The following is a 57,671-nucleotide window of genomic DNA, read 5'->3' on the forward strand; positions in this document are numbered from 1 at the left end:
CGACCGATGGGGGCGTGGTGCGCACCCTGCTCGAGACGTATGCGCGGGAGATGGCCACCTTCTACGGCATGCTCGAGCTGGCCTACCAGTCCGGCTTCCTCGACACGGCCGAGGGAGACGCCCTGGACAACGTCGTCGCGGTGCTCGGCATCCAGCGGGCACGCGCCGGGCGGCTCACCGGGACGGTGGAGTTCAGCCGCTCCTCGCCCGCGCCGGAGGACATCGGTATTCCCGCGGGCCGGCAGGTGACGGGCACGCTCACGGAGGGTACACCGCTTCCGCTCTTCGCGACGGTGGAGGAGGCCGTCATCCGGCGCGGCGAGATGCGTGTCACCGTGGGCGTCCAGGAGCTCCAGGCGGGAGAATCCGGGGGGCCGCTGCTGCCCGTCATCAACCCGGGCAGCCTCAACCTGATGCCCCGGCCCATCCTCGGAGTGGAGACGGTGAGCAACCCGGATCCGCTGCGCCGCTCGAGTGAGGATGAGACGGACGATGGCCTGCGCGCCCGCGCCCGCACCGCGCTGCGCGATGGGGAGAAGGGGACGCTGGAGTCCATCGCCGCCGCCGTGCGCGAGCAGGGCATTCGTCAGGTCACCGTGCGCGAGCCCGTGGACGGCCCCGCCGGTGTGATCGACGTGGTGATTGGCGACCCGGACCTGGAGAAGGACGCCGGCCGGGTGGCGAGGGTGGATGCGGCCATCCGGGCCTCGAAGGCCGCCGGCGTCCGCGTCAACCTCAACTACGCGCGCAGCATCTACCTGCAACCCACCTTCCAGGTGGAGCCCGCGGATGAGAACCTGGACGAGCGCGGCTTTGATCGGCTGCGCGCGGAGCTCCAGTCCCAGTTGGTGCGCTTCGCCGCCGGCCTGTCGGCGGGCACCCTGGTGAGCCGCCGCAAGCTGGAGGCCGTCCTCTTCGGCAACCCGGCCGTGCGCAACGTCACCGACGTGAAGATGCTCACCTACTCCTGGAAGGAGGGGGTGCTCGTCGCCGAGCAGGAGGCACGCGAGACGGGCGCCAGCCGCGACTGGCGCATGGGGCCGCTCGAGCTGCCGCTCATCGATCCGGACCAGAAGCCGCCCCTCATCATCTGGTACCAGCCGCTCTACTACCGGCTGGACCTGGTGGTCTCCATCAACAGCAACGATCGCCGCGCTCCGGACGTCGTGCGCCAGGACGTGCGCACCGCGGTGGAGCTCTACGGCGCGGACCTGGGCCGGGTACCGGCGACGGGCATCCAGTGGACGACGCTGGAGCTGGCGCTCCTCTCCCGCGCCAACGTCAAGGAACTGCTCGGCGTGGTCATTACCGCCGCGGACACCGGGCTCGCCACGGTCCTCAAGAAGGTGACGCCCGACAAGGACACGCCCCCCGGCTTCGTGATGAGGGAGAACGGGCGGCTCGTGCTGGGTGGCGCCGAGATCGTGGGGGCCACGTGACACCCGCGCAGCGCACGCGCCGCATGCTGGAGATGCTCCCGCTGTTCCTGCAGCGCGGTGGCAACATCCGCTTGATCCTCGACGTGCTGGGGCAGGGGTTCGGGGAGATGGAGGGCGGCGTCACCCGGCTGATGCGCTCGCGCTGGCATACGCTCGCCCAGGGCTTCTCCGCGCGCGACACGCCGATGCGGAAGGCGGAGAGCGAGCTGGGGCGGCTGGCCGCGCTCTACGGCCTCTACGCCAGCCGGGACGAGCGGGACGACGCCTTCCGCCGCCACCTGGCCGCGCTGGTGGGCTTGCACCGCGTGGGCCTCACCACCGCGCCCGCGCTCCTCCAGCTCGTCGCCATGGTGTACCTGGCCGAGCAGACGCCGGAGATCTCCTGGGAGGGGCGGGTGGCCGTGGGCCAGTTCGAGGTGCGCGAGCCGGATGGCTCGCGGCGCGCGGTGCGGGTGGAGCTCGTGGACAACCCGCTCAGTCCGGCCTCGGCCCGCTTCACCGGTGCGAAGCCGGGTCAGTGGTTCGTCATCAGCAACGCGGGCCTGGACACCACGATGCCGGAGCTGTCGCTGACGGCGCCCGCGGACCGGGACGTCGCCGTGCCCATCCTGACCCAGCAGGAGACGGGCCTGAACGTCATCTTCGTGGGCGTGGTGCCGAGGAAGGCGACCCTGACCCTTCGCCACCAGCGCGTCCCGCTGATCGACGGCACGCCCTCGCAGGCCCCCGTCATCCTGGCGAGTCCCACCCGCTTCGTCGCCCAGGGCACCCTCAACACCGAGTCCCGCTTCGGCGAGCGCGGCGCCCCCCGTGCCCGGTTCTCCGTGTTCGACGAGCAGCGCAGCCTCCCCACGCTGCCGCCCGGCGAGAGCCGGTGGAGCTACGACACCCTGGATCGCGCGACGCTCCAGTCCTATGTGCCGGGCTGGCCCGCCGCGCTCATCAACACGGCCCTGACGGTGAAGAGCTCGCCTCCGGTGGATCTGGCACTGCACTGGACAGAGGTGGCCGCGGCGACGTTCGTGCTGCGCATCCCCGCTGACTATGTGCCCCCGCGCTACCGGCTGAAGGAAGGCGACACCGAGGCCCCTCCCGTTCCGGGCCTGCCCGGCCTGGTTCGCGACCTCGCCCGGGCGCTCGAGTATGGCCGGGCCGCCGGGGTGCGGCCCCGCATCGAGTTCACCCTGACCCTGCCCCCGGAGGCGCTCGAGCTCGCCGAGAGCACCGCCCGCATCGAGACGAGTCAGTCGTTCTCCGAGGCACTCGAGGTGAAGGACCCCATCCGGGCCGTCGGGCAGGCCGTCGAGTTCAAGGAGACGCTGCCCGAGATGAAGGAACGCCTCTCCTGGTCCGGAACCTTCAACGCGACCCGCTTCAACACGTCCGTCTTCAAGTGAGCCATGACCGAGCCATTCTTCAAAGCCAACCCCGGGGACCCCATCCTCTCCGAGCAGTGGAACAACATGCAGATCTCGATGCGCGACGAGATCAGCACGAAGATCATGACCCACACGCACAAGGGCGGGACGGATGGGCCCCGGCTCAGCGGGGATGCCATCGATCCGACCGCGGTGCTCTCCGTGCAGCGGGTCACCGCGGCCGTGAAGCTCATCGTCAACACCACCGACGTGGAGGCCACGCTCGCGAAGCTGAACACCGAAAAGCTCTCCCTTGCTGGCGGAGGAACCATCACCGGCGGGCTGTCGGTCACCGGCCCCCTCACCGCCAGCTCCAGCGTGACCGGTACCCTCACCGTCAACTCAGGCGCGACGGTGACGGGCCTCCTCACCGCCAACTCAGGCGCGACGGTGAATGGCCCTCTCTCCGTCAGCTCTGGCGCGACGGTGAATGGCCCTCTCACCGTCAACTCAGGCGCGACGGTGACGGGCCTCCTCACCGCCAGCTCTGGCGCGACGGTGAATGGCCCTCTCACCGTCAACTCTGGCGCGACGGTGACCGGCAGCCTCGCCGTCGGCCCCGGCTACGTCATGAAGAACGGGAACCTCGCCCTCGGAGCGCTTTCCATTGGCAGCGTCACGGCCAGCTTTGGCGGTGGCTCTGGCTGGAACAACAACATGGCGGGCCTGGTGCTGGAGACGCTGAAGAACACGGAGATCGCCGTTCACGACTCCGGCAACCGTGTCGCGAGCCTGATGTTCTATGAGGGAGACGCCGACAACCGCATCACCATCGGCCGGGACATGGGGGCGGGGTGGGGGGCCATCAACTCGCTGGACATCCGGGTCGCCGGCGCCATCAACGGCTGGGACCGGCTGGTCGTCACCGCGACACCGTTGTGGGGGGATGGCGTCCGCCACGTCTCCATCGGATCGGGGGGGGCTACGGGCATCATGCTCGTCAATCCCCACGTCCCCTGGCAGGGGAATAATGATCCCCGGGCGGCCATCCGGTATGGGCGCAGTGGCGGCGTGCTGAGCGGCGCCTTCTGGGACGTGGGGGTACGCGCGGGTGATGCCTTCTCGTTCGCACTCAACGGGGCGGACGACCACAAAATGTGGTTGGCCAGCAACGGCAACATTGGCATTGGCACCAAGTCTCCGCGCGCCCGCCTGGAGGTTGCCAACGGCGCCATCATGCCCACGGTAGGCAATAGCTCGAGCGCGGGCATCCAGTTCCCCATGGACCCCTTCGGCGGCAGTGGCGACAGTGCGTTCCTGCGCTACTTCCAGGTGGGGTCCGGCGAAGACACCAAGCTGCTGCTCGGCAACGACAACGATCCGAATGACACCCTGGGGTTCTGGCAGTACGGCGCCGAGCGCATGACGGTCTATAACGGCTGTGTCGGCATCAACACGCAGACCCCCAGTGCCACCCTCGATGTGAACGGAAGCCTGAATGTCCAGGGATTTTCCTGGTTCCGCGGCGGGTATTCGGGCTCGGATCTCCGCCTGAAGCAAGACATCACCCCGGTGGAGGACGCACTGGAGAAGGTGCTGCGGCTGCGCGCGCTCCGCTACCGGTTGCGCGACTCCCAGGATGACGCCGTCTACCTCGGCCTCATCGCCCAGGAGGTGGAGCAGATCTTCCCGGAGGTGGTCGCGGAAAACGCAGAAGGCATGAAGGGCATCAACTATTCCAGCCTCGTCGCTCCGCTCATCGAAGCCATCAAGACCCAGCAGCGGCAGCTCGACGGGCTGCGCGATGCATTGAAGACCCTCACCCAGGAACGCCCCGCATGAAAGCGAAGCTCGAAGAACGCCTCGAGGCCCTCAAGGCCGAATACGCCTCCGGACAGAAGATGCTCGCGGAGATCGACACCCGGCGCGCCACCCTCACCCAGGCGATGCTGCGCATCGAGGGCGCCATGCAGGTGCTCCAGGAGATGCTGGAGCACCCGTCGCCGGAGGCGGGCCCGGACGCCACGCCGAGGCCCCCAGCGTCCTGAGCCGCCCCCATGCCCCCTCCCCAGGTCAGCGCCACATTGAAGTACGGCGGTCAGCCGGCACCGGCGGGCGCGACCGTGCCCGTCGACGCCTCTGGCCTCGAGGTCGAGCTGCAGGTGCCCCCGGGGGTCGCCCTCGTCAGCGCCTCGCTCACGCTCAAGGCTCCGGCGGACAGCGAGACGCTGGACGTGCTCCAGGGCTCGCCGCCCGCCGCCATCGTCACCAGCACGGGCAAGGCCAGCCTGCCGGACACCACCGTGGAGTGGTTCACCGTGGACTGGGGCGTCCGCAGGCCGCTCGTCTCCCTCAAGCTGGTGCCCACCGGGACCACCGGGACGGGGAAGGGCGGCCGGTTGCGGCTCACGGAGGGGGGGCCCTGGTTCCTCCCCACGCCCGCTGTCGTCGTGCCGCTGGGCAGCAGCCGGACGTTGCCAGCCCTCATGGCCAGCAGGCTCATGCTGGAGGTCATCACCCTGGCCACCGCCCAGAACCCGAACGAGGCTCCGGCTACCGCCGACATCACCGGGCTGGAGCTCAAGGCCGCCGCGCGCCCCGTGGACCTGCGCGCGGCGGTCGGCACCGAGTCCCCATTCTTCATCCAGGCCCTGCCGCTGCAACCCCTCCAGGAGCTCACCCTTCGCGATGAGCTGCTCGCCGCTTTGACGAGGGCGTGGCCCGCGTCGCTCGAAGGAGGGCGGGTGGTGGTGACGTTGCGCTCGTCGGCCCCCGGCAGGCTGCTGCGCCCCCGGCTCTCGCTCTTTACCGCCCCCGTCCTCACCACCTTCGAGGGTGGGCAGGCAGTGGCCTCGCGCATCCTTCCGACCGATGGTCAGGCCGAGGCGGCCATCCCCGTCCCGGCGGGGCGGACGCTCCAGGGCGTGGAGCTCACCGTGGAGCCCCGGCTCCGGCCCGAGCGCTCCGGCCTCCTGCCTCGTCCTCCCGACGCGCCCCCGCTCGCGCACCACTGTGGGCAGCACCATGCGGCGGCACAGGGCTTCTCCCCGCTGCCTCCGGGCGCCGACCTTCAGGGGATCGATCTCTTCCTCCGGCTGCTGTCCCGCGCGGCGACGGGCACGCTGGCCATCCACCCCGATGACCACGGCCAGCCCGCGGTCGCGCCGTTCCCCGGCGCCACCGTGGACCTCGCGCTGGAGGAGCTCGGCACCCCGCCCGGGCCCTCCCGGTGGGTGTCCTTCGAGCTGCCCAAGGTCCTGGCCACGGGGGAGGGCGGGTGGTGGGCAGTGCTCACGCTGACAGCGGGTGAGCTGCTCTGGTCCTTGGGCGATGCCGCGCAGCTCGAGCCCTCGGCCGAGGTGTTGCCCCAGTCGGCGGCTTTTCGCCTGGACTCCAATCCCTGGCTGGCGCGCGAGGTGCCCGGCCTCACCCGGCCGTGGGCCTACTCCCGTCCCCGTCTGGCGGACCCGGCTCCGCGCCCCCCGCCGCGCGTCCAGCTCCGGTGGGGCACCGCGGGCATCGACGTGCCGCTCGATGGCGAGGGCCACGCCTCGCTCGGCCCGAAGCAGTTGGAGGCGCTTCCTCCGCCCGTCGCGGGCACCGGCGCGCAACCTCCGCTGCGCGTGGTGCTTGGCTCCACGATCGCCGGAGACGTCACCCTCCGCCAGCTCCGCGTCACCCTCTCCGCGGACAAGGCGCTCCTGTCTGGCCTCGATCCCTGAAAGGCAGCCCCGCCGCCATGCTCGCCGCGATCGAACATCACTTCCTCACCGCACTGGATGCCGCGCTTGCCGACACCGTCTACCTGAAGACGGGTCCCAGCACGGGCCCCTCGCCGAGCATGACCGAGCTCGTGGAGGTCTTCGCATCCCGCCTCGAGTTCTCGCGGTTGGAGGGGGACTCGCTGACGGAGGGCCGGGAGCCCGCCTTCCTCACCCAGGTGCAGCGCTGGACGGCGGACGGCACGACGAGCGACTTCGAGGTGCCAGCGGACGTGTGGGGGGACGTCATCGAGGTGCAGTCTCCTCCGGGCCAGCCCGCGAGCCGGGGCGACGACTACGCGCTGGAGGGGCGGAGGGTGAGGTTCTTCCGGCCGCCCACGGGCGAGGTCGTGGCGCTTCTCCGGGGCGGACCGGCCCGAGGCTTCCAGGCGAAGCAGCTCGCCGAGGTCTCCCTTTCGATTGTCGTCTGGGGAGGGACGATCGAGCGCACGGACGAGCTGTTCGGCGAGGTCCTCGCGGCGGCCCTGGCGGCGACGGTCGGCCTGGGCCACTTCGATGCCGGGCTGCCCGCCAACTCGGGCGTGCGGCTTCGTCTGCTGCGGCCGGTCGCGGCCCTCACGGGCATCACCCGGGGCCGGGAGAAGCTCGCCAGGAAGCAGCTCGTGTGCGCGTCGGCGAAACTGCTCCTCCGCGGCGAGCTCGAGCAGACCGTGGCCCTCGGCACGGCCGAGGCCCAGGGCCTCATCGAGAAGATCGAATACTCGCGGACCCCCTGAGCCACCGAATGCGTGGTGCCGTCCGGCAGCGGGCGCTTCAGCGAACGAGGCCGAGGGGAACGCAGTGGAGCTCCCTGTTGCCATACTCGCATCTCCAACCAACCCACCGAGCCCACCGCTGTTGTCATCAGGCTGTAACAGTACAGCCGCACTGATTGACCATTCGTGAAAAACCTGCGATTCTGGCTTGGCGGGTATTCCAAAATAACGCGCCGGATAGGCTGAAACGCGAGAGTACGAGCCATGACAGCAGGAGTCTGGGGGACTCGAGTCATCGGGGCCGTGGTGTTGTTGTCGTTGGGGGCGTGCGGGAGGTCAGCGGACGAAGGGGCCCTGGAGCGACGAGCGCTGCGTCAGGCGGCATCCATGGGGCCGGACTTCATCATCAAGTCCGTGACGGGTCCCACCAGTGCCATGCCCGGCCAGCAGTTCATTGCCTCGGTCACGGTGTGCAACCAGGGCGCCCAGGGTGATTCCACCGACGTGGAACTCTACCTCTCCTCCGACGCCACCATCACCCCCACCACGACTCCGGGCCCGACCACGGATCAGCCCCTGGGCCGCATTCCCACCAGCTTCCTCAATCCGGGCCAATGCCAGACGCTCTCCATGTCAGCCTACGCCTGGGCGCCTTCCGAGGGAGCCTGGTACCTGGGTGCCGCCGCCGACCCGAGCAACTACCGTCCCGAGCTCATCGAGGACAACAACACCCTGGCTGGCACGCGCATTGGGGTGGGCAACAAGGCTGACTTCATCATCAAGTCCGTGACGGGCCCCGCCAGTGCCATGCCCGGCCAGCAGTTCATTGCCTCGGTGACAGTGTGCAACCAAGGCACCCAGGGCGACTCCACCGACGTGGAGCTCTACCTCTCCTCCGACGCCACCATCACCCCCACCACGACTCCGGGTCCGACCACGGATCAGCCCCTGGGCCGCATGCCCACCAGCGTCCTCAACGCCGGTCAATGCCAGACACTCTCCATGTCCACCGGCGCCTGGGCGCCCTCGGAGGGAGCCTGGTACCTGGGCGCCGCCGCCGACCCGAGCAACTACCGTCCCGAGCTCATCGAGGACAACAACACCCTGGCTGGCACGCGCATCGGGGTGGGCAGTAAGGCCGACTTCATCATCAAGTCCGTGACGGGTCCGGCCAGTGCCACGCCCGGCCAGCAGTTCATTGCCTCGGTGACGGTGTGCAACCAGGGCACCCAGGGTGATTCCACCGACGTGGAACTCTATCTCTCCTCCGACTCCACCATCACCCCCACCACGACTCCGGGTCCGACCACGGATCAGCCCCTGGGCCGCATTCCCACCAGCTTCCTCAGCCCGGGCCAATGCCAGACGCTCTCCATGAGCACCTCTGCCTGGGCTCCCTCGGAAGGGGCCTGGTACCTGGGTGCCGCCGCCGACCCGAGCAACTACCGCCCCGAGCTCATCGAGGACAACAACACCCTGGCTGGCACGCGCATGGGGGTGGGCAACAAGGCTGACTTCATCATCAAGTCCGTGACGGGCCCCGCCAGTGCCACACCCGGCCAGCAGTTCATTGCCTCGGTGACGGTGTGCAACCAGGGCACCCAGGGTGATTCCACCGACGTGGAGCTCTACCTCTCCTCCGACGCCACCATCACCCCCACCACGACTCCGGGTCCGACCACGGATCAGCCCCTGGGCCGTATGCCCACCAGCTTCCTCAATCCGGGCCAATGCCAGACGCTCTCCATGAGCACTTCCGCCTGGGCGCCTTCCGAGGGAGCCTGGTACCTGGGCGCCGCCGCCGACCCGAGCAACTACCGTCCCGAGCTCATCGAGGACAACAACACCCTGGCTGGCACACGCATTGGGGTGGGCAACAAGGCCGACTTCATCATCAAGTCCGTGACGGGCCCCGCCAGTGCCACGCCCGGCCAGCAGTTCATTGCCTCGGTGACGGTGTGCAACCAAGGCACCCAGGGCGACTCCACCGACGTGGAGCTCTACCTCTCCTCCGACGCCACCATCACCCCCACCACGACTCCGGGCCCGACCACGGATCAGCCCCTGGGCCGTATGCCCACCAGCTACCTCAGCCCGGGCCAATGCCAGACGCTCTCCATGAGCACCTCTGCCTGGGCTCCCTCGGAAGGGGCCTGGTACCTGGGTGCCGCCGCCGACCCGAGCAACTACCGCCCCGAGCTCATCGAGGACAACAACACCCTCGCCGGCTCGCGCATCGGAGTGGGCAGCAAGGCCGACTTCATCATCCAGTCGATGAGCGGACCCGCCAGTGCCATACCCGGCCAGCAGTTCATTGCCTCGGTGACGGTGTGCAACCAGGGCACCCAGGGTGATTCCACCGACGTGGAACTCTACTTCTCCTCCGACGCTACCATCACCCCCACCACGACTCCGGGCCCGACCACGGATCAGCCCCTGGGCCGCACGTCCACCAGCTATCTCAACCCGGGCCAGTGCCAGACGCTCTCCATGTCCGCCTACGCCTGGGTGCCCAGCTCTGGCAATTGGTACCTGGGCGCCGCCGCCGACCCGAGCAACTACCGCCTCGAGCTCATCGAGGACAACAACACCCTCGCCGGCAACCTCATGTCCGTGAAGCCCTGAGGCACCCGGGTGGCCCGGGCGTTACCATCGGCACCACGAATCCCCCGCCGGCCGCGGCCGTCGGCATGACGGATGTAGCTTCAGCTCCCAGACCCATGCGGTCATCGTGCTGACCGCCGGAACGCCCTACTACGACAACTCGATTCCCATCACCCGGATGAGCGAGCAGTCACGGCTCGACACCTACCTGGCCAGCCGTGGCACCCCCGCGGACCAGGACACGTTGCTCGACGGAGACTTCTGGCGCAGGCCCTATCAGGACGGACGCAGCAGCCGGGCCATGTTGGAATTGGTGGATCAGGTGCGAGCACTGCGCGCCCTGGGACTGCTCATCGGTGGCCTATGACACGGACGATTCCTTCGGCAGCCAACGCGACGACGTGTTCGCCCGATATTGGCTGAAGCGCCGCAAGGAACACCCGGAAGAGCTCTTCATCGTGCTGGCGGGCAACACCCATGTGAGCACCCTCAAGGGCGCTCCCTGGGACAAGGACTACACCCCCATGGGTTGGCACCTGGCACAAGCGGATCCAACGCTCAAGGCGTTCGACCTGAGCCACCTCGCGGGCTCCCGGTGGGCGTGTGATTTCAACGCGCAAGGCCAACTCGACTGCCGCGTCCATAGGCTCGCTCGCAGCCAATGGCTCCCGTCGATCGTTCCCGTGAGCCCCTTCGTCTACGTCTTCCCGTACCTGAGCCGCGAGGGTTACCACGGGGTCATCTACGCGGATCGGCTGACGCCCTCATTGCCCGCCACGGTCCCGCCCCCCAAGCCGAAGTAGGGCGCGTCTCGCTCCGGCTGCTCCGGCTACGGAGAGAAAACCGGGGGGGGCGGCACGGCTGGCTTTCCGTTGTCGTGGACGCCCTCGTACCAATACTTGAGAGGATGGTGATTACCGCAGGCTCCAACTCGGATGCTCCACGTGAACGACTGCTCGAAAAATGTGTCGTTGGGGTGCCGACCAGCAAGTCGAGAGCCACCACCGAGTCGTTACAGTTCGCGGACGCGAACCGGGTGCCCCGGCCTTCTTGTCCTCCAAAAAATACCTGGCTAGGGTGTCGGGTTGTTCTGGTTTCGGGGGGCACGGTTGCTCAGTGGCTTCTGGAAGTCCGGCGATCCGCGGAGGCGCGGTCGCCAACCGGATAACCCGTGGTGGACCGTACAGGAGGTTTCATGAATAGAGTTGTCCGTAGTCTTCCCATCCTGGTTGTAGCGCTGGCGCTGTTCAGTGGTTCCGAGTCCCTGGCTGCGACGAATGTGCGGACCGGAAACGGTGCCTATGTGCCTTGCCAGAGCAGCATCGTCTTGGACTCCAGCGGCAACTTGCAGTCATGTATCCTGGCCGCCAACACCAACATCATCACGGGCAAGAACGCCTATCTCTATTGCAAGAGCGGCGCGCAGGCCTCGCTCTACAGCAACGGGAACATCGCGAGCTGCACTCTTGTCGCCAACACCAATATCATCACTGGAAAGAACGCCTACCTCTACTGTCAGAGCGATTTGCAGGCCTCGCTGTATGACAATGGAGCTGTGTCGAGCTGCACTCTTGTCGCCAACACCAACATCATCACTGGAAAGAACGCCTACCTCTATTGTAAAGAGGGTACGCAGGTTGCGATCAATATCAGTGGAAACGTGTCGAGTTGCACGCTCGTGGCCAACACCAACATCATCACTGGAAAGAACGCCTATCTCTACTGCCAGGCCAACATGTTGGCCTCAGTGTACGACACGGGCAATGTCTCCAACTGCTCGCTGGTCGCGAACACGAACATCCTCGCTGGTAACAACGCCTATCTCTACTGCAAGGCGCCCTCCGCCTCGAGTCTCTACCCGGATGGTGCGCTGAATAGCTGTGTGCTGGTCAGCGCCACGAACGTGGCCTCATGCGGGGGAGGCTACATCTACTGCCAGGCCAATTCGAACCTCGTCCTGTTCAACAGCGGCTGCCTCAACTCCTGCCTGTAGCAGGCTCAAAGGCACGTCGTACCTGAAGGTCGCGATGGGGATGGCCCGGTACCTCTCGGGGTCCGAGCTGTTCCCCCGCCTGGCCCGGGGCAGGCTCAACACGGATCGGCGAGTGTGGAAGGTGTCAATCAATGGCAGCGGGTGGCGTCCTCCGTGTTTTCAACGGTGATGCCCAGTTCATCCTCGAACACCTCCAGCAGGCGGGGCCGCATGAGGAGGGTGTCGGCGCGCAGGTGATGATTGATCGCGAGCTCCGCGCCGGAGAGCTTGCGTGCCGGGTGGGGGCGCTGAAGCAACGCATTGAGCTGGCGTTGAGCACCTTCCATGGCGCGAAGCACTGAGCGCTCGAGCGCCAGGTGCTTCGCCACGGTGTCCGCCACGATATCGAGGACGTCTCTCCGGGTCCCCGAGGGCTCACCCGCGCGCGAGCGGAGCAACTCCCGGATTTGCAGGTGGGCCTTCTCATCCACCTCGTCCCCCGCGGGGGTGAACGCGTCCTGGAAGCGCGGTACCCGCCTCCCCGCGGAGAGGGGCTCAGAAGCCGTCGGGCGGCAGCGCGTGCGCTGCGGTGCTGAGCATGTTCGTCACCTCGGTGGAGAGCTCGCCCTCGTACGTGAAGGCGATGCCCACCACGGCGCGCACCGCTCCGGCCTCGTCGAACACGGGCAGGGCCACCGAGGCGCGCACCGGCACGGCCCGCGCACCGGGCTCGATGTGGCCGCTCTGGTCCGTCTGGAGGTTGCACGTCTGCACCGGCTCCTTGGTGGCGAAGGCGATGCCGGCCATGCCCTTGCCATGCGGAATGGTGCGCACGGCGTTGAGCACCGGGGGCGGAATGTTGATCGCGGCCACCAGCTTCAGCGCATCGCCGTGCCGCAGGTGCACGGTGCCCGCCGTGCCTCCCTCCCGCGAGGCGAAGGACTCCAACCACGACTGGTACAGCGGCACGAGGGACTCGTCCATGCGCATCTCCTGGGAGGTCCCCGCTCCCCCGAGAGGGCGCGGGGCGTGGGTTCACGGCCGCTCAGAATCCGACGCCGAAGGTGAGCGAGGCCTGGGGTTGGAAGGCGTCCTGGGGCCGCAGCAACCGGGGCGCGTAGCGGAAGTACGCGGCGCTCACGCCCAGCTCGCCAACGAGCTCGATGCCGGAGCTCACCGGCAGCAGGGCGCGCAGCGAGGCCCCCACCTCGGGCCCGGCGGTGTCGATGCCCGTGGGTCCGGTGCCCTGGAAGTGGAAGCCGCCGTCGTCCTGGCCCACCTGCAACTCGGCGAAGCCGGCGCCGAGCCGGGGCTGGAGCCAACCCAGGGGCATCTTCCAGGAGGTGAGCTTGAAGAGGGCGCGGAAGTGGGCGATCTCCGGCTCGTCGTCATGGTGGAGGAAGCCCGAGCCGTTGCCACACGCCTCCACGCTGAGCAGCTCGAGCGGCGCCAGCTCAAGGCACAGCGTGGGGCGGCGGCTGGAGGTGGACGCGCCGATGCGCAGGTTGCCGTAGTTGCGCGGCGGCGTGTCGCGCAAGTCCTCGGTGCTGGCGGCGGGCGCCTCGGCCCGGGCGAGCCCCGCCCCGAGCCCCATCACCGCGAACATGAGCCGCACAACCGAGGACGCCAGGGACATGGGGCACTCCGGGCAGTGGCAGAGGCGCCTCGCGCCGGACGGGCGCCCCGGTACGAGCCGGAGTCAGTGTAGAGAGCGGGCAATCGAGCATCACGCCCGCCGCATGCCCCACCCACCCGAGCGCCCACGAGTGGACGAATCGGAGGGCCCTGGCTGTGGCGGAGGCCCTGGATTGTCAGCTTGCCCACATAGAACATGGTCCTGCGCGTCCTGGCGGAGCATGCCGGCCGCGTCCTGAGCCGCGAGCAGATTCTCGGGGCCATCAATACAAACGCGGAGGAGGTGTTCGACCGCTCCATCGACGTGCACGTCTTCCGCCTCAGGCAGAAGATGGAGGCGGATCCGCACAGCCCCCAGCTGCTCAAGACGGTGCGCGGTGTGGGCTACATGCTCAGCCGGGGAGAGGAGCCGTGAGGGGTTTCCGGTTGCCGGGCTCGCTGCTGGTGCGAGTCTACGGGGTTGGCATCGCCTCCGGTTCTTTGACCACCGTTTCGGGGAAGTTCTTTGACACCGTCTCGGGACACCGTCTCGGCCGTCTCGGGGCTCGATGCGCGGGGGAACTCGGTGGCCGGCGTGGAGGTGCTGGACCGGTTCACCACGCTCACCGGTCTCTCTGTATTCTGAAGCCCGCCGTTTCGTCTGTCGTCACATCTCTGAATCATCGAACGGAATGAGGGGTCCTCAGTGATGCTTCGCGACTCAAAGCTCTTTACGACCATTCTCGGCTCACTCGTGATCGCGGCGACCGGCTGCGGCGCGTCCGTCGACGTGGGCAGCTCGGAGGTCGAGGTCGGGAGCGCGAAATCAGCGCTCGGGCCCGGCCCTTGCCCGATGGGCAATGAGCTCATCACGCACGAGGTGCTGACCCCGGCATCGATCCCGAGCCTGTCCGAGCTCGACCGCGCACAGATCATCGCGGCGGTCCACGAGTCGGCGCACACCGACGTGATCACCATCGAAGAGGCCTTCGACGCGGTGGATGAGGACCGGATCAACCGCTTCGTGCTGCGGGACAGCTACACCAACCAGTTCTACGTGGAGATCGAATACGGCGCGGGGGACAACTCCTATGGCGCCTATCTCTACTGGGGCACGGCGCAGGTGGCCGCGGCCATCCACGACGGCTTCCCGGAGGAGTGCGGCCCAAGCGTCTTCAACTACGATCTCGGGGACACCGCGCCGGAGTGCCACGGCTTCCTGGACTACGCGAACACGGCGACCTTCGTCCAGCTCGACGCCTACCTGCCGAGCAACGTGGCGCAGGCCATCGTGAATGCGCGTGCCGCTCAGCCGTTCAGCTCGGTCGCGTCGGTGGTCGCGGTGGACGGCGTCGCCGAGACGCGCCTCCAGCAGCTCTACACGGCGGCGAAGAACGGAGGGTACGTCGGCGCGAGCTGCAGCGGCATCTACGATCAGGTCGCCGTCTCCACGGCTGGCGCGACTGCGATCGTCGACTTCGTCAATCAGGCGAGCCGGGAGGAGATCCGGGGCGTGCTCTCGTTCCTCATCAACGAGACCGTCGTCGACACCCTGACCGCGACCCGGCCGTACGCGGGCGTCGCCGCGGTGTCGAATACCTCCGGCGTCGGGAACGCGGTCTTCCGCTCGCTGCGCAATGCCGCCACCCACTGGCGGCCGTTCGAACAGCTGGTCGGCGCGGTGAACGACCTCGACCACCCCGATGCGCAGATCCGGCTGGAGCAGCACTTCGACTGGCGGTCCATCGTCGCCGCGGCGCAGAACGAGCCGGTGACCGCCATGGAGTGCTTCGGCATCGACCCGGCGCTGCTGCCGCAGGGCGCTACCCATCGCCCGAATCTGGCCGATGGGGGCGAGGTCCTCGGGATCGTCGGCGACGCGGTCGCGTCCTCCCACGTGTTCGCGGAGACGTCGTTCAATCCCGCTCCGGGCTTGGCCGATCTCGGCGGGCGCTCCGCCAATCACTCGTTCGTCGGTTGCTACATCCACTCCCATCCGAATCCCTGGGTATACGACTCGAAGATCTTCTTCGTCGACACGCAGAACGGCGCCAGCATTCTGGTCAGTCATCACTACGTCGAGTAGCGCCGGCGCCCTGACGTGCGGCTCATGGGAGCCGGTCCTGCGTCAGGTCTGGAAGGTCGCGTGCTCGTCGGCGGCGTTGAAGCGGGTCCCTCGAGCCGGTGTGGGGTATTTCACCGGCAGTCAGCGCGTGGGTATGCTCTGAGAAGTACCCCCCTCACGGAGGACACGTGCGAACGATTCTTTTCGGTAGTCTGTTGGCGACGGCGCTGATGTCGGTGGGATGTGGCGGGCCCACCATGGAGCAGGAGGACAGCTCGGACCTTGGGTCGCTGAAGGCTCCGCTTCCTGACTGCTCCGTCAGTCCGGACAATCTGCGCAACTATTACAGCGACGCGGCCCATACGAACCTGATTGGTCAATGGGGGTGCTACTGCGGCGGGTTGTACAACTGGGGCAAGTCGTCGGCCTACATCGAGTACATCTACTCGTGCTAGCCGTCCGCCCAGGCCCCTCCGCCTGAGCCGACCGCGAGTCCTGGAGGGCCTCCCAGCCTGACGCTGGGAGGGCTCCTTCCAGCCCACCCCGTCACCGTTGCCCGGGGTTGCGCCTGGCTCCATGTCGCTGCGCATAGGACGTTCAGAGGCCCTGTTGCGGGGTGAGGCCCTGGGTCCGGGGGGGAAGAAGGGTTGGTGCTGGGTGCCACCGGCGGCGTGAGCCGAGCTTGCAGCCTCTTCGCCTGGACACTGAAGATTGGCCTGTTGTGCGAGCATTTCTGCCGGCTGGTCGCGTACATGGACGAGCGGGGCTACACCCTCTGCCAGCCCGGCCGACATGGTGCGCGACGATCAGGCCACGCGTTCGAAGCGCGCCAGGCCGCGGGTCAGTCCTTCGCCCCAGTCGCCGGTGTTCATCGCGTCGAACAACCGTTCGGTGGTCACCAGCCACGGGCCGTAGCCGGCGTTCACGTCGAGCACGAACGCGATATCTTCATCTTCGAGGTAGCCGCCGATGGGCGAGTGGTGGCCGCTGCCGCCACCGAAGAGCGAGGTGCGCGCGAAGTTGCTGATGAAGCGGTAGTTCGAATCGTTCGAGAGCTGGAGCTGGGCGCGCGTTTCCTCCACCGACTTCGGCCGCACCGACTTCACCTTCCACCCGGACGGAACGATGTCCGCCGACTCGAGTGACACCTGATCGAGGCTCATCGCGCGCATGCCCGGGCGCTTGAACGGGTTGTTCCCGGCGCGCACGCCCATCGAACGCAGCACATTGGCCACGCTGGTGGGGCCGCAGATCGCCGTCCACGACTGCGACTGGAGCGGCGCGTACAGCTTCGCCACCGGCAAGGCCCAGGCGCGCTCGATCAGATCGCGACGTTGGTAGACCGGGTTCGACTTGATCGAGGGCAGGGCAGGAAGTGAGTGGCGCACGAGGCTCCGTGACTAACGGGCTCGTGTTCGGCGCGCTAGAGCCAGATGAGCCGTCCCGACGCAACCGCATTGCAGCCGTCGAAGGGGCCTGTTACACGTGACGCATGCATTCCTGCGGCGACAGCTCGGTTCGTGAAGTGACGGCGCGCCCGCAGTTCGATCAACGAGTGAACGGTGTCGCGCTGCCTCGGCAGCCGTGACGGTGCGCTGAACCCGCACTCCACCTTCATTTCTCTTTCGAACTCTCAGGAATTCACATGTCACATGCATTGAACGTCGCCATCGTGGGCGGAGGTCCCGTTGGTCTGACGCTGGCAGTCATTCTTCAGAACGCAGGTCATCGGGTCCGGATCTTCGAGCGAGACGCCGGACCCGAGGTGCGCATCAGCGGTGGAACCCTCGACCTGCATCGCGAGCTCGGGCAACGGGCGCTTCACGCTGCGGGCTTGCTCGAGGGCTTTCATCGGCTCGCTCGAATCACCCGGCAACGCGCGGCAGATCCATCAGGCGTGGTGTTGATGGACGAGGTCCCGGAGGCGCCGGAGATCGATCGAACCGATCTCCGCCGGCTCGCACTCGGAGCGCTCGCGAAAGACACCGTGCGCTGGGGCCGCAAGCTCAGCGCGCTGAACGGAACGGAGCTCCACTTCGAAGACGGCTCACGCGAAGAGGCCGCGCTGGTCATTGGCGCCGATGGTGGTCGAAGCCGCGTGCGTCCCCACGTGACGGACGTCGAGCCTCGAGAGACCGGCACCTTCGTCATGCAGGGAGAGATCGGGAGACCGTTTGAATCGGCTCCGGACTTCGCGGCGCTGACCAACGGCGGCAACCTCATGGTGCGTGGGCGCGGCGTGTTGTTTTTCTCGACCACGCGCGGTGATGGATCGATCAACTTCTACGTCTCGACTCGTCAGCCCGATGCTCAGGTGCGTGAGCTGCTCGCAGACTGGGCGCCGCCGTTTCAGCAGGCCCTCACCGCCGCCTCGGGATTGACGCCACTGCCGATGCGCGTCGTGCCTGCCGACTGGCAACGCCGTCCCGATGCCGGGCCCGTCACTGTGGTCGGCGACGCCGCGCACCTCATGCCTCCGTTCGGAGGTGTCGGCGTGAACATCGGCCTCGTGAACGTGCTGCACCTGGCGAACGCACTGAAGTCGCACGCGCCGGTCCTCGAAGCGCTCCGCGAGTACGAGCGTGAGATGCGCCAACTCGCGCTGCCTGCGCAGATCGACACGGCCCAGTCCGAGCTCATGTTGCACAGCGACGTGCCGCTCGAGGAGCTGATGGCCGCGCGCGATTCCCGCTGAAAAGACCCGCTTCGTTGCAAAAGGTGTCTGCAAAAGGTGTCAGAGGATTCGTACAGCCTCTGTCGGGGGCGGGCGGCTCCTTTGCTTCCCCATCTCGCCGGAGAGACGCGCAGGGATGGGATGGGTCCAACCCAGGAGGACTCAAGGGTCTCGTGGGGTGAGGACGAGGCCGTCGAGGACACCGTAGGTGTAGAGGGCAGCGAAGGCGTAGGCCCCCACGAGGTAGGAGATGTTGAGCCCTCGGGCCACGCTCGCGTCCCCGGCGCTGTACCGCCCGTCGGGACCCCGCAGCGCCAGCGCCGTGCCCAGCGATGCCGCGGAAATGGCCAGACTCGCCCCCTGCGTCACCGCCAGCACGGTTCCCTGGGTGCGCCGGCCGTGTTGGAAGTGGCCCACGCCGAAGGGCACCAGGTACCAGCCACGCGAGGGGGAGGCTGTTCCCCGGAGTGCCAGATCCGCCGTGGAGGGCTCGGGGGTTGAAGGGAGGGTCGGCGTGAGGGAGGGCGGACGGCGCATGGCGGTCATCGCGGCGATGCGCTCGCGATGAACGGTGCGCACGCGCTCCACGAAGGCGATGAAGTCCGGAGGGTACAGCAGCGGATCGAGCTTCGTGTCATGGCTCGCGCCGAGCCCCAGCACCGCCTCGTTTTCGGCGCGGGCCGGATCCTCCTGAGCGTGGTAGGTGGCGGCCAGCAGCAGATGGGCCTCGCCCTCCAGTTCGTCCCCGTGCAGTTGCAGTGGGTAGAGGAGCGCCTCCAGCTCGGCACGGGCCTGCGCCAGCTCGCCGGATTGGTACGCCGCGCGGGCCGGCTCCAGCGGGGACGCGAGTGACAGGACCAGGGCCACGACGATGCCTGTCACGGCGCCACCTCCAACACCACCTCGATGCGCTTGCCAGCCACGACGTCCACCTCGCGTTGCAGGGCGGCCACGCCGGGCGCCCGGGCCGAGATGACGTGCGAGCCGTGCTCGACATTCACGGGGCCGGGCAACGGCGCCACCCCTGCCTCCACCCCATCGACGAAGACGCGGGCACCCGCTGGCGCGACGATGACCATCTCGGCCTTGCGCACCTGGAGCTTCACCTCTCGCGACACGAGCTCCCCGGCGGCTACCTGGATGACCTCCTCCCAGGCGTCACACAGCGGGTTGACGAAGCGCAGCCGGTGCGTGCCCGGTGACAGGTTCACCTCGCGCACACGCGGTGTGTAGCCCCGGCTCTGGTCGTCCACGAACACTTCGGCCCAGGGGCGTGTCGTCACCCTCAGGGTCGCGGGCTTCACGGGTTCCCCGGCCAGGGGCGCTCCCGTGGCGGAGGCCGCGGCGCCGTCGGGTGAGCCGGAGGGCGCCGGAGGCGTGGACTCGGGGGGTGTTTCGTCCAGTGGGTGCTGGGGGAGGTGGCTCCCGGAGGTTGCTCCCTGCGTCGGAGCACGCGCCCCCCTTGCGCCCTCCGTCCTGGTGGGCGCTGTCATGCGCACGGGCGCAACTCCCGCCGGTGCGGAGCTGGCCGTTTCCCTGGGAAGGGCCTTCGGGGTGTCGGTCTCCGGGTCCCGTGCTGGAACCGGCTCCGCGATGACTCGCTCCTCGGCTCCCTGGGCCGAGGTCTCCTCCGGAGGTCGTGGCGGTGTGCGCCACGGGTGTGCTCCCCATCCCACCACTCCGACGACCGCGACGAGGCCGGCCAGCGCCGCACCCACTCCGAGCGCCGTCGAGCGTCTGGCCTTCGGACGTGCGCGCAGGAGGGCCATCACCTCGGGCGAGTCCGGCCGGAGCGCCAGTGCCTCGTTGAGAACCCTGGCGGCCCGTGCCCCCTCGCCCTGGGCCAGCAGCGAGCCGCCCTCGCTCAGCAGCCGTTGAAAACGGGCCTCGCGCCAGCGCGCCGCGTACGCCTCCGGTGCCTGGAAGAAGGCCCGGGTCTCCTCGGCGGGAGGGCCGGCGATCCGGCCCACCACGTCCTCCAGCATCCGTGCCAGCTCCTCACCGTTCGTGGGCCGATCGCGCGAGTCCCGCGCGAGACAGCGTGCCACCAGCACATTCAACGGCTCGGGCGTGCCGGGCACCGCCGAGGCCAGTGGCGGCGCGTCCTTCGTCATCACCGAGGCCGCCAGGTACGCGGCCCCCTTTCCTCCGTGGGGTGTGCTGCCGGCGCACAGCTCGAAGAGGACGACACCTACCGCGTACACGTCCGAGGCCGGCGAGAAGGCTCCGGTGTCGATGCGCTCGGGCGCCATGTACGCCAGCGAGCCCGTGATTGCGCCGGTGCTCGTCAGCCGCTCCTGGTCGGCGAGTGCGGCGATGCCGAAGTCCGCCAGCTTCAGCGGCCCACCCCGAGCCACCAGGACGTTTTCCGGCTTGACGTCCCGGTGCACCACCCCCCGCGCATGCGCTGCCCCGAGCGCCCGGGCCAGCTCCCAGCCGAGCACCGCCGCCACCTCGGGGGGCACGGGCGAGAGCCTCCGCGCCAGCTCGCGCAGGTCCTCTCCCTGCACCCACTCGCAGACCAGGAAGGGACCGCGTGCCGCGTCCTCGCCGAAGTCGTGAATCTCCAGCACATTGGGGTGCTTGAGCGAGGCCACCAGTGCGGCCTCCTGGCGGAATCGCTCGGCGCGGCGCCCGTCCCCTCCCGGGTGCATCACCTTCACCGCGACCTGGCGCGACAGCCGGAGGTCCGTGGCCAGGAAGACCGTGGCCATGCCTCCGCGTCCCAGTTCCTGCTCCAGCTGGTAGCGGCCGGCCAGCGGTTCACCCGTCATCGCGGGCACATTGTAGGGCCCGGCCTCCCGGGAGCAACCTCCGCCTCAGGGCAGGCGGCAGGCGCGGAGCGCCGTCGAGCCTACCTGCTCGCACGAGCCCACCGCGCCCCCGGGGCAGTCCCGGTCGAGCTGGCAGGGCTGGCGGCACTGCTTCACGGCACCGGAGGCCACACAAAAGCCGCAGCGGGCGCAGTCCAGGGAGGTTTCACACGTGAGCCCCACCGTCTCCGGCGGCGCGCTGGTGGTGCACTCATTCACGCACACCGAGTCTGGGGCACACCGGTAGTCGAGCGGGCAACTCCAATCCGTCTTGCAGGTCGTCGTGCAGCGGTGCTGAGCATTGCATGTCGCGGAGCCCTGGCAGTCGAAGCTGTCGCGGCACGCCTCACCGAGCCGCGGCCCCTTCTCGCACTGGTGCCGCCCTTCGTGGCAGCGCGAGCCGTCCGGGCAGTCCGAGTCCCGGGTGCACGTTCGGACGCACACGCTGTCGACGCAGTCCGCCCCGGGGGTGGCGCAGTCGCATGCCTGGGCACAGCGCTCGTTCAGGGGCACCTGGCCCGTGCAGCCCGCGTCAGCCGGATCCACCGTCCCCCCGTCCCCTCCGTTGCTGGAGGTGGGTGCGCAGGCCCAGGTGCTGCTCCCAGGCTGCGGCACGGGCCTGCACGCGTAGCCCGGGCGGCTGCACGCCTCGCCACAGGCGCGCATGCACCGGCCCAGCTCCTTCACACACACCGAGCCCGAGGCGCAGGTGCCTCCTTCGCCACACGGCGCGAGGCAGTAGCCGCCAGGGAAGCCCGTACCACAGGTGAGCCCGGCGCCACACTCGGCGTCGGAGGTGCAGGCCGCACCCACCTGTGCGGACTCCCACTCCACCCGGACACACGCGCCCGCCACGCACGTCTCGCCGTCGTTGCACGGGAAGGACTCGTCGCAGCGGACCTGGATGGTGAGCGGGCACCCGGCGGCCACCAGGGCGAGGAGTGCGGAGGCGATGAAGAGGAGTCGGCGCATGGGGAAACAGGGGGGACTCTATGTGAGCAGGGGCGGAAGGACAGCTCCGGCAGGGGAGCCGTCCTTCCGCCCTCCTGTCACGGGTTCACGCGTGGTGGAGCGAGGGTCGCGCTACATGCACACGCCGGCCATGCCCGGGAAGCCAGCGCAGTTGTTGCTGGCGCACTGGTTGTTGCTCTCGCAGGGCATGCCAGGAGCGCCGGAGCTGCAGAAGCCGAGGACCGCATTGGTATAGGGCTTCACGCAGTTCCAGTTGGAGGGGCAGTTCGAGTTGTCCTTGCACATGCCCTCCATGCAGAAGCGTCCCTTGCCGCTGAGGTAGCCGTCGTTGCAGACAGCGCCGAACTGGCCCGTCGGGCACACGCCGCTCTCCGGGCACGGCGGGAACGAGGCGCAGTAGGCGTCCTGCTTCGTGTTGTTCTGCTCGTTCGGGTCGACGCAGATGGCGTACTTGTCGCAGCCGTCCTCCGCGGAGCCCGCCTTGTCCGGGTCGCACGTGGGCTTCACCTCGGGCGGCTTGAGGCTGCAGAAGTTCTTGAGACACACCTGCGACGCGGCGCACTGGCTGTCCGCGGTGCACGTGGGCACCGTCTTGTTCTTGCAGAAGAACGGCGGGCCGATGTCCTCGGTGTCGCAGTACATGCTGTCACCGCAGTCCTTGTTGGAGGTGCAGCCCAGGGCGCAGATGCCGTTGAAGCAGAACTGGCCGTCGGGACACCTGTGGGTGGCGTTGCACAGGCCCTGCGGGAGGGTGCCTCCGCCGCCGCCACCGCCGCCGCCTCCTCCTCCTCCGTTGTTGCCATCGTCGTCGCCGCCCGAGGTGTTGCCACAGCCCACCGCCAGCACCAGGAGGAAAGCCATCATCATCCGCTTCATGTGTATGCCCTCATGAGTCCTGCGCATCGGCCCCTGCCGGCGCAGCCATGCACTCCCTAGGGCAAGTGGAGTGCCAGGGGGCTTCGGAGCGGTGGACGCCCACTATTTCGCGGGTTTGCACGCCTGGGAGTCCCGGGAAGGCCCTCCGGCGCGGGAGGAACGTGCCAGAGCTGGCACGCGAGAGGGCCCTCCCGAGGGGACACGCGTGTCAGTCCCCTTCGCCCAGGTAGCGGAACAGCGAGCGCAGGCCGATCCCCAATGCCTGTGCCGCCTCCTTCTTGCTCCCTCCACTGCGGGTGATGGCCTCACGCACGTACCGTTGAACGAAGGCGTCGCGGGCCTCGTCCAGAGGAGTGAGGGGCGCATCGTCTCCGCCCAGCTCCAGGTCCTCCGGGCCGAGGAGCTCTTTCGAGGCGAGGATCGCCGCGCGCCGCACCCGCGAGACCAGCTCCCGCACGTTGCCGGGGAAGGGGTGGCCCCGCAGCGCCTCGGTGGCCTTCTGGGTGAAGCCCCGCGCGCGCCGGCCCTCTTGGGTCAGCACATGGTGGGCGATGAGCAGCACGTCGTCGCCGCGCTCGCGCAAGGGCGGCACGTCGACGCGAACCTCCTCCAGCCGGAAGAGGAGGTCCGCCCGGAAGGCTCCCTTCTCCACCAATGTCTCGAGCGGCTTGTGCGTGGCCGAGATGACGCGCATGTCCACCTTGCGCGGGTGGTTTTCTCCCAACCGAGTCACCTCCCGCTCCTGCACCACCCGCAGCAGCCGCGACTGGAGGGCGAACGGCATGTCCCCGATTTCGTCGAGGAAGAGCGTTCCCCCGTCCGCCGCCTCCACCAGTCCCGGCCGGTCCGACCCCGCGCCTGAGAAGGCTCCGCGCGCGTGGCCGAACAGCTCCCGCTCGATGAGGGACTCGGGCAGCGCCGAGCAGTTGATGGCCACCAGCCGCCCGCGCCGTCCACTGCGCCGGTGCAGCGCCCGCGCGACCCACTCCTTGCCCGTGCCCGTCTCGCCCTGGAGCAGCACGTTGAGCGAGGTGGGACCCAGCCGCTCCACCTGCCGGTAGAGCGCGCGCATGGGGCGCGACTCGCCGATGAGGCCCTCGAAGGTGGCTGCTTCGATGCGTTGCGTGAGGTTGTCCACCTGTGCGCGCAGCTCCGTCAGCTCTCGCGAGGTGGCCAGCAGCATCGCCGCCAGCGAGGAGAGGGCCAGGGCCTCCTCCAGCTCCACGGCGGAGAAGGGTGCGCTGCCCACGCGCCGTCCGAGGTACACGGCCGAGAGCGGCGCGGGCTCCGCGCGCAAGGGCAATACCAGTGCGGAGGTGAGGCGCAGGGCCACGACGCTCGGCGCTCCGGCCAGCACCGCGTCCGCGGCCACGTCCGGTACCAGCACGGGTGCTCCCGAGGCCACAACCCGGTCCACCAGACTGTCCACCACCGCCGCCTCCGGTACGGGCCCGGTGGCGCACAGCACGTGGCGCCGCGTGCCTTCCGCCGACACGAGGAAGCCCACGTCCGCGCCCGTCGCCTCCGCGAGCCCGCGCATGGCCGTCTCCAGCAGCTCCGCGGGAGGGCGTTGCACCAGCAGCCGGGAGGCGAAGCCCGCGAGGACGGAGACGAGCCGCCCGCGTGAGGTGGCCGTGGGCGGGGCCTCCCCTGGAGCCTGGGACTGCTCGGAGGAGGCGAGGGTGAGGAGGGCACTGCCCACGGAGAAGGCATCTCCCGGGGAGAGCGGGGCGAGCTCCACGCGCTTGCCGCGCACGCGCACCTCACAGCCCCTGCTGGCGGGAGATACGGACCAACCGCGCGCGTCGCGGAAGAGCAGGGCGTGACTGGCCTTCACTCCGGACGCATCGAGGACGACGTCGCAGGCGGAATCGGAGCCCACGGACATCACGGGCTTCGTCAGCGGAAGGCGGCGGCCATCGGGAAGGACGAGGAATACCGACATGCGACGGATGAGTCTATCGGGCCCGCGACCACCCGCCATCTCCGTCGCGATGGCGGCCATCTCCTCGCCCCAACCCAACCTCCGTCTCGCGGCGAAGGTCGGAGCATAGGAAGGAGGGAAGGCCTTCCATGAGGAGGCCGCTCCGTGTCAGGTCCCAGCACTGCCCCCAAGCCGAGTACCTCTCGAGCTACTGCTTCGCCACCTTCCATCCGCACTCTCGTAGGGTCCTCTTCGGGGCCCGGTGCGCATTGGGGTCCGAACCGACCGGGTGCTGCCATCTGTTGAGGGGCGTAGCGCCAGAATGCGCCCACCTCATCCGCCATGGCCAGGAAGCCGGAGCGTGGAGGGCCACCAGACCGGGCAGATCTACCGCGTCTTCTGCGCTGTTGTTCGAGCACGCAGGGGCCCACTTTCCGTGCCTGTATCTTTCACGTGGGGGAGGCTTCGCCTGGGCGGGAGCGACGCACTTCACTTCAGGTGATGCGCGAGTCGCGGAGTGAGGGGGCCGAGCCGCGGCTCCGAGCTGAGACTCTGCTCTATACTGCGGGGTTCTCATGGCGATCTCCGCGGAGAACATCCTGCAACACATGGCGGTGCCTCAAAGACCCGAGGTGTACCAGATCGGGTGTCTCGAGCGCCGGGTGACCCTCTACTCGCAACAGGTCCGAGCCCTCAATCTGGTATTCGCGCTCTTCGCTCGCAAGAAATTGCAGCGCTCCAGTCGGGTCGCGGTGGTGGGGGGCGGTGCGGCGGGGCTGACCGCCACGGTCGCACTTGCCAGGTGTGGAGCAACCGTCACTCTTCTCGAACGGCTCGACGCGGTCATCCCCTTCCAGTCCGGGAATCTGACCCGGTGGTTGCATCCCCACATCTATGAATGGCCAGAGGAGGGTTGCCACAACCCCGACAGTGGACTTCCCCTGCTCAACTGGTCCGCCGATTATGCGGCGAATGTCGCGCTCGTCCTTCGAGACGAGTTCTACCGGCACGTTCGGGAAACCAAGGCGATCGAGATCCACAAAGGCGTGCGAAACGTCAAGCCCCCCGAGCCCGGCTCAGCGGGCCGGCGCTTGGAGTGGAATGGTCCGGGGGGCAGATTCTGGAGCGAGCCCTTCGATGCTGTCATCCTCGCGGTGGGATTCGGCCTCGAGGGGTCCACTCTCTGCCCGGTACAATCCTACTGGCGCAATGACGACCTGGCTCAATTCGAGCTCGATGCGGAGCGAGTGCGCAACTACCTTGTCTCTGGATGTGGGGACGGTGGGTTGGTCGACCTGTTGCGGATACGTATCAGTGATTTCCGGCATGGAGAGATCCTTGAGGAGTTGATTGGAAGGCATCCCGAGGGTGCTCGGGTGGAGAAGCAATTGCTTCTCACCGAGGAGGCGGCGCGTGCGAAGGTGGAGCGCGGGGAGGACCCCTCTGATTTCCTCTATGACGAATATCAACGCATCCGCCCCCGCTATATCGATGACAAAATCGCCACCAGGCTTCGCGGAGACACGCGCGCGACCCTGAACGGGCCCGACCAGTTCCCATGGAATCTCAATTCCAGCATCCTGAACCGGTTCTTTGCCTCCGCGCTCATCGGGCTGAGACATCCCTCGAGCGTGGGGGCTGATTGGTGGAGGGGGAAGATCGCTCACATCGGTCAGGACGGCACGGGTTATCTCGTAGGACTTGAAAACGGAGGGCAGAGAGCCTTCGACCGCGTCATCCTTCGTCATGGCACCAGGGCCGTGATCTCTCAGTGGATGCAGGGCTCGGATGCGGCGCTTGTCCGTTCGCGCAACGCACTCGACCAGACGCGCATCCCCGCGTGGCCGGATGGCTTCTTTGGCGAAGCGACTGAACAAAAGCGTGCGACGCCGAGGCGTCAGGACCGCAAGATCTACGTGCACATTCCTGTCGGCGCGGGTCAGCAGGAGATCACGGTAAAAATGGATGTCAGCGAGTTCTCCAGGGTTGATGGTTTGCTTGACGGGGTATACTTCGCGCTTCTTCCACGGGTCCCTGCTTATACGTATGGCAAGACGTGGCGCTTGCGCAACAGGGTGTCGGGTCTTGACCTGGTACATGTACGAGAGACCCTCGACGAGCCAAGGTTTGGTGAGCCCATGCTCGATTCCCGCTCGCTGGAGGATGTGGGGATCTTGCCGGGTGATGAGCTCGAGGTTGTTTTCTTGATGAGAACCCACCCCCGGCTGCCAGGATGGCCGTAAGCGGCGGCGGACATGCGCCATGGCTCGAGCAGGGTGGCGCATCAGAGAAGTGAGAACGAATGGCCCATGGTTTTTGGGCAGGGTGCTCCGGCGGCCCTGCGCGAACAATCTGATGGAGCTCATCCGATGAAACGAAGTCGTAACCGTTCACCAACTCAGGCGGTGAGAGCGAGCTGAGGTACGGGCGCGTGTTACCGCGCAGCGTAGATGGGAGAGATCGGCCCGGAATCGGACCGACTGGATGATGGGAGGAGCCGTAGGGGCGTGGAGTGGCCCATCACCCAGCAGGTGGAAGTGATTGGAGGCGAAGGTGAAGGCGTGCAAGCGCACGGATCCGGAGCTGTGTAGAACGGCTTTGGCGAGCACCCCTCCCACCACCTCGTTCACCTGCTGGCAGGGGCACAGCAGCAGGCGCCCCCGAAAGCACCTGGAAGTGACGAAGTAGAAGCCCTCCTCCTGGAACATCCTCAGCGGCCAGCCCATCTACATCCCCTGCAGTCGGTTCGCAGGGCCCGATGCCCCTGGTGGGCCAGCTCGCAAGTCCTCGGAAAGACTTGGAGGCGGGTCGGTTCACCCGTCCAGGCCAGGCATGTCTACCTCTCGGACACTGTCTCGGCACGACCACCTCGATCAGGCAGTACAACGCGGCTCGAAGTGACCCGGATGGGCGCTCACCCGCGTGGGTATTCCGGGGTCTGTCATTGAGTGGGATGAATCGAACGCGGCGGCCCGGAGCACTGCTGTCCGGGCCGCCTATTGCCGACGAGGCGATCACGGGCTGAGGGAGATGCTCCCCGGCCAGTAACCGTAGGAGTACGAGGTGACGCCGTTGCGGGTGGTGCTCGCGTAGCCGCCCTGGGCCGGCTGGATGGTGACGGTCACCTGTCCGCCGCTGGAGGCAATCGCGCCCGCGTGCACGGATGCCGCGCAGACATCCGAGTCATCGGTGTAGAGGTCCGTCCCCCAGACCGACGCTCCCAGGCTCACCGTCGGGCAGTTGCACCGGATTTGCGTCCCGTTCTGCCCTCGGTAGGACATGATGTTGAAGCTCGAGCAGAGCGGCGGCGGCTGCGGCACCTGAGCACCGATGAAGCGGAAGCTCCCCGGCCAAGCGCCGTAGGAGCTCGTGGTGACGCCGTTGCGGGTGGTTCCAATGAAGGTGCTCTGGGCCGGCTGGATTTCGAGGACCACCATCCCACCGCTGGTGGAGATGACACCCGCGTGCACCGCGGCGGTGCAGATATTCGAGTCATCGGTGTAGAGATTCGTTCCCCAGACAGAGCCTCCGCCCCCCGAGGAGCAGGTGCAGCGAACCTGGGCCCCCGTCTGCCCTCGGTAGGCCGTGACGTCGACGTTCGAGCAGCTCTGGACCGCGCTCTGGCCGTAGAGGACTCTCAGCGCGGTGATGTCGGTGCTGGTGAACTCGCCGGTATTGTCGAGGTGGGGGCAGGAGTTCATGACCGACCCGTCGAAGACGGCGGTGGTCGGCGTCCCAGGGATGTGGATGGCGCCCACGTTATACGGGTCCGACTCGGGGTCGGGGTATGGGCGAAGGCAACTGATGCTGGCATTGTAGTAGTCCGTGTGGCGCAGGCCGATGGTATGGCCGAGTTCATGCGTGATGATGTGCTCGTTGATGTCGAGGTTGTAGGTGTCCAGCGCGGGGAGCATGTTGATGGACCCGAAGGGCAGGCCGTACGAAGGGAAGCCCGACCAGTTATTGGCCTCGACGGAGATCGCCGCGACGATGGTCGCGGAGCAGCCGGTCGTTGGACCGCGCACGAAGGTGAATCGCAGACCGAGCTCGTTGTAGTTTTCGATGGCCATATCGAGCCCCTGGCTCAAATGGGAATAGCTGTTGTACGCGGCCGAGGGGTTGATGCAGATCTTCGTCACTTCGGGGCCGACGACGTTGGTCGAGCGGTATTGCTCGGCGCTCCCCGAGGGGGCCTGAATCATCTCTCGGGAGGCCTGGAGCGTCACCTGCGTGTCGCCGCTCACGAAGACAGCCTCGTTGACGACCTGGATGTCCTTGGCCGGATAGCCGGCCTCGATGAGGTTGGAGATGATCTCCTCGTGCTCCATCTGCGGGTCCATACCGCCGCAACCGACCAGCATTGCGACACCGGTCACCGCGAGGACTGCTGCCTGCTTGAACATGGATGCTCGTCTATCTGACTGCGGGGAATATGCCGCCCGGCGTGAGCTTCCCGCCGTGGCCGCGCGCCATGTTTCATAGCGCGCCCCCACCCCAAACCCTCAGCGACAACTCTGGATGATGAATCCGTCTCGAATCTCGGGATTCGAGACACCCAGGCGGTGTCAGTTCGCCGGGCCCTGCCTCTCGCGGAAGCGTGAGTCGGCGCGGCTGCCACTTCTGGGTGGCGGCGCCGATGCACTCCCAGCAGAGAAGGTCCGCTCGGGCCCGGCGCGCCGGGGGCACAGGCCCACGCTATCTGGGGCTGGCGGACGCGACATCGCCGACGCGCTCGGCGAGCGGACGGGCATGGCGGACGAGTGAGAACAGCACCTTGCCCGGCTCCTCGGCCATCAGCTCGTGCGCCGACTGCTCGAACCAGACGAGCTGCTTCGATGGCGCCTTGACGCTCGCGAGCCATTCGGCGGCAACCGTCGCCGAGAGGAAGGGTGTCGAGGAAGAGAGGAAGGGTGTCAGACGATTCGTAGGAGACCGGCACGGCGTGGAGCTGCGCCATGGGGCCCAAGGGGGAGCAGCTGGAGTGCGGAGTGAAGGAGGCGAAGGGCAAGGACAACGGGGACCGGCACTTCGTGCACCTGTGGGATGGGCGGGACGAGAACGGCTTCAACGGCGTGTTCTACGTGGGCTCGGTGACGGCCTCGCTGCCAGCGGTGCGCCGAGGGCTGGGCCGCCCTGGGGCGGATGACAACTCCATTCAATGGTGGAGTGTGGAGGAGCCGAGGCTCGCGAGCCGTTGACCGGTGGATTTCGCGGCGACACCGACGCATCCACCCGCGAAATAGGCTACCTTCCCATCGATGCTGCTCGCCCTGCTCCTGTCCGCCGCAGTGCCCGATGTCGACTCGCTGTTCGCCACCGTCGCGCGCAAGGATACGCCCGGCTGCGCCCTCGATGTCCGGCAAAAGGGTGCGGTCGTCGTCCAGCGCAGCTACGGCATGGCGAATCTGGAGACGCCGCAGCCGATCGATGCCGACACGGTTTTCGAGGCAGGATCGGTCTCCAAGCAGTTCACCGGCGCGCTCGTCGCATTGCTCGCCGAACGCGGCACCTTGTCGTTCGACGACAGCATCCGCCGCTGGCTGCCCGAACTGCCCGCGCTCTATCAGCCGGTGACGATCGCAATGCTGCTCCACCATACCAGCGGCATCCGCGACTGGGGCGTATTGGCGGAGTTGACCGGCTGGCCGCGCGGATCGCGCGCCTATGCGATGGACGACGCGATCGCGCTGATCGCGGGCCAGCACGCGCTCAACTTCAAACCCGGCACCGAATATCTCTATAGCAATTCCAACTATCTCCTCGCCGCGCGGATCGTCGAACGCGCGACGGGGCGACCGTTCGCGCAGGTCGCCGAATCCGAATTGTTCGCACCGCTCGGCATGACCCACACACGCTGGCGCAGCGACTTCCGCGATGTCGTGCCGCACCGCGCGCAGGCCTATTCGCCCGATGCCAAGGGGACCTGGCAACTCGACATGCCGTTCGAGGACGTGGTCGGCCCCAGCGGGCTGCTGACGACCGTTGGCGACTTGCAAAGATGGGACGCCGCGCTGGATGAGCCGGCGCGCGGATGGGTGGCGCGGATGACCGAGCCTGGATCGTTGGTCGACGGCACCCGCGTCACCTATGGTCTGGGGCTCGAGCTCGGGCCGGTCGATGGTCGCTCTGCCGTCAGCCATGCCGGGTCGACCGCGGGCTATCGGGCCTGGCTCGGGCGCTTTCCGGCGGACGGCGTGTCGGTGGCGCTGCTGTGCAACGCGGGCTCGCTGAACACGGAGGAACTGGGGCCGCAGGTCGCGGCGCGCTTCCTGCCGGTCATCGCCCCCGCCCAGACTCCGGCCGTCCAGACGTCGCTCGCGGCCGTTAGCGTGCCGGCCAACCTTGCGGGCTCGTATCGCAACCTCGTGACCGACGCGACGGTCAAGGTGAGCGAGGTCAATGGCCGTCTGCGCATCGGCGATACGCTGTTCGCGATGACCGCGCCGGACCTGTTCGCCACCGATGAGGGACGCCGCGCGACGGTCCGCCGCGATCGTGCTGGCCGCGTCGTTGCGCTCGATGTGACCCGATCGGGCAACGCGCCGATTCAGCTGGAACCGGCGATGCCATGGGCACCCGACCCGGCTGCGCTTGGCCTCATTGCCGGACGCTATCGTAGCGCCGATATCGATGGTGAGCACCGGCTGCTGCTTGACGGGCAGGTTCTTCGATGGATCGATCCGCGCGGTCTATCGCAGCCGTTGCGGCCGACCATCGCCGACACCTTCCAGGCCCCGGAGACAGGCTGGATTCTGCATGTCCTCCGCGATCATCGCGGCGCGGTCACGGCCATTGACGTTAGCATCGGGAGGGCGAGGCGCATCGCGTTTCGGCGGCAGTGAAGGTGGAGGAAGGCTCGCTTGGATTGGGGGCCCTCATGACCGTCAAGGCAAGAGGACAGGGCTGGCGCAGTACTCCTGGACGAGGTTGATCCAGTAGTAGTTCTCGGAAGGTTCAGCCTCGGGAGAACTTCCCGGCTGAGGAACGGCTCGCGTGCTCACGCCGACGCCCGCTCCCATGAGGATGGCGACGACGCCTGCGTTGGCCGCCTCTGGCCGCCAGGAAGGGTGTCAGACGATTCGTAGGAGCCCCAGGAAGGGTGTCAGACGATTCGTAGGAGCGGGCCAGCTCGCAAGTCCTCGGAAAGACTTGGAGGCGGGTCGATTCACCCGTCCAGGCCAGGCCTGTCTACCTGGTGCTTGAGTCCCGCGTGACACCCGCTCTGCCTCCACTCAGTTCGGGTTCTTTGACCACCGTTTCGGGGGAGTTCTTTGACACCGTCTCGGAGACACCGTCTCGGACACCGTCTCGGTCTCGGAGACACCGTCTCGAGGACACCGTCTCGAGGGACACCGTCTCGAGGGACACCGTCTCGGAGACACCGTCTCGGAGTTTCGGGGGAGTTCTTTGACACCGTCTCGGGGCCGGAAGGCCCCACGTTGAGGCCGAGCACGCCGCGTGGTCCTGCACCCGTGTGGAATACGGCCTCTGTGGAGGTGAGGTCGGGTCAGGCGCCTGCGCGTCTTTCGGTGCGCCGCGCGCGAAGCACGCGGCGCACCGATTGTCCTACCGAGACCGCGCTGAAATCAGGGCACACCGCCCCTTAGCGCCCGCTTGCCCGGTATCGCGGACAGCGACTCAGAGTCCGTTGGGGACCACGGTCACGGTGCCGGATCCCCTGTTGGTCAGGATGAGATCGGCGTACCCGTCCGCGTCCATGTCCGCGGTGGCGATGGCGTTGAGGCCAGGCGAGGCGCCGGTCGTGACGACGGTGCCCGAGGTGAAGCCTCCGTTGCCGTTGCCGGTCATCGGGCGGACGCCGCCCGAGGCCGTTGTCACGAGGATGTAGGCGTCGAGCTTGCCATCGCCGTTGAAGTCATCGGCCACGACGCCCAGCGCCGAGTTGGTGGCCGTAGTGGCCGCGGCGGCGGACTGAACGCCGCTCGCGAAGGTGCCGTTGCCGTTCCCTTTGAAGAAGAAGAGGTACCGGCCGGCCGCGCCGTTCGAGAGGATGTCGAGCGTGCCGTCGCCGTTGGCGTCGCCGAAGGCGATGCCCGCCGTCTGGCCGTTGACGGCGTTGGTGTAGGAGACTGGTGCGGCGAACGAGCCGTTGCCCTGGTTGATGAGGATCGACAGGCGTGCGCTGGCGGGGCTCGTCACCACGAGATCGGAGAAGCCATCGCTGTTCAGGTCACGGCAGGCGATCGTCGACTGCACGCCGCCGGTGTTCGGGATGCCGATGAGCGTGGGCGCGCCGAAGCTGCCCGCGCCGGTGCCGAAGAGCACGCTCACCTGGCTCAGGGTCACGCTTGTCGTGGCGATGTCAGCCACCCCGTCGTGATCGAAGTCCCCGGTGCAGAGGTGGACGGAGCCCGGGGTGCCGGTGGTGAAGCTCGTCGGCGCGCCGAAGGTCCCGGGCGCGCTCGGGCCCAGGTTCTTGTAGACGCTGATGTTTCCGTTGCTGAGGATCAGGTTGGTCTGGCCGTTGACGGTGACGGCGTCGAGCCACCCGTCGCCGTCCACGTCCACGGCCACGACCGCGTTGCTGGAGAGCGAGGCGCTCCCGTAGTTGACCTCCGGCTGGACGCTGGCGTCGCCGTTCCCCAGGAAAACGGAGAGCGAGCCGGAGGGGGTCAGGATCGATCCGGATTCGGCGTTGGCCACCAGGATGTCGAGCTTGCCGTCGCCATTCACATCGGCGACCGCCGGGGCCAGCGGGTTGTGGTTCGCGGGGGAGCTGACCGGCGTGCCGGGGACCTGGCCGGTGGGCGCGGTCTGGCAGGTGCCGTTCGAGCAGATCTGGCCCGTCGCGCACACGATGCCGCAGGCGCCGCAGCTATCGGCGTCGCTCTGGAGGTTCACCTCGCAGCCGTCGGACGAGTCCCCGTTGCAGTCCCCGAGGGTGCCGGAGCAAGCCTGGCAGTTGGTCCCCTCGTAGGTGGGAGCGCACTGGCAGGTGTAGCTATTGATGCCGTCGGTGCAGGTGCCACCGTTCAGGCACGGGTTTGCGGCGCACTCGTCGATGTTGGTCTCGCAGTTGGTGCCGGTGAAGCCGGGAGCGCACGCGCACGTGTAGCTATTGATGCCGTCGGTGCAGGTGCCACCGTTCAGGCAGGGGCTTGCGGCGCACTCGTCGATGTTGGTCTCGCAGTTGGTGCCGGTGAAGCCGGGAGCGCACGCGCACGTGTAGCTATTGATGCCGTCGGTGCAGGTGCCACCGTTCAGGCAGGGGCTTGCGGCGCACTCGTCGATGTTGGTCTCGCAGTTGGTGCCGGTGAAGCCGGGAGCGCACGCGCACGTGTAGCTATTGATGCCGTCGGTGCAGGTGCCGCCGTTCAGGCACGGGCTTGCAGCGCACTCGTCGATGTTGGTGCAGGTCACGCCGTCGCCCTCGTACCCCGCGTTGCAGGCGCAGGTGAAGGAGCCCACGGTGTTGGTGCAGGTGGCGTTTTCGTTGCAGTTGTCGGTACCGGCGACGCACTCGTTGACGTCGGTGCAGGTGCCGCTCTGGCACGTGAGGCCGTCGCCGCAGGGGACCGTGGCGTCGCACGGCGCGTTCACGGGCAGGCTGCCCTGGCCGCTGCACGTCGGGTCGTAGAGCGGCGAGGTCGGGTCGAGGCTGGTGACATAGTCGCCGTTGTGAGCGCTGTGCGCGTTGATACACGCCTGCTCGCTAACACGGACGATCGTGTAGGGATGAGTCGTCGAGCTGGTCTTGTGGCAGATCTGGACCTTCCCGTTGACCTCAAAGTAGTTGCACTGCTCGGCGGTGAGGGCGGAGTCGGCCGAACCGACGTCCGCGTCATTGTCTCCGACGGAGGTCGCGCTGCAACCGCCGATGAGGCCGAGCAGACCGGCCCCCGCGAGCATGACGAGGAGAGAAGAGGATTGACGTTTCATTGGGTTCCCCCTGAAAGGACGCACCACGGCCACGCGACGGCTTGCGCGGAGAGCGCGGGCATCCAAATGAGACTACTGTTGACTGCGGGTCGCTTTCTTATTCACCCGCAGATCAAGAAAATACAGCATTGCTGGCAATTTACCAAATACCGATTCATGACCGCGGTCGGATTCCTGCTGATTCGGCACAATGACTGCAGTTTTCGCACAGCGACATTCATGCATGCTCCGGCGCAAACCCATCACGTTCCTCGTGAGGCCGGACGCGCGTCGGCGGCGACGAATGATTTGTGAAGCAATGGAGTGGCGGGGCTCAGCGCTCTCTGGGGGAGCGCTTCGTCGTCGGCCCCGCGGGCCCGCGCGAGGCCGCGAGGGTCCGACGGGCTCTCATCGAAGAGCTTCTTGTATTCGACGCTGAATCGCCCGCCGGACACGAAGCCGAGCGAGGCCACGACGTCGGCGACGGTCGTCCCCGACGTCGGCCCTGTGCCGGTGGTCAACACTCCGCCCGACAACGACTTCATGGCCCTCGGAGTCACGACCATCACCTATCTCGGGCTCCGAGAGGGTGTCAAAGAACTCAAGCGAGGCGACCCGAGAGGGAGTCCGGAGGGAGTCAAAGAACGCCGAGAGGGTGTCCGAGAGGGTGTCAAAGAACTCCCCGAGAGGGCCGAGAGGGTGTCAAAGAACTCCGAGAGGGTGTCAAAGAACTCCGAGAGGGTGTCAAAGAACTCAAGCGAGGCGACCCGAGAGGGAGTCCGGAGGGAGTCAAAGAACGAGAGAGAGGTGACGCGGCACGACACGAGGAGGAAAGGAGAAGGGAGGGAAGGGGGCTGAGAAATCCCCTCGCCGCCAGCGAGCAGCCGCCTGGCGGAAAGCCGAGACGAAGGCACGGTACTGCGCGCGCAATTCGAGCAGCACCTGGGGTTTGGAGGCATGCCCCAAAGGACGAGGGCTGCGCTTGAGGCGCTCGGGACGGGTATGCGGGTGCTGCTCCTGCACGGCCCGAGCTCCCAAGACAGGCTTGCCCCGGGCTCGGGCCTTGGCCTGCACCTCTGAGAGTAACGCGCGCACGGTACGCTGCTTGTCCTCCTCATCCAGTCCTTGCCAGCACGGCAGTGGGGCCAGCTCCAACTCCACCGGTTCGGCCCATTCTTCGGCGAAGGGCCCTGGCTGCGCCGCCAGGTCCTCGCTCGTGCGTCCGCTCCAGCGCTTGGTCCAGTTGAACCACCGGAAGAGCCGGCGCGCTGGACCCAGCAACTGAGGCAGGCACGTGAGGCCCGGCCACTCGGCACTGCTCTCCACCAGTCCTTCCTTCACACCGTGGGCGAGCACGTAGCTCAGTCGTCCCACCAGTGCGGTGTCGTCCAGAACGGGTTCGGCCGAATAGCGACGCTCCCAGAAGCCGCCACTCCAGTCCACCAGACGCCCAACCTTCCTGGAGAGGTTGGAGCGCAGGTACTGCATGAAGGAGGCGAGAGAGGCGCCTCGAGCCCAGACCAGCAGGTGGAAGTGATTGGAGGCGAAGGTGAAGGCGTGCAAGCGCACGGAGCCGGAGCTGTGTAGAACGGCTTTGGCGAGCACCCCGCCCACCACCTCGTTCACCTCCTGGCAGGGGCGCAGCAGCAGGCGCCCCTGAAAGCACCTGGAAGTGACGAAGTAGAAGCCCTCCTCGTGGAACATCCTCAGCGGCCAGCCCATCCCCATCCCCTGCAGTCGGTTCGCAGGGCCCGGTGCATCTCGTGGGCCAGCTCGCAAGTCCTCGGAAAGACTTGGAGGCGGGTCGGTTCACCCGTCCAGGCGAGGCCTGTCTACCTGTTGCTTGAGACCCGCGTGACACCCGCTCTGCCGCCACTCAGTTCGGGTTCTTTGACCACCGTTTCGGGGGAGTTCTTTGACACCGTCTCGGGGACACCGTCTCGGCGGGGCCTCCCCGGCGAGGAGTACGGGACTTGATGTCGTCACTGAGGGGGATGAAATCTTTCCGGGGCGGGTCCTGCTCAAGCTGCTCGAGCCGCGAACACCCCGGCGCGCAGTCCAACCCGCTCCAGGTAGTCGTTCAGGGCCGCGAACTGGTGCTGGGTGACCACCGCGCCGACGTAGCCGTCCGGCCGCACCAGCACCCAGTCACCCGGCTCCACCCCGTAAGCCCGCTGGAAATGGCCCTGGGCGTCGACGATGTCACCTCGCGGTCCGACGGCATGGATGTGCAGATGGGGGCGCGGGGGGAGTGCCGAGTCGCGAGCCGTCTCGTAGCCGAGCAACGTCCAATGGGGACCCTGGAAGAGCTTGAAGAGCCGGGTGGGCAGTCCAGCGCTTCCGAGGACGGGCGCATCCGGTGCGCGCGCTCCCGCCCGGATGCCTTGCGTGCGTGAGGGGCTCGGCAGGGACAAGGACGAGTCCGGGTAGCCGAGATCCAACTGATGGACCTCGCGGCCCCGCCGCCTGTCGCCCTCCTGGGCTGCCTTCAGGAGCCTTGTCGAGAGGCCCAGCATCTCCGCGGCGATGGGCCGCCGCTCTTCCTCGTAGGTGTCCAACAGCGTGTCGGGCGCCCCCGCCAGCACGGCCGCCAGCTTCCAGCCGAGGTTGTACGCGTCCTGCACGCTCGTGTTGAGACCCTGGCCCCCTGTCGGCGGGTGGATGTGGGCCGCATCTCCCGCGAGGAAGACGCGGCCGACGCGGTAATGCTCGGCGAGCCGCGCGTTCATGTGGAACGCCGAGGCCCAGGACACCGACCGGATGACGATGTCCTGGCGGCCCGTCCGCCTCGCGAGCAGCGCCGTCAACCCCTGGGCCGACAGGTCGATGTCGCCCTCCAATGCCACGGGACCCTGGAGCTGGAACAGGGGAGTCCCTGGCAAGGGGCAGAGGGAGAGCTGCTCCGGCGTCCCTTCGTTCCAGCGGTGCCAGGCATCCGCCGTTACCCCCTCCTGCACCACGTCGGCGACCAGCGCGCGAACACCGAGCGTCTTGCCCGCGAAGTCGATGTGGAGCGCGTGCCGCACGAAGCTGCGGCCCCCGTCCGTGCCGACCAGGTAGCGCACCCGCGGGGCCTCCTCTCCGGCCATCCCGGTCACGTGGGCCGTGACGCCCTCCGCGTCCTGCTCGAAGCCCTTCAGCTCACAGCCCCACTGGGGACGGTGCCCGAGCTCGGCGAGCCGCTCGCGCAGGACCGTCTCCGTCAGGAATTGCGGCACGAGCAGCGGGCGCTGATGGGGCTCGCTGGGCGTCGGGGCGGGCAGGTCCACCCGCTCCTCGTCGTACCCGCCTTCACGGTAGACACGCTGCGGAGGATAGACCCCCCCCGCCGCGACGAGCCGGTCGAGAACGCCCAGATCCGCGAAGACCTCCTGGCTGCGGGGCTGGATGCCTTTGCCGCGGGAGCCCCGGAACGGCTCGGCCATCTTCTCGATGAGGCGGAAGGCCACGCCCCGCCGGGCCAGCTCGATGGCCAGGGTGAGACCGGCCGCTCCTGCTCCGCAAATCAGCACGTCCGTCGTCAATGGGGATGTCATGGGTTCCTCAATGGGTGTATAATGCACATAATTGGGAGGAAGGGATGACGTCAAGAAGAAATGTGCAAAATGCACATATTGGCTCGAAGATGCGGGAGCTCCACATGGCGCTGCTGGACATCGTCAGCGCCATGAACCGGCCGCAGCGGGACGAGGCCATGGTCAAGGCCGCGGGGATCGCGCTCGACCGGGCCCTGTTCCCCCTGCTGGTGGGCATCGAGCGCTTGGGTCCCATCGGGGTCGTGGAGCTGGCGGACCGCGCCGGGCGCGACTACACGACCGTCAGCCGCCAGGTCGCGAAGTTGGAGGAGTTGGGATTGGTCGAGCGCCGGGCCGGGGCGGCGGACCGCCGGGTCCGTGAGGCCGTCATCACTCCGAAGGGCAAGGAGATGACGGACGCCGTGGATGCGGCGCGTGAGCGGATGGGGATCGCCATCTTCGAGAAGTGGAGTGCCCACGACTTCGACGAACTGGTGCGCCTCATGCGCAAGTTCGCCGACGAGTTGGTGCGGGAGCCGGGCGGGACCTGAGCAAGGCTTTGATGCTCGGGGCGGTCATCCAAGGCTCAACACACCGCCTGCTGGCGTATAGGCGGGAGAGAAGCCATGTAGAGGGTGAGGGCTGGAGCGGAGGGGCCGAGAAGGGCCGCAGCCGGGGCTAGCAAGGCCGAGCGCCGCGCCGGTACACGGGACGGTCCATGGTGGTGCGGAGCGAAGGGGAGTTCTTTGACACCGTCTCGGGGACACCGTCTCGGGACGGATCGGGAGAAGGGGCTGCCTCAGACAAGCCCCTTCTCTTGTCAGGCGATCATGAGACGAGATGCGTGCGGTGTTCTACTTACAAGCGCCGTACGTGTGCTGACACCCGCCGATGGTCTCGGTTACGCTGGTAACCGAGCACCCGGTGCTGCACTTCACACAGATGGTCTCGCTGTGGATGTAATTGATGTCAGGGCAGTACATGACGTCGGTCGTCTTGGTGTAGCCGGTACCACACGGGGCCTGGGTCGTCGTCCTGGTGCAGGCCAGCAGCGTCTGTGTATCCACCGACTGGGACACCGATGCGTCGTCCTCAACGGGGAGTTCAGTTCCACAGCCGAAGGCAAAGAGCGAGCCCATGAGGCCAGCCGCAAGTGCGAGCCGCTTCATAATAATTCCTTTTGTCTTTTGTGATTGGTGCATGTGTGTCATGCACAATTCGTCCATAACATGGAAATCTCTAGCTTCAAATGGCAATTACATCGTGATGGATGCGAGGCGTATCAGGATTTCTGACGTCGCTCGGCGTGCATCGAAACCCGCTCCGTCCTTGAGAATCTGGTAATCGCTTTCACATGGGGCGACGACCCGCACGCGCTCGAGTGTAAGTACTAAGCCTTATTTCTCTGCTCCTCTTGTACGCATAAGACGAATGGGGGCACTGTTGAGGGTAAAGGCTGGAGCCGAGGGGGAGGGAAGGGCCGCCACCGTCAGCCTCGCGCACCCAGTTGCGCAGGGCCGATTCAGTCAGGTCCAGGTCCTTGGCAACCTGGGGCAGGTTCTTGCTGCCCTCGCGCACCAGCCGGACTGCCTCGGCCTTGTACTTCGGCGTAAAACTCCGCCCACGGAGGACATTACTTTGCTGAGACGCCATGGCCTCCGCTGAGCATGCAGAGACGGGAGTTCGGCGTCCGCCACTTGTGGTGCAACAGGTCGACCGCGAGCCGGTAGACGGCATCTTCCTGGACGCCGTACTCGCGCACGTCCGGCTGGAGCACGCAGTGCGGAATCACGCCGCGATTGCGCGGTAGACCCGACACGTTCAACCGGAAGTGGAGGAGCGGCACCGAGAGCTCCATGCGCGAGTTTGGGAGCGTCAGCTCCCAGCTGTAGCCGCTGCTGTTGCCCTCATAGGTGCCCCCGACCTCCTCCCCAATGAACAGCCCGCGCCCCTGACTGTAGAGCATGCTGGCCAGCTCGGCGGCACCTGAGTAGGTGCGGCCACCCACCAGCACGACCAGGCGGCCCTTGAAGACGGGCGAGACGGGACGCCAGTGAGACTTCAGCCCCAGGGGCGGAAGATCGAGGCGCCGGAGCGTTCCGCGCCGCGTCTGCCGGTAGGTGGCGAGCTCCTCGGGCTCGAAGACGGTCTGCTCGAACTGCTGGCCGCTCGTACTCGTGACGGAGAGGTGCTGGGCGCGCACCTCCACGAACGCGTATTTGCGGAAGGGCTGCTCGACCAGGTACGAGAACAGTACGTTCTCGTTCGACTCGGAGCCGCCACCGTTGTCCCGAAGGTCGAGGATGAGGTCACGGGCCTTGCGCTGCTCGAGCTCCTCGAAGAGCGCCTTCAGGGTGTCGGGATAGCTCGTGCCCGCCTCGCGGTAGCGCCGGTTGCTGAACGTCGGGACACGCAGGAGGGCTGTGTGTTCGTCAACCCAGCGGAGGGTGGCCAGGGGAGAGCGGGCGTCATCCTCCGGTGGGCGCGCGGCCACGGGAACAGGCGTGAGCGCAACCTCCCGGAGGGTGCTATCGGGAAGGTGGAGGCGAACCTGGAACCGCTGCTCCGCGCCGCGCAGCAGGTAGCGCTGCCGCGCATAGCCGCCACCATCCAGCTCGCGCATCACGCCGGTGGCGACGTCTCCATCGCCCCCGACCGCCAGCCACATCTCGTGAAAGAGGTCCTCCCAGGATTGGCCGTTGATGGCCAGCAACCGGGCTCCCGTGGGTACGTCGGCGGCATCTCCATGGCCGCGCAGGACATAGGCACCCTGGTCGGTCCAGTAGAGATCGAGCGGGAAGAGCCTGGCCTCCGCACGGAAGCGGCAGCGCATGGCGTCGCTCAGGCGCAGCGTCAGGTGATCCTCGCCCAGGCTCGCGAGCAGGGATGCCATCAACTGGTACAAACCGAAATCATCCTCGACGGAGGAGAGCCGCGCCCGAGCAGCGCGCGTGGCCTCCTGCCAGTGGCGCTTCGGGTGATGCCAGTCGAGCGCAGGGAAGGCCTGCTCGAGGCTGGCGATCGACAGCTCCAGGTCCTCACGTGCCTCGGCCTGCGACAGCACGCGCGGCGGCGTGGCACCCTCGCAAGCGGCACGCGCGTCCACGGCCAGGAGTGTGCCCGACATCAACGCCCATCCGAGGGCACCACCGGTCGTGAGTCTGAGCTTCATGGGTGCGCTCCCACTTCTCATCGAGAAGAGGGGCTGTCTTGGGCCCCTCGCGCATCATATTCCGTGTTACGGATAGGAAGGACAGGAGCCCGACGGGATGCTGCAGAAGCGCTCCCAGCCTGCCACATCTCGAATCCAGGGAAGTGCCTGGCTCAGGCCGCCTTCTGGCGGATGCGCGCCGCGCGAAGCTGAATTCCCAGGATGCCCAGGCCGCTGAGTGCCACGAGAAGCGCCAACGCCCCCGTGATGCGCAGCCCCCAGTGCGCCGGGCTCTCACGTGAGACATAGCCGAGCGTGTGCAAGCTCCAGAGTGCGTCGAAGGTGCGCCAGGTGTGATTGCGCCAGGCAACTACCTCTCCAGACGTCGGAGACACGAACACCACCGTGCCCGCGCCATCCTCCAGCCGAACGCGGAACACCGGGGGCGTGAGAAACGGCTCCTCCCCCTCTTGCGAGACAGACTCGACGGAGGCCACCGGAGCCCTGGCACGGTGCGCGGCCTGGGCAACCGCGCCGGCCTCTTCCGCGCTGAGCGCGGGACGCACACGCCCATCTTCCGCATCCACCAACACCGCCCCGCCGGGCGTCAGCTCCACGGCGTAGACGGGCCTGCCGAGGAGCATCCGCGCGGACACCTTCTGCACCGAGCTGCCCGGACTCTGCGCCAGCGCGCGGCGCGCGGCATCATCCAGGGCGATGCGCACCCGCGCCACGTCGAACACCGGTGCGGGCGCGCGGTCGTCTTCTCCGCGCACCCGCCCGAAGTCGAAGAGGGAGAAGGCGAAGCCCGTGAACGTCCAGATGAGCAGTTGCGCCCCGATGACAAGCGTGGCCACCCTGTGGGCGCGCCTGAGCTTCGCTCCCCAGTTCATCGCGTGCTCCTTAGTGGCAGTAGTTCTGGCCCATCGGGATGGTGACGCTCCAGGGGTAGAGGCCCACGTCCTCGAAGACCTTCACCACCTTGCGTGTCTGCACGTCGATGACCGCCACCTGGTTGGCGCTGCTCACCGCCGCGACGATGTAGCGGCCGTCCGGGGTGGTGGAGGCAATCTCGACGTTGCCATCCAGCGGGATGCGCTCGACGATTTCACCACGCGTGGTGTCCACCACCGCCACATCCTGGCGCACGCGGTTCATCACGAAGGCCCTGTCTGGGGCCAGCGAGGAGAAGTTCACCCCGTAGGCCTCTTCGTCGCCCGGCAGCGTGGCCGCCACCCGGTGCTCCGTCGTGTTGAGCATGGACACGGTGCGATTACCGAAGTTGGGCACCAGGGTCCGCGGCGGAAGGCCGGCGAACGGGTGCTCGGCAAACGCGACCCAGGGCCTGCTCCCCACCTTCACCTCCGACAGCTTGCGCTGCGCCACGGTGTCGTAGACGAGAACCCGCCCGGTGGCTGCGTGCGCGGCGTAGAGCACGCCCCGCTCGTCCACCTGAGCGTCGGCGAAGCCCTCTTCGTCCTTCACCGGAGTGGCCGAATCGAAGCCGTCGAGGGGAATGTGGCCGGCCACCTCCAGCTTCTCCATGTCCACCCGGGTAAGGTGGTGGGCGCCGATGTTCGCCACGTACCCGAAGCGGCCATCCCGGCTGAAGCGCATGAAGTGCGGGATGGAGAAGCCAGACAGGCGCTTCACCTCGGCGTCCGTCTTCGAGTCGAGGAAGGAGATGGAGTTCTCCTCCTCGTTCATGATGGCGAAGTACTTGCCGTCTCGGGTGAGTGACAGGTGCGTGGGGTGCTTGCCCACTCGCACGCGGTGGGTGACCTCCAGCCGTCGCGCATCGACCACCACCGCTTCGTCGGTCGCGCTCGAGTCGATGACGACCCTGTCGAAGTCCTTGCTGAGTTCCGCCATGTGGTTGGAGCGCCCCTGCGTCGCGATGCGGCCGATGATTTCCAGCCGGTCGAGGTCGATGACCGTGAGCTCATCGGAGTCGCGGCTCACGATGTAGGCGCGGTTCTTCAGGTTGACTTCGGGTTCGCTGTCTTCACAGCTCATCAGTGCGACCGCGGCCAATGCGGACAACGCTGCGCACACAATCCTGCTCTTCATGGCGCTCCTCCTTCAGGGGTGCTGCGGGGGTGAGTCGAAAGACCCCTGATGGCGGCCGCGAAGAACGAAGGGGGATGCGGACCTCCGACCGAGCGCGAACGGCTCGTGCTTGCACGGCGGCATGCACGCGCAGCAAGAGCGCAAACGGGCAAACGGTAGGAGATGGAGCCTCGTCGGGTGTACTCCGCACCCGAGCGCATCGCGCGCAATCGCATTGGCAGACCTCCTCCCCGGCGGAGCCCGTCGGAGCAGCCGCTCCACCGCGAAAGCGGGGAAACGTCTGCGGACGACGGGCGGACCGAGGCAGGGGTTTGACGCCCTCTCAGGTAGGTCTCCTGGCTCGCAAGGTCGGAGAGGATGTCATCCTCTCCTTCCCCTCCCCCTTCCCCAGTGATGCCCTGGTGGGCTTCTCTGAGTGGGACTTCATCGGAGGGGCTTTCGCCCTGCTTACAGTGGCGGGACCGCGCCGGACTCTCACCGGCTTCCCTGTTATGCCCTCAAACCGAGGGCACCCGAGGGAGCATCGATTCAATTGTTGGACGGCCTCGTAGCGCGCCCGCATCCCGGAAGTCAACCTCGATACGCGTGCTCCTGCCGGGGCATTGTTGAGGGGGAGGGTCACGGGGCCGGCTTCAGGAGTTCCCGCAGCCGCGCCGACTTCTCGGCCGTCCAGCCCTCGGGCCGGAGGAGCGCGGCCCATCCATCCACGTGCTCGCCGGCGTACATATGGCCATAGCCGGGAGGCACCTTCATTCCGAGCGGGAGATCGATCGTCACCTGCCAGAACGTCACGATGGGGAGCCACACCATCGCCCGCAGGACGTCGTCGCCACGAGGCTCCCGCAGCCAGTCCGGCCGCTTGAGCAGGAGCTGGGGACTCCACCAGATGATGGAGTCGGAGGGGTGGATCAGATACAGCACCCGGGAGGCGCCCCACGGGGCGGACGCTGGCGGGATGTCCACGCCCGGCCGGCGGCTGAAGCGGACGATGCGGCCCTGCCGGTAGATGGGCTCCACCTCGGGGCTGCCGGCATCACGATGGTCGGTGAACTCGCGATACAGGGTGTTGAAGTGGGGTGGCCCCACGAACAGCGCCCCGTCGGTTCGATTGGCCAGATCACGCTCGCCGCTGAACGCCGTCTCCCCTCCGAAGGAGCCCAGGCTCTCTCCGAACACCAGCAGCTTCGGGCGCTGGCCTGCGGGAAGCCTGGACCAGCGCTCGTAGACCGCGTCGAAGAGCGCGCGGCCCGCCTCGCGCGCCCGCTTCCGGTCAACCAGGACGGAGAGCCATGACCACAGGTGCGAGTACTGCATGGCAACGATCGCCGAGTCCCCGCCGGTCAGGTACTCGAAGGCGTCCACGGACTCTGGCACCACCCAGCCGCTGCCCGTGGTCGTCACGACCAGCAGGTGGGAGCGCTGAAAGCCGCCGGTCCGCTCGAGCTCCTCGACTGCGAGCTCGGCCCGGGCTTCCGCGTCCGGCGCGGAGGCGTAGCCGGCATACACGCGGATGGGCTCCTTCGCGCCCGCCCCACTGAACGCGGAGAGGTCGTCCACGGTGGGGCCTCGTGCCACGAAGTTGCGCCCCTCCCGTCCCAGCGACTCCCAGCTCACCCGGGAGCCAGGGCCGCCGGAGCGCAGCGCGCTGCGGGGCGGGACCACGCCCTCCGCGGTCGTCATGTCCCGCACGGCCAGGGAGCGATCCGCCAGCGCGATGAGCCCATTCCACAGCAAGCCGCTGGCCACCAGGGCGGTGAGCACCACCACCGCCAGCCCGCTCGTCGCGCGGGCCGCGCGAGGACCGATGTGTTGTGCGAGCAGCGCGTCGAACCGGCGGTGCACCGCCCGCAGGCCCCGTCCCACGGAGAGGAGCAGGAAGAAGATGGCCGCCGCGATGATGGGCGCGAGCAGGTAGCCCGCGCTTCCCGGGAGGGGGATACCCATGAGTTCCCGGAGCTGCCGCTGCCAGTGCCAGCCCAGCAGGAGCGCGACGGCCAACGCCACGCCGCCCGCCACGAAGAAGCCCTGCCACGCATGCGGACGCGGAGACCTCGGAGGACGGTGGGCGAACTCGCGCCACAGCCAGGCCCCCAGGACTCCCAGCCCATAGCCGACGGCCGAGCTGATGCCGCTGACGAGCCCCTGGAAGAGCCCGGGGCGCGGCAACAGGGACGGCGTGAAGGACAGACACGTGAAGAGGAGCGCGACCCAGGACCCCGGCAGCGAGGCGCGGAGCCACCGGGGCGCGGTACGGTGCCAGGTACCGTGTGCCGGTGCGGGCCGCCCGTCGCGAGTGAGAAGGCGCTCCATGCGAACCCCCGGACGAGGCGCTCGGTGCCCACGGCGCTCCCGAGGCGCACACCCGAGGGTAGGTCCTCGGCCCGCGTCTGGCAGCGGGCGCTCGGCACGCTCGCCCCCACTCCTCCCGAGGCTCATAGGCGGAATGGGGGCCCTGTTGAGGGTAAATGCTGGCGCCGAGGGGGAGGGAAGGGCCGCCAACGGGTGCCAACAAGCCCGACCCTGAGGTGCAACGTGACCGTGCAGGAGGACTGCCAGGGCAACCTCGTCGAGCACATCGGGCTCGCGTCGAACGGCGTCGTCTACAGCGGCATCCGTCAGGCCCTGAACCGCCAGCCCATCAAGCTCGATTGCACGGCGCTCTGAGGACGGAGGGCCATATCCCGCCCGCCGGTCCGTGTGCGACACGGATCGGCGGGTGGGGAAGGTGTCAATCAATGGCAGCGGGTGGCGTCCTCCGTGTTTTCAACGGTGATGCCCAGTTCATCCTCGAGCACCTCCAGCAGGTGGGGCCGCATGAGGAGGGTGTCGATGCGCAGGTGATGATTGATCGAGAGCTCCGCGCCGGAGAGCTTGCGTGCCGGGTGGGGGCGCTGAAGCAACGCATTGAGCTGGCGCTGAGCACCTTCCATGGCGCGAAGCACTGAGCGCTCGAGCGCCAGGTGCTTCGCCACGGTGTCCGCCACGATATCGAGGACGTCTCTCCGGGTCCCCGAGGGCTCACCCGCGCGCGAGCGGAGCAACTCCCGGATTTGCAGGTGGGCCTTCTCATCCACCTCGTCCCCCGCGGGGGTGAACGCGTCCTGGAAGCGATGCAGCGCGTCCTCTCGGAACCCCCTCAGGCCGCGCTGGGCGCGTTCGTACATCTCTTCGTAGCGGACCTCGGCCCACTCTCGCGGAGCGGACCTTGTTTGCACTACGCCTCAAATAGACTGATCACGGAGCAAGACGTTTGTGATTGTGATGGGGGTCCTCTTCGGAACGCGCCCCAGCGTCTACCTGGAGCTGCTCCAGGAAGGCGGCACATCCATTCACCTTCGATTCCGTATCACCCCAGGCCGCTCAGGCCTCGGTGAGAAGCCGATTCCTTCCGCTCGGCCGTGGAGAGCGCGCCTGCCGGCTCCATGCCCTTGTCGCCGTCGGCCTCGCGTACCCGGTTGCGCAGGGCCGACTCGGTCAGGTCCAGGTCCTTGGCCACCTGGGGCAGGCTCACTCGCCGGAACTCAATCCCGAGGGGGGCTGCAACAGCCAGGTGAAAGCCGACATGAGCAATGCTCTACCCGCCTCGGTCGAAGAGCTTCACCGGCAAGTACGCTCGGCCTTCATCCGCCTGGGTCGTCGCCCCACTGCCCTGCGTGGCTACTTCCACCACGCAGGTCTCTCTCTTCGCGGACTTACCTGAAGGGGATTCGCTGTCCGAAGGCTTGTCGGCATGGCATACTGGCGAAGATAGCAACGTTTTTGCCCCCATTCCATGATCCCGCCGACGCGCCTGCGGCTGTTCGCCGCATTGTCCGTACTGGTGGCCTGCCAGGCCACCGCCGCACCACTTCCCCGCATCACCGATTACCACCACACCGCCTGGACCGCCAAGGACGGCGCGCCCACCGAGATCAAGGTCATGGCACAGACGCCGGACGGCTGGCTGTGGCTTGGCACGCCCACGGGCCTGTACCGCTTCGACGGCGTGCGCTTCAGCCGCTACCAGCTTCCTCCAAGTCCTTACTCGCTGGCCCGCATAGGCGAGCTGGTGGCGCGCCCGAATGGCGATCTGTGGATCGGGGATTCGGTCGGCGGACTGGTCGTGCTGCACCCGGACGGCAATTTCGAAAACTTTACGCCGCGCGGTGACTTGAGCGGCAATTCGGTAGGAGCCGTGCGCACGCTGGCCTTCGGCGCGGACGGTAGTATCTGGCTCGCCACTACTTCAGGCCTGTATCGCCACCGGCAGGGGCAATGGAAAAAGCAGGCCGCGGCCGAGGGCCTGCCGCCCGGCTATGTGAACGGCGTGCTGGCCGACCAGTACGGGCGCATCTGGGTGTCCAATGCCAACGCCGTGTTCCGTCTGGACGCGGCTGTGGAGCGCTTTGCCGACATCGATGTCGCGCACACCGACGGCACCCTGATCCAGTCGCCCGATGGCCGCATCTGGCTGACGGAGCGCGATCGCATGCGCGTGCTGCCGGACCCACCGTCCGGCCCGCGCCTTCCACGGCCGGTGCATTTCAACCAGGTGGAGTCGCGCGGCTACGGGCAGTTCGACCGTGCGGGCAATCTGTGGGCCTCGCTGGGCAGGCGCGGCGTCGCGATGGTGCAGGCTCAGTCGGTGGAGGCAGAGATGCGGCCGCCGTCCGGTGCGGCGGGTAGGCTGGACCAACCGTGGCAGCTCTCCTCGCTGGCCATCAACAGCGTGATGGAGGACCGCGAGGGCAGTATCTGGCTGGCCACGCAGGCGGGCCTGGACCGCCTGCGCCGCAAGCGCCTGCTCAGCCCTGAGCTGCCCGAAACCAGCGGCATGTATAGCATGGCGGCGGGCGAGAACGGGCGCGTGTGGATTTCCGACCAGATGGCGGGCAATGCCTGGCGGCTGAGTCCCGATGGCGCGTTAGAAGACAGCGCTCCGGTTGGGCTGGTGGCCAATGACCGCGACGGGGCGCTGCTGCTGGTGGGACGGCGTGAGATCGAACGCCATCACCAGGGCCGGGTCGAGAAGATCGCCCTGCCATCTGGCCGCGATGGCAAGCCAGCGGATCTGGACTTGGCGGGCATACTGGACGACGGCAAGGTGCTGTGGATAGCCTCCCTCCAGACCGGCCTGATGGGCCGCGTGAACGGCGAATGGCTGCCGTGGTCGCGCTTCAATCTGCCGCAGCAGATCTTCGTGTCTGCGCGCGGCGGGCCGGGCCAGCTGTGGCTGGCCTGCGGCGACGGTTCGCTGGTGCTGTACGACGACGGCAAGCTGACACGCTACGACGCCAGTATGATCGGCATGGCGACCTATATCCGCGCTGGCGCTGAAGTGCTGGCGGCAGGTGCGAAAGGCATAGCGGTGCTGCAGGACGGTCGCCTGCGGCCGCTGGTGGCGGCCGATCTCGAGGTGCTGCTGAACGTGTCCGGCATCGCCGTCACAGCCGATGGCGACTACTGGCTCAATGGCGGCAAAGGCATCGTGCACGTGCGCAGCGCGGACTGGCAGGCCGCCATGCGCGATCCCGCCCAACTGCTGCGCTATGAACTGCTGGACAGCGGCGACGGCTATCCCGGCCGCGCCATGCTGGCCAATCGCCTGCCCAGCGTGTTCCAGGCCCCGGATGGCCGGCTGTGGTTCATGACCACCGGCGGCGTGGTCCACCTCGACCCGCGCGCCATTGAGCGCAATCCCGTGGCGCCACATGTGCAGATCGAAGGCATCCATGCGGGAAGCGTCCAGTACGACGCACGCCTGCCCGTCACGCTGCCGGCCGGGGTGCAGAGCTTCAGCGTGCAGTTCACGGCGCCCAGCCTGCGCAAGCCGGAAGGTCTGCAGTTCCTCTACCGGCTGGAAGGCGCGGACGGCGACTGGCGGGACGGTGCAGGCCAGCGCACGGCTTTGTACAGCAACCTGGATCCGGGCCACTACCGCTTCCGCCTGGCCGCGGCCAATGAAGACGGCGTGCCGGGCGAGCAGGAAGCGTCGCTGGCCGTCACCGTCACGCCCACGCTGACGCAGAGCGCCTGGTTCCGTGTGCTGGTGGTATTGGTGGCAGCAGGCTTGCTGTATCTGGTCTATCGCCTGCGCCTGCGCGCTGCTACGGCACGCGTGATGGATCGCATGCAGGTGCGGCTGGATGAGCGCGAGCGCATCGCTCGCACCCTGCACGACACTTTCCTGCAAAGCGTGCAGGCCATCGTGCTGCGTGTGCATACGGTGGCGGCCGAACTGCCCGAGGGCAGCGCGGCGCGGCGCAAACTCGAAGTGCTGCTCGACTATGCGGACAAGACGCTGGAACAGGGCCGCGACCAGGTGCAGGAACTGCGCAACGGACCGTCGGCCGATCTGGCGCAGGTGCTGGAGGAAACGGGCCTCACCCTGTCCGAGCACTATCCGGGCACGAGCTTCGCGCTGTCACTGCAGGGCGAACTGCGCCCCCTGATGGCGCCGGTGGCCGAGGAGGTGTGCAATATTGCGCAGGAAGCCCTGCGCAACGCCTTCCGCCATGCGGGCCCCTGCGCCGTCAGGCTGCTGCTGGATTATCAGCCCGGCCAGTTGCTGGTCGAAGTGAGCGACACGGGCAGCGGCTTCGCGCAGGCGGCCAGGGCAGGGCACTGGGGACTGGTCGGCATGCGCGAGCGCGCGGCGCGCATCGGCGCCACGCTGGCCGTCGACAGCGCGCTCGGCGCAGGCACCAGGGTGGCGCTGCGCGTGCCGCTGCACATGGGCTAACGCTCCAGGGGATGGATGAGGCCTGCAGTTGTGCTGGGAGCAGCAGCCACTGCTTTGGCTCAACACCACGCGCTGTGGGGTGGCCCCAGCGCCGGGGCCAGGCTCCCAGGCAATGTGAAGGACTTCAGACCAGGCATGATGTTTCGGAGTGAGGAGGAGAGCCCGCTCATGACACCTGCGCCTCCGCGATGGCGATGCGGAGCTCGTTCGCCACCACCTTCACGTGCGGCTCGGTCAGCAGCGAGACATGGTTGCCCGGGACCACGCGCAGGCGCAGCGGCTGCATCGTGATGTCCTCCCACCCCTCGGTGAGCGTCTCGCAGAACTTGCTGTCGAGCGCGCGCAGAAAGGTGATCGGGCCATGGAAGCGCTCCGCCGGCTCGTAGCCGGAATAGCTGACGCTGCGAAAGAGCGCCAGGATGCGCTCGATGCGCTCGTCGGGCTCATCCGGCGGATAGACACCGTGCTTCCTGGCGAGGTCCATGAAGTGCGCGATTCGCTGTCGCGGATCGAGGGCGCGCATGTCGTCGCTCTTCAGCCCGATGTCCACATCGAACCAGTACCGGAAGCCAGCCGCGATGATGGAGTAGAACTCGACGAGGTCGTCCAGGAAGGTCTCGTTCGGCAGGCGGAGACGGAGGTTGGCGGGCGACCAGGCGTCGCACACGGCAAGCACGGCCACCCGTTCCCCGCGGCGCTGCAGTTGCAGGGCCATCTCCAGCGCGACCATGCCGCCGGAGCAGTGGCCCCCCAGGAGGTAGGGTCCGTGCGGCTGCACCGCACGCATGGACTCGATGTGGTCGGCCGCCATGTCCTCGACGCGATCGAACGGGGGGCAAGCGCCATGGAGTCCTCGCGTCTGGAGGCCGTAGACGGGCTGCTCCGGTGCCATCCAGCGCGCCAGCGCGTAGTAGTTGAACAGGCTCCCCTCGCCTCCCGGTAGGAAGAAGAAGGGGCGCTTCGAGCCGTGCGGCTGGAGCGGGACGACGGGCTGCTCGTTGAGCTTCCTCGAGCGCGCGCGCAGGTGGCAGCCGATGCGCTCGATCGTCGGCTCCTCGAGGAACGTCTCCATCGAGAGCGGGCTGTCGAACTGAGCCACGGTCGCGGCGCGGACGGCCTCCGCCGTGCCACGGTCGCCGCCGAGTTCGAAAAAGTCATCCTTCATCCCGATTCCGAGGGAGTCTCTGTGCAGGATGTCCGCCCAGATTCGCGATAGTCGCTGTTCGTAGGCGTCTCGAGGGGGGATAAAACGCTGGGGCATCATCGTCCTCACGTGCTTCGGTTGGGGCTCACACCTGCGCTTCTGCGCTCGCGGCCGTGACGTGCTGCATGGGAAGTGGGCTCGCGCCGGACGGCTCGCGCTGGACCGAGAGCTCCTGGTCACGCACCTGGCGCTTGAGCTGGATCGGCAGCGCGCCGGAGACCGCCTCACGCGCGAGCACGCTCGCGATGAGATGCGCGACGCGCGACCAGTCGCAGTACCCGTTGATCGCCTCTCGCTGGAGCAGCTGGACGGCTGGATCCACCGCACGGCGCAGCGTGGCCAGCGCCCGCTCCAGATCGCCGCCGAGAGTGTCGACGAGGATCGGCAGCGGCGAATCCCGGTGCGTGGTGCACCGGGTGGCATACAGCCGATCGAGCTGGAACGCGTAGACCGCGCGCTCCATGGCTACCTCCGCGGCGATCGCGTCCACGGCTCCATCCGGCCCCTCCAGCGGATCCGGCGGCATGAGGAGCGGAGGGATGCCGTTCACGAGCGCGGCGCCGATGCTGCTCAGGCCCGGGCGGCAGACGAAGGTCGCCCGTGGCTTGGCGCTGAGGGCCCGGAGGAACGTGCTCCAGTCCTCGTTGATCCATCCGAGCAGCGTCACGTTCGCGAGCCGCGAGCGCTCGAGCTCGAGCGACAGCCACGCTCGATCCTCCGCGCTCCCACCCGCGAGCAAGAAGTGCGTCTCCTCCATCCGTGCCGCCAACGCCAGCATCGCGCTCCAGTGCCGGCGGCTATAGGCGGAGAAGCCGTTGCCCTGCGACACGAGCACGACGCCGCGCGGATCCCCCGGGGTGAAGAGGTGCTGGAGCGCCGGCGAGTGTCGGGCCAGGAGGGTTCCGGCCCGCGCCGCGGCCTCTTCCGGAGAGAGCGCGCTGGCCTGGCCGAGCGGCGGGATGACCACGTAGGGCCGCTTGCCCGATTCCAGCGACTGCCAGTCACGCCAGTTGACGGCCTGATACCAGATCGTGCCGCTCTCCGGCACGCCAGCCATGAGTTCCCGGCTCGCGGCCTCGAAGTCGACCGAGGGGTTGCGCCTCGGATCGATCCCCGATGCGCTCAGCGCGTTCTCGAGCTCGCGCCGCGTGTGGAGCGCTGGTGCGGACGCGACCAGGAGCTCGGCCAGCCCCGGTGCCACCGTCGTCGACCGGGGCCTGTCGTGCCAGCCGCCTGAGCCACTCGAACTCCTCGAACGCATACCGCACGGCATGCAGGGGGACTTCCTTCCTCCGCGCATGCTCGGCGAGCTGGTGCAGGATCCAGGTCTCCGGCCGGCAGTCGTTCACGATGGCGGCCGCGCCCGCGCTGGCCCGGGCGAGCTCGCGGTTGTCCGCGATCCACAGGAGGGCCGCCTCGCGGTTCAACAGCGCCGGGCGCGAGACGTTGGAGACATCCGCGGGCGTGATCGTCGCCGACTCCGAGTCGCTGTAATGGAGCGGAACCACGTGGAGCCCCGCCGGGTTCTCGGCCTTCCGGAGCGCGGATGCCGCGTCCTCCTGCCGCCGGATCGCCGCGGTGAACGGCACCGGGTCCGGGATCCTGGCGAGGGCTCCGTGCACGGCCGGGACCCAGCCCGTCGTGTGCCCGAAGGCTTGCGCGACGTACATCACGCCCGAGGGAACCGGCGCGCCGTGGACCGTCACGCGGAACTGGCCCTCGTGCCTGGGAGCCGGACCCGTGACATAGAGCGGGGCCCGCGCCTCCCTCAGTGACGAGCCGTCACGTGGGACGAGCATCGCCAGCCTCGCGTCGCGATCCGAGATCAGGATGCTGTCCGAACCCGCGGCCAGGGCGAACGCCGCCGTGTCCATGGCCGGCAGCGTGTTCTCGATCGACAGCGGCTGCCCGGCGACGGAGAGCCGCGGCGGCTCCCCGGGCGTGAGATATGTCACCTCGATGCGCCCGAGCGAGAGCTCGACGACATCACCACGCAACACGCAGGACGGCTCATCCCGCGGCGGATACGTGAACCGCGCATGGGCCTTCATCGGGAGGCCTCGTTCGCGTGGAGATCCCTGGCGATCATGTCCTCGTAGGTCTCCGCGCGACGGACGAGCGTCTCGCGGCCCTGGTCCAGGACCACGATGCCCGGCTGCGGGAAGCAGAAGGAGTTCGAGAAGGAGACCAGATAGGCACCCGCGTCCATGATCGCGAGCGTGTCTCCAAGCCGCAGCCGGGGGAGATCGATCGTGGTCCGCAGGCGGTCCATCGGGCTGCAGGTGGGGCCATCGAGGGTGTACGTCTCACTCGGGGATTCGCCCCATCGCTCGGCGTGGAAGATCTCGTGATACTCGCGGTGCAGGATGTGGGCGATGTTCTCGCCAGCGTCCAGGATCGCATGCGCGGGCCCCTCTCCGGCCGCGTTGAGGCTGCTGACCCGGCACAGCAGCATCTGGGTGTTCCCGGTCATCGCGCGTCCGGGCTCCAGCAGGATGCGAGGTGCCGGACGGCCGGCGCGACGGAAGTGGTCCTCGACCCGCTCGACGAGCAGCGCGAGGTAGCCGTCGATCGAGAGCCTGCGGCTGACCCGCTCGGCGAGTGGGAGAGGCGAGTCGTTGAGCGGCAGGACCGTGGGGACCGCCAGGCTCCCGCCGAGGTCGAGCAATTCCACGTCGAGCCCGAGCCGGGCGTGGAGCGCGTCGCAGAACTCCAGCACCTCTCGAACGAAGCGCTCCAGGGTATCGGCATCCTCGATGGCCACGCCCCGGTGCGCGTGCAACCCGACGACCCGGAGGGAGGGATGCGACAGCGCCTCCTCGTAGGCCGCCAGCGCCTGCCCTCCGGCGATCGGGATGCCGAACTTGCCCGACCAGCTATCGGAGGTGGCCACGCGCAGGCCCACAGTGGGCCGCTTGCCAAGCTCCGAGGCGGCCTGTGCGACGAGCGAGATCTCCTCGCGATGATTCAGGTGGGTGAGCAGGAGATCGTTCTGGACGAGCGTGCGCGCGACGCTCGGCGTCTTGCCCGGGCCATTGTAGATGATCCTTCCGGGCGCGACCCCGAGCCGCATGGCGAGCCACAGCTCGTACGGAGACACCACCTCGGCTCCGACGCCGAGCTGCGACAACCTCTGGAGCACGGCCGGGATCGGATTGGTCTTGTAGGAATAGAAGACCTCGACACCCCGCTGCTGGCCCGGCGGCACCTGCTGGAAGCGCCGGACGTTCTCGGCGAGCTGGTCGGCGTGGACGACGAAGAGAGGGCTCCCCCAACGCTCCACGAGGCTCGAGAGCGGCTTCCCCTCCAGGCACAACCCTCCTTCGGCTCGCGTCAGGCGCCATCTTTCTGGATGAAGGGACTGCGAAGCTCGGGACGCCTGCTTCATGTGCCTTTCGGGAACAACGACGGAATGTGCGGACAAGGTCGAACCCTCATGGAGCTCGGAGAGCGACAAAGGACCCGCTCGGCTTTTGCATGGGGCCTTCCCTCTCCGAGTCAGCGCGGTGGCTGAGACATTCCGCCAGACAGCACGGCCCATGCCAGTTCGGAAGTGCCTGGGAATCCTCGGGAGCTCCCTCCACCGCGCTCCGGCTGACACGCCATTGACGTGTCATTGACATGTCATTGACGTGTCAGCGTGCTCGGGAGCAGCTCACCAGCTCGGCCTCAATGGCATATGGCCCCAAAGCATGCACTCCTGGCGTGCCAGCGGTAGGTGGAAGCCGTACGGAAAGTGTAAGGGCAATGCGCTTCGTTCAGTTGAACCAGCGGAAGAGCCGGCGCGCTGGACCCAGCAACTGAGGCAGGCACGTGAGGCCCGGCCACTCGGCACTGCTCTCCACCAGTCCTTCCTTCACACCGTGGGCGAGCACGTAGCTCAGTCGTCCCACCAGTGCGGTGTCGTCCAGCACCGGTTCCGCCGAATAGCGCCGCTCCCAGAAGCCGTCACTCCAGTCCACCAGGCGCCCAACCTTCCTGGAGAGGTTGGCGCGCAGGTACTGCATGAAGGAGGAGAGAGAGGCACCTCGAGCCCACACCAGCAGGTGGAAGTGATTGGAGGCGAAGGTGAAGGCGTGCAAGCGGACTGAGCCGGCGCTGTGTTGGAGGGCTTTGGCGAGCACCCCGCCCACCACCTCATTCACCTCCAGGCAGGGGCGCAGCAGCAGGCGCCCCTGAAAGCACCTGGAAGTGACGAAGTAGAAGCCCTCCTCCTGGAACATCCTCAGCGGCCAGCCCATCCCCATCCTCTGCAGTCGGTTGGCAGGGCCCGATGCAGCTCGTGGGCCAGCTCGCAAGTCCTCGGAAAGACTTGGAGGCGGGTCGGTTCACCCGTCCAGGCCAGGCCTGTCTACCTGGTGCTTGAGTCCAGCGTGACAGCCGCTCTGCCGCCACTCAGTTCCGGTTCTTTGACCACCGTTTCGGGGGAGTTCTTTGACACCGTCTCGGAGGGTCACCGTCTCGGGACACCGTCTCGGAGTCTCGGTGGGGGGGAGTTCTTTGACACCGTCTTGGGACACCGTCTCGGGTCTCGGCCGACACCGTCTCGGCCGTCTCGGACACCGTCTCGGGGAGGGCGCCTGGAAGAACCCCACGGTGGACGTGATGGCCGAGAGCATCCCGCTACTCGCAGGTGCTACTCGCAGGTGCCACAGTCCGCCAGGCAGCTGCTCGCGGTGGTGCCAGTCCCGCATGACTCCGACTGCTGGCAGACACCATCGCCACACTTGTAGATGTCCTGAGGCCGGATGCTCGTGGACAGCACCGCGTAGGTCTTCCCGTTGTAGGAGCACGTGGAGTAGTACTGCTTGCTGCTGTCCGGCTTGCAGCTGTTGCTGCCACCGCAGGTGCCCCAGATGAGCATGGGTCCACACTCCGTGCTCCCTCCCACGATCTGGCTCTCGAGCGAGCAGGCCCGCAGCGTACTCTGCGAGGAGTTGAGCTTCAGGAGAGGGTCCTTGCAGACGTAGACACCCTCATTGCGGAACAAGTTGCCGTAGAAGGCAGCCTCCTTCTGCGAATAGGTCTCGAGCTCCCCTGCGGCGATGGGCAGCGCGGTGCCTTTCGAGTTCCGCCCGACGATGGAGATCTGCATGCTGACCCCATACTTGTTCACGTGGGCAGCCAGACAGGCCGTGATGAGCTGCTCCTCCAATTCGGTGGAGGGCATGCCGCTGGCCCAGTCGGGCGTCAGTCCCAAGCCCCCCGCCCACGTGTAGCTGCTGCCGGTGGAGGGGTTGGTCCAGGTGCGGCTCTGGCCCGAGGGCACGGCGCAGCGGACGAGGTAGCGCATCACCATGTCCGAGATGCTCGCCGGGTTCGAGTTGAACCAGGACGAGAACGCGGGCGTCGACAGCCCATTGGTCGACAGCCCATTGGTCGACAGCCCATTGTAGGACATGCCGTTGAGGGACAGGCCATTCAACGTGAGCCCGTTCGGAGTCATGCTGTTGGTGGTACTCAGCGCGGATGCCGCGCTGTCCGGCAGCGCCGCTTCGCCGAAGTCCTGGGGTTCCGGCGCACAACCCAAGGCCAGCCAGAGCCCTACCAGCATCCAGGGAAACCGACGGCCCGCGGCTTCGAACTTCAACTCTTGCGTGGACATGCTCATGGGTCCACCTCCAGGCAACTCATGGACATATTGGCTTTAGTGTAAAATGTCTCAACCCCATGAAGACGAGAAAAGCGTGTGCTGTTCACTTTTCCTTCCTCCATCCCGTCACTCCCGCCGGATGTGTCTTGCACGTGGCAATGCAAGTGTGGGGACACATCCGCCAGGCTATCGCCATCCGGGCCCGTGGCTGGAAGGAACTGAAGGGTGCTGCGGTTACCGAATCCCTCCGCAGCCCCATGCGCCACCTTCCGAGTTGTCTTACGTACGCATGGGGGCGCTGTTGAGGGTGGGGAGCTGGAGCAGAGAGGGAGGGGAGGGCTGCTGAGGGATGCCACGCAGAATATGCTCAGCTCGGTTCCACGCGCCCGTCGACAATGCGGATGAGCGTGCCGTCGAAGCGGGTGAACTGGAAGAAGGCGTCGTCCTCGTTGAAGGTGAGGCTCATCTCCTGGAGGAGGCCGATGGCCACGCGCTCGCCGAGCACGAGGGACTCGGTGTGGTCGGAGCGCCAGTGGACGCCCGCGGCGTTGCGGAAGAGGGAGATGTTGCTGGCCAGCTTGTTGAGCTCGCCGCCCACCGTCATCTGTCCGGCGTCCGCGCTCGTATAGGGCACCAGCGTGGTGCCGTCCGCGCTGGCGATGAGGGGGTTTTCGATGGGCGTGCTCTCATCGAAGAAGGCCTTGAGAAGGGTGGTGCAGGCGCCAGAGATGGTGGCGTGGCCCGCGCCGT

49 protein-coding genes and 1 riboswitch (2 of these 50 cut by a window edge) are annotated in these 57,671 nt (G+C 67.5%); of the genes, 21 read left to right on the forward strand and 28 right to left on the reverse strand.

The genetic code is table 11. From position 1 onward, the window contains the following. The 10 genes from DAT35_RS29590 to DAT35_RS29640 form a co-directional block, all read left to right on the forward strand. A protein-coding gene (locus DAT35_RS29590; protein ID WP_108071198.1) for a hypothetical protein crosses the window boundary here: on the forward strand, positions 1 to 1,439 show its 3' portion. 85 nt of this gene lie to the left of the window's left edge; only the last 1,439 of its 1,524 coding nucleotides appear in the window; the start codon falls outside the window, past its left edge; it ends in the stop codon at positions 1,437 to 1,439. Further along, entirely contained in the window at positions 1,436 to 2,836 is a 1,401-nt protein-coding gene (locus DAT35_RS29595; protein WP_108071200.1) for a hypothetical protein, read from the forward strand. Before DAT35_RS29590 ends, DAT35_RS29595 begins: the two co-directional genes overlap by 4 nt. A 3-nt stretch (positions 2,837 to 2,839) precedes the next feature. Continuing rightward, positions 2,840 to 4,639: a tail fiber domain-containing protein gene (locus tag DAT35_RS29600; RefSeq protein ID WP_108071202.1), complete on the forward strand. Its 1,800-nt coding sequence runs from the start codon at positions 2,840 to 2,842 to the stop codon at positions 4,637 to 4,639. Further along, positions 4,636 to 4,845, forward strand: coding sequence for a hypothetical protein (locus tag DAT35_RS29605; RefSeq protein ID WP_108071204.1), 210 nt, complete (start codon positions 4,636 to 4,638; stop codon positions 4,843 to 4,845). Before DAT35_RS29600 ends, DAT35_RS29605 begins: the two co-directional genes overlap by 4 nt. Before the next feature lie 9 nt (positions 4,846 to 4,854). Continuing rightward, on the forward strand, positions 4,855 to 6,519 hold the full coding sequence (locus DAT35_RS29610; RefSeq protein ID WP_108071206.1) for a hypothetical protein: 1,665 nt from the start codon (positions 4,855 to 4,857) through the stop codon (positions 6,517 to 6,519). Positions 6,520 to 6,536: 17 nt separating this feature from the next. Then, entirely contained in the window at positions 6,537 to 7,295 is a 759-nt protein-coding gene (locus tag DAT35_RS29615; RefSeq protein ID WP_108071208.1) for a hypothetical protein, read from the forward strand. 243 nt (positions 7,296 to 7,538) lie between these two features. Then, positions 7,539 to 9,899 carry a CARDB domain-containing protein gene (locus DAT35_RS61030; RefSeq protein ID WP_233261786.1) on the forward strand — a complete coding sequence of 787 codons (2,361 nt, stop codon included), beginning with the start codon at positions 7,539 to 7,541 and terminating at the stop codon, positions 9,897 to 9,899. 106 nt (positions 9,900 to 10,005) lie between these two features. Next, on the forward strand, positions 10,006 to 10,245 hold the full coding sequence (locus DAT35_RS29630; protein WP_108071210.1) for a hypothetical protein: 240 nt from the start codon (positions 10,006 to 10,008) through the stop codon (positions 10,243 to 10,245). After that, complete coding sequence (locus tag DAT35_RS29635; RefSeq protein WP_108071212.1) at positions 10,235 to 10,681, forward strand: hypothetical protein; 447 nt, start codon at positions 10,235 to 10,237, stop codon at positions 10,679 to 10,681. Before DAT35_RS29630 ends, DAT35_RS29635 begins: the two co-directional genes overlap by 11 nt. A gap of 542 nt (positions 10,682 to 11,223) precedes the next feature. Further along, positions 11,224 to 11,871 (forward strand): hypothetical protein, encoded by a 648-nt coding sequence (locus DAT35_RS29640; protein ID WP_146209933.1) that lies wholly within the window; start codon positions 11,224 to 11,226, stop codon positions 11,869 to 11,871. 128 nt (positions 11,872 to 11,999) lie between these two features. On the opposite strand, the gene DAT35_RS29645 is transcribed toward DAT35_RS29640, so the two are convergent. From DAT35_RS29645 to DAT35_RS29655, 3 genes are all read right to left on the reverse strand, one after another. Continuing rightward, positions 12,000 to 12,341, reverse strand: a complete 342-nt coding sequence (locus DAT35_RS29645; protein WP_108071216.1) for a hypothetical protein — start codon at positions 12,339 to 12,341, stop codon at positions 12,000 to 12,002. A 64-nt stretch (positions 12,342 to 12,405) separates the two neighbouring features. Then, positions 12,406 to 12,834: a GAF domain-containing protein gene (locus DAT35_RS29650; protein ID WP_199243034.1), complete on the reverse strand. Its 429-nt coding sequence runs from the start codon at positions 12,832 to 12,834 to the stop codon at positions 12,406 to 12,408. A gap of 61 nt (positions 12,835 to 12,895) precedes the next feature. Beyond that, entirely contained in the window at positions 12,896 to 13,486 is a 591-nt protein-coding gene (locus tag DAT35_RS29655) for a hypothetical protein (RefSeq protein ID WP_233261787.1), read from the reverse strand. 195 nt (positions 13,487 to 13,681) lie between these two features. Here DAT35_RS29655 and DAT35_RS29660 point away from each other — a divergent pair, with 195 nt between their 5' ends. From DAT35_RS29660 to DAT35_RS29675, 3 genes are all read left to right on the forward strand, one after another. Then, positions 13,682 to 13,900, forward strand: coding sequence for a helix-turn-helix domain-containing protein (locus DAT35_RS29660; protein ID WP_108071220.1), 219 nt, complete (start codon positions 13,682 to 13,684; stop codon positions 13,898 to 13,900). Positions 13,901 to 14,170: 270 nt separating this feature from the next. Further along, entirely contained in the window at positions 14,171 to 15,550 is a 1,380-nt protein-coding gene (locus tag DAT35_RS29670) for a helix-hairpin-helix domain-containing protein (RefSeq protein WP_146209934.1), read from the forward strand. A 167-nt stretch (positions 15,551 to 15,717) separates the two neighbouring features. Next, positions 15,718 to 15,984 (forward strand): DUF6289 family protein, encoded by a 267-nt coding sequence (locus tag DAT35_RS29675; protein ID WP_146209935.1) that lies wholly within the window; start codon positions 15,718 to 15,720, stop codon positions 15,982 to 15,984. A 351-nt stretch (positions 15,985 to 16,335) separates the two neighbouring features. On the opposite strand, the gene DAT35_RS29680 is transcribed toward DAT35_RS29675, so the two are convergent. After that, positions 16,336 to 16,917, reverse strand: coding sequence for a phytochelatin synthase family protein (locus tag DAT35_RS29680; protein WP_108071226.1), 582 nt, complete (start codon positions 16,915 to 16,917; stop codon positions 16,336 to 16,338). A gap of 257 nt (positions 16,918 to 17,174) precedes the next feature. On the opposite strand from DAT35_RS29680, the gene DAT35_RS29685 reads away from it, so the two are divergent. Further along, on the forward strand, positions 17,175 to 18,224 hold the full coding sequence (locus tag DAT35_RS29685) for an NAD(P)/FAD-dependent oxidoreductase (RefSeq protein ID WP_108071228.1): 1,050 nt from the start codon (positions 17,175 to 17,177) through the stop codon (positions 18,222 to 18,224). A 141-nt stretch (positions 18,225 to 18,365) separates the two neighbouring features. Here DAT35_RS29685 and DAT35_RS29690 read toward each other — a convergent pair whose 3' ends face one another. From DAT35_RS29690 to DAT35_RS29710, 5 genes are all read right to left on the reverse strand, one after another. Continuing rightward, entirely contained in the window at positions 18,366 to 19,085 is a 720-nt protein-coding gene (locus DAT35_RS29690) for a tol-pal system YbgF family protein (RefSeq protein ID WP_108071231.1), read from the reverse strand. Further along, a complete protein-coding gene (locus DAT35_RS29695) occupies positions 19,082 to 20,977 on the reverse strand; it encodes a serine/threonine-protein kinase (protein WP_108071233.1) in 1,896 nt (631 codons plus the stop codon). The genes DAT35_RS29690 and DAT35_RS29695 overlap by 4 nt, the downstream gene beginning before the upstream one ends. A 45-nt stretch (positions 20,978 to 21,022) precedes the next feature. Continuing rightward, positions 21,023 to 21,988 (reverse strand): hypothetical protein, encoded by a 966-nt coding sequence (locus tag DAT35_RS60060; protein WP_199243035.1) that lies wholly within the window; start codon positions 21,986 to 21,988, stop codon positions 21,023 to 21,025. A 111-nt stretch (positions 21,989 to 22,099) separates the two neighbouring features. After that, a complete protein-coding gene (locus DAT35_RS29705; protein ID WP_108071234.1) occupies positions 22,100 to 22,864 on the reverse strand; it encodes a Dickkopf N-terminal cysteine-rich domain-containing protein in 765 nt (254 codons plus the stop codon). Positions 22,865 to 23,072: 208 nt separating this feature from the next. Further along, a complete protein-coding gene (locus tag DAT35_RS29710; RefSeq protein ID WP_233261788.1) occupies positions 23,073 to 24,869 on the reverse strand; it encodes a sigma 54-interacting transcriptional regulator in 1,797 nt (598 codons plus the stop codon). Between the two features lie 494 nt (positions 24,870 to 25,363). Here DAT35_RS29710 and DAT35_RS29715 point away from each other — a divergent pair, with 494 nt between their 5' ends. Continuing rightward, positions 25,364 to 27,031 carry an FAD-dependent oxidoreductase gene (locus tag DAT35_RS29715; protein ID WP_146209936.1) on the forward strand — a complete coding sequence of 556 codons (1,668 nt, stop codon included), beginning with the start codon at positions 25,364 to 25,366 and terminating at the stop codon, positions 27,029 to 27,031. Positions 27,032 to 27,802: 771 nt separating this feature from the next. Here DAT35_RS29715 and DAT35_RS62460 read toward each other — a convergent pair. Then, a complete protein-coding gene (locus DAT35_RS62460; protein ID WP_108071236.1) occupies positions 27,803 to 29,191 on the reverse strand; it encodes a M57 family metalloprotease in 1,389 nt (462 codons plus the stop codon). A 552-nt stretch (positions 29,192 to 29,743) separates the two neighbouring features. Between DAT35_RS62460 and DAT35_RS29735 the strand changes: the two genes are divergently transcribed. Beyond that, positions 29,744 to 29,986 (forward strand): hypothetical protein, encoded by a 243-nt coding sequence (locus tag DAT35_RS29735; RefSeq protein ID WP_108071238.1) that lies wholly within the window; start codon positions 29,744 to 29,746, stop codon positions 29,984 to 29,986. A 60-nt stretch (positions 29,987 to 30,046) separates the two neighbouring features. Further along, positions 30,047 to 31,630, forward strand: a complete 1,584-nt coding sequence (locus DAT35_RS29740; protein WP_108071240.1) for a serine hydrolase — start codon at positions 30,047 to 30,049, stop codon at positions 31,628 to 31,630. Between the two features lie 796 nt (positions 31,631 to 32,426). Here DAT35_RS29740 and DAT35_RS29745 read toward each other — a convergent pair. Beyond that, the gene (locus DAT35_RS29745; protein ID WP_108071242.1) at positions 32,427 to 34,688 is read right to left on the reverse strand and encodes an FG-GAP-like repeat-containing protein; all 2,262 of its coding nucleotides are present in this window, start codon (positions 34,686 to 34,688) and stop codon (positions 32,427 to 32,429) included. A gap of 402 nt (positions 34,689 to 35,090) precedes the next feature. On the opposite strand from DAT35_RS29745, the gene DAT35_RS58320 reads away from it, so the two are divergent. After that, positions 35,091 to 35,525, forward strand: coding sequence for a hypothetical protein (locus tag DAT35_RS58320; protein ID WP_146209937.1), 435 nt, complete (start codon positions 35,091 to 35,093; stop codon positions 35,523 to 35,525). On the opposite strand, the gene DAT35_RS29755 is transcribed toward DAT35_RS58320, so the two are convergent. Both DAT35_RS29755 and DAT35_RS29760 read right to left on the reverse strand, forming a co-directional pair. Continuing rightward, positions 35,457 to 36,389 (reverse strand): transposase, encoded by a 933-nt coding sequence (locus tag DAT35_RS29755; RefSeq protein ID WP_108071565.1) that lies wholly within the window; start codon positions 36,387 to 36,389, stop codon positions 35,457 to 35,459. The two genes, DAT35_RS58320 and DAT35_RS29755, sit on opposite strands and share 69 nt — an antisense overlap. A gap of 299 nt (positions 36,390 to 36,688) precedes the next feature. After that, entirely contained in the window at positions 36,689 to 38,203 is a 1,515-nt protein-coding gene (locus DAT35_RS29760) for an FAD-dependent oxidoreductase (RefSeq protein ID WP_108071246.1), read from the reverse strand. Between the two features lie 104 nt (positions 38,204 to 38,307). Here DAT35_RS29760 and DAT35_RS29765 point away from each other — a divergent pair, with 104 nt between their 5' ends. After that, positions 38,308 to 38,733 carry a MarR family winged helix-turn-helix transcriptional regulator gene (locus tag DAT35_RS29765; protein ID WP_233261789.1) on the forward strand — a complete coding sequence of 142 codons (426 nt, stop codon included), beginning with the start codon at positions 38,308 to 38,310 and terminating at the stop codon, positions 38,731 to 38,733. Between the two features lie 303 nt (positions 38,734 to 39,036). On the opposite strand, the gene DAT35_RS29770 is transcribed toward DAT35_RS29765, so the two are convergent. The 6 genes from DAT35_RS29770 to DAT35_RS29795 all read right to left on the reverse strand — a co-directional run bounded on the left by DAT35_RS29770 (position 39,037) and on the right by DAT35_RS29795 (position 45,713). Beyond that, positions 39,037 to 39,351 (reverse strand): hypothetical protein, encoded by a 315-nt coding sequence (locus DAT35_RS29770; RefSeq protein WP_108071250.1) that lies wholly within the window; start codon positions 39,349 to 39,351, stop codon positions 39,037 to 39,039. A gap of 181 nt (positions 39,352 to 39,532) precedes the next feature. Then, positions 39,533 to 39,835, reverse strand: coding sequence for a transposase (locus DAT35_RS61865; RefSeq protein WP_158501935.1), 303 nt, complete (start codon positions 39,833 to 39,835; stop codon positions 39,533 to 39,535). Next, on the reverse strand, positions 39,816 to 41,354 hold the full coding sequence (locus tag DAT35_RS29780; protein WP_158501936.1) for a S41 family peptidase: 1,539 nt from the start codon (positions 41,352 to 41,354) through the stop codon (positions 39,816 to 39,818). Before DAT35_RS29780 ends, DAT35_RS61865 begins: the two co-directional genes overlap by 20 nt. Before the next feature lie 152 nt (positions 41,355 to 41,506). Next, positions 41,507 to 42,226 (reverse strand): PepSY domain-containing protein, encoded by a 720-nt coding sequence (locus DAT35_RS29785; RefSeq protein ID WP_108071256.1) that lies wholly within the window; start codon positions 42,224 to 42,226, stop codon positions 41,507 to 41,509. 10 nt (positions 42,227 to 42,236) lie between these two features. After that, the gene (locus tag DAT35_RS29790; protein WP_146209938.1) at positions 42,237 to 43,403 is read right to left on the reverse strand and encodes a hypothetical protein; all 1,167 of its coding nucleotides are present in this window, start codon (positions 43,401 to 43,403) and stop codon (positions 42,237 to 42,239) included. A 307-nt stretch (positions 43,404 to 43,710) separates the two neighbouring features. Beyond that, positions 43,711 to 43,934, reverse strand: a riboswitch (cobalamin riboswitch). A gap of 87 nt (positions 43,935 to 44,021) precedes the next feature. After that, entirely contained in the window at positions 44,022 to 45,713 is a 1,692-nt protein-coding gene (locus tag DAT35_RS29795; RefSeq protein ID WP_108071260.1) for an alpha/beta-hydrolase family protein, read from the reverse strand. 222 nt (positions 45,714 to 45,935) lie between these two features. Here DAT35_RS29795 and DAT35_RS61870 point away from each other — a divergent pair, with 222 nt between their 5' ends. Beyond that, positions 45,936 to 46,067, forward strand: a complete 132-nt coding sequence (locus tag DAT35_RS61870; protein WP_255415219.1) for a hypothetical protein — start codon at positions 45,936 to 45,938, stop codon at positions 46,065 to 46,067. 68 nt (positions 46,068 to 46,135) lie between these two features. On the opposite strand, the gene DAT35_RS29800 is transcribed toward DAT35_RS61870, so the two are convergent. Both DAT35_RS29800 and DAT35_RS59180 read right to left on the reverse strand, forming a co-directional pair. Then, a complete protein-coding gene (locus tag DAT35_RS29800; protein WP_146209939.1) occupies positions 46,136 to 46,618 on the reverse strand; it encodes a hypothetical protein in 483 nt (160 codons plus the stop codon). A gap of 131 nt (positions 46,619 to 46,749) precedes the next feature. Further along, entirely contained in the window at positions 46,750 to 46,914 is a 165-nt protein-coding gene (locus DAT35_RS59180) for a hypothetical protein (RefSeq protein WP_158501937.1), read from the reverse strand. A gap of 261 nt (positions 46,915 to 47,175) precedes the next feature. On the opposite strand from DAT35_RS59180, the gene DAT35_RS29805 reads away from it, so the two are divergent. Then, positions 47,176 to 50,124: a sensor histidine kinase gene (locus DAT35_RS29805; RefSeq protein WP_108071264.1), complete on the forward strand. Its 2,949-nt coding sequence runs from the start codon at positions 47,176 to 47,178 to the stop codon at positions 50,122 to 50,124. A 166-nt stretch (positions 50,125 to 50,290) separates the two neighbouring features. On the opposite strand, the gene DAT35_RS29810 is transcribed toward DAT35_RS29805, so the two are convergent. The 7 genes from DAT35_RS29810 to DAT35_RS61050 form a co-directional block, all read right to left on the reverse strand. Beyond that, complete coding sequence (locus tag DAT35_RS29810) at positions 50,291 to 51,388, reverse strand: alpha/beta fold hydrolase (RefSeq protein ID WP_369946156.1); 1,098 nt, start codon at positions 51,386 to 51,388, stop codon at positions 50,291 to 50,293. 25 nt (positions 51,389 to 51,413) lie between these two features. After that, complete coding sequence (locus DAT35_RS29815; RefSeq protein ID WP_108071266.1) at positions 51,414 to 52,385, reverse strand: hypothetical protein; 972 nt, start codon at positions 52,383 to 52,385, stop codon at positions 51,414 to 51,416. Then, positions 52,330 to 53,379, reverse strand: coding sequence for a hypothetical protein (locus tag DAT35_RS29820; protein WP_108071268.1), 1,050 nt, complete (start codon positions 53,377 to 53,379; stop codon positions 52,330 to 52,332). The genes DAT35_RS29815 and DAT35_RS29820 overlap by 56 nt, the downstream gene beginning before the upstream one ends. Next, positions 53,376 to 54,644 carry an alanine racemase gene (locus tag DAT35_RS29825; RefSeq protein ID WP_233261791.1) on the reverse strand — a complete coding sequence of 423 codons (1,269 nt, stop codon included), beginning with the start codon at positions 54,642 to 54,644 and terminating at the stop codon, positions 53,376 to 53,378. The genes DAT35_RS29820 and DAT35_RS29825 overlap by 4 nt, the downstream gene beginning before the upstream one ends. Positions 54,645 to 55,086: 442 nt before the next feature. Further along, positions 55,087 to 55,569: a transposase gene (locus DAT35_RS29830; protein WP_233261792.1), complete on the reverse strand. Its 483-nt coding sequence runs from the start codon at positions 55,567 to 55,569 to the stop codon at positions 55,087 to 55,089. A gap of 395 nt (positions 55,570 to 55,964) precedes the next feature. Then, the gene (locus tag DAT35_RS29835; RefSeq protein WP_233261793.1) at positions 55,965 to 56,939 is read right to left on the reverse strand and encodes a hypothetical protein; all 975 of its coding nucleotides are present in this window, start codon (positions 56,937 to 56,939) and stop codon (positions 55,965 to 55,967) included. A 349-nt stretch (positions 56,940 to 57,288) separates the two neighbouring features. Next, a protein-coding gene (locus tag DAT35_RS61050) for a vanadium-dependent haloperoxidase (protein WP_233261794.1) crosses the window boundary here: on the reverse strand, positions 57,289 to 57,671 show its final stretch. Its footprint extends 1,912 nt past the window's final position; only the last 383 of its 2,295 coding nucleotides appear in the window; the start codon falls outside the window, past its right edge; the stop codon is at positions 57,289 to 57,291.

The sequence above is a fragment of the Vitiosangium sp. GDMCC 1.1324 genome, assembly GCF_003044305.1.
Lineage (GTDB): Bacteria > Myxococcota > Myxococcia > Myxococcales > Myxococcaceae > Archangium.

Bases quoted from the DNA above. Each gene is read 5' to 3' on its own strand.
- DAT35_RS29600 (WP_108071202.1), top strand. From the start codon at position 2,840: ATGACCGAGCCATTCTTCAAAGCCAACCCCGGGGACCCCATCCTCTCC.
- DAT35_RS29605 (WP_108071204.1), top strand. From the start codon at position 4,636: ATGAAAGCGAAGCTCGAAGAACGCCTCGAGGCCCTCAAGGCCGAATAC.
- DAT35_RS29610 (WP_108071206.1), top strand. From the start codon at position 4,855: ATGCCCCCTCCCCAGGTCAGCGCCACATTGAAGTACGGCGGTCAGCCG.
- DAT35_RS29615 (WP_108071208.1), top strand. From the start codon at position 6,537: ATGCTCGCCGCGATCGAACATCACTTCCTCACCGCACTGGATGCCGCG.
- DAT35_RS61030 (WP_233261786.1), top strand. From the start codon at position 7,539: ATGACAGCAGGAGTCTGGGGGACTCGAGTCATCGGGGCCGTGGTGTTG.
- DAT35_RS29650 (WP_199243034.1), bottom strand. From the start codon at position 12,834: ATGGACGAGTCCCTCGTGCCGCTGTACCAGTCGTGGTTGGAGTCCTTC.
- DAT35_RS29655 (WP_233261787.1), bottom strand. From the start codon at position 13,486: ATGTCCCTGGCGTCCTCGGTTGTGCGGCTCATGTTCGCGGTGATGGGG.
- DAT35_RS29660 (WP_108071220.1), top strand. From the start codon at position 13,682: ATGGTCCTGCGCGTCCTGGCGGAGCATGCCGGCCGCGTCCTGAGCCGC.
- DAT35_RS29685 (WP_108071228.1), top strand. From the start codon at position 17,175: ATGTCACATGCATTGAACGTCGCCATCGTGGGCGGAGGTCCCGTTGGT.
- DAT35_RS29695 (WP_108071233.1), bottom strand. From the start codon at position 20,977: ATGACGGGTGAACCGCTGGCCGGCCGCTACCAGCTGGAGCAGGAACTG.
- DAT35_RS60060 (WP_199243035.1), bottom strand. From the start codon at position 21,988: ATGCGCCGACTCCTCTTCATCGCCTCCGCACTCCTCGCCCTGGTGGCC.
- DAT35_RS29705 (WP_108071234.1), bottom strand. From the start codon at position 22,864: ATGAAGCGGATGATGATGGCTTTCCTCCTGGTGCTGGCGGTGGGCTGT.
- DAT35_RS29710 (WP_233261788.1), bottom strand. From the start codon at position 24,869: ATGGCCGCCATCGCGACGGAGATGGCGGGTGGTCGCGGGCCCGATAGA.
- DAT35_RS29715 (WP_146209936.1), top strand. From the start codon at position 25,364: ATGGCGATCTCCGCGGAGAACATCCTGCAACACATGGCGGTGCCTCAA.
- DAT35_RS62460 (WP_108071236.1), bottom strand. From the start codon at position 29,191: ATGTTCAAGCAGGCAGCAGTCCTCGCGGTGACCGGTGTCGCAATGCTG.
- DAT35_RS29735 (WP_108071238.1), top strand. From the start codon at position 29,744: ATGGGGCCCAAGGGGGAGCAGCTGGAGTGCGGAGTGAAGGAGGCGAAG.
- DAT35_RS29740 (WP_108071240.1), top strand. From the start codon at position 30,047: ATGCTGCTCGCCCTGCTCCTGTCCGCCGCAGTGCCCGATGTCGACTCG.
- DAT35_RS29745 (WP_108071242.1), bottom strand. From the start codon at position 34,688: ATGAAACGTCAATCCTCTTCTCTCCTCGTCATGCTCGCGGGGGCCGGT.
- DAT35_RS29755 (WP_108071565.1), bottom strand. From the start codon at position 36,389: ATGGGCTGGCCGCTGAGGATGTTCCACGAGGAGGGCTTCTACTTCGTC.
- DAT35_RS29760 (WP_108071246.1), bottom strand. From the start codon at position 38,203: ATGACATCCCCATTGACGACGGACGTGCTGATTTGCGGAGCAGGAGCG.
- DAT35_RS29765 (WP_233261789.1), top strand. From the start codon at position 38,308: ATGGCGCTGCTGGACATCGTCAGCGCCATGAACCGGCCGCAGCGGGAC.
- DAT35_RS29770 (WP_108071250.1), bottom strand. From the start codon at position 39,351: ATGAAGCGGCTCGCACTTGCGGCTGGCCTCATGGGCTCGCTCTTTGCC.
- DAT35_RS61865 (WP_158501935.1), bottom strand. From the start codon at position 39,835: ATGGCGTCTCAGCAAAGTAATGTCCTCCGTGGGCGGAGTTTTACGCCG.
- DAT35_RS29780 (WP_158501936.1), bottom strand. From the start codon at position 41,354: ATGAAGCTCAGACTCACGACCGGTGGTGCCCTCGGATGGGCGTTGATG.
- DAT35_RS29785 (WP_108071256.1), bottom strand. From the start codon at position 42,226: ATGAACTGGGGAGCGAAGCTCAGGCGCGCCCACAGGGTGGCCACGCTT.
- DAT35_RS29790 (WP_146209938.1), bottom strand. From the start codon at position 43,403: ATGAAGAGCAGGATTGTGTGCGCAGCGTTGTCCGCATTGGCCGCGGTC.
- DAT35_RS29795 (WP_108071260.1), bottom strand. From the start codon at position 45,713: ATGGAGCGCCTTCTCACTCGCGACGGGCGGCCCGCACCGGCACACGGT.
- DAT35_RS29805 (WP_108071264.1), top strand. From the start codon at position 47,176: ATGATCCCGCCGACGCGCCTGCGGCTGTTCGCCGCATTGTCCGTACTG.
- DAT35_RS29810 (WP_369946156.1), bottom strand. From the start codon at position 51,388: ATGATGCCCCAGCGTTTTATCCCCCCTCGAGACGCCTACGAACAGCGA.
- DAT35_RS29815 (WP_108071266.1), bottom strand. From the start codon at position 52,385: ATGGCTGGCGTGCCGGAGAGCGGCACGATCTGGTATCAGGCCGTCAAC.
- DAT35_RS29820 (WP_108071268.1), bottom strand. From the start codon at position 53,379: ATGAAGGCCCATGCGCGGTTCACGTATCCGCCGCGGGATGAGCCGTCC.
- DAT35_RS29830 (WP_233261792.1), bottom strand. From the start codon at position 55,569: ATGGGCTGGCCGCTGAGGATGTTCCAGGAGGAGGGCTTCTACTTCGTC.
- DAT35_RS29835 (WP_233261793.1), bottom strand. From the start codon at position 56,939: ATGAGCATGTCCACGCAAGAGTTGAAGTTCGAAGCCGCGGGCCGTCGG.